The sequence below is a fragment of the Nitrospiria bacterium genome (assembly GCA_035517655.1).
Taxonomy (GTDB): domain Bacteria; phylum Nitrospirota; class Nitrospiria; order JACQBZ01; family JACQBZ01; genus JACQBZ01.
Genome location: DATIYJ010000052.1, coordinates 1 through 48,339 on the forward strand (window position 1 = coordinate 1; position 48,339 = coordinate 48,339).

The window sequence follows — 48,339 nt, forward strand, 5'->3', positions numbered from 1 at the left end:
TCACCACGCCGAACGGGACGGCCACCTCGGCGGGCAACTTTATAGTGACGGTGCCCTTACCTGCCATCACCGGCTTCACACCGAGCAGCGGTTCGGTGGGCGCCAGCGTGGCGATCACCGGCCAGAACTTTACGGGCGCCACGGACGTTCAGTTTAACGGGACTTCCGCCGTGTTCACGGTGCCAAGCTCTGCCCAGATCCGGGTCATTGTTCCGGCGGGAGCCACTACAGGGCCGATCTCGGTCACCACGCCGAACGGGACGGCCACCTCGGCGGGCAACTTCACGATTAACTATACTCTGACGCTCAATTCAGCCGGCACGGGCACCGGCACGGTGAGCGGTGCGGGAACGTACGCCTACGGCCAAATCGCAGCCGTCTCAGCAACGGCAAAGACCGGTTCCACGTTCAGCGGTTGGAGCGGTCCCGATGCCGCGGAATGCGCCACCGGCTCGGTGCTGATGAACGCGAACAAGAGCTGCACGGCCACCTTCACGGCGACGCCCCTCATCACCGGCTTCACACCGAGCAGCGGTCCTGAGGGCGCCAGTGTGGTGATCACCGGCAAGAACTTTACGGGGGCCACGGACGTTCAGTTTAACGGGACTTCCGCCGTGTTCACGGTGCCAAGCTCGGGCCAGATCCGGGCCACGGTTCCGGCTGGGGCCACCACGGGTCCGATCTCGGTCACCACGCCGAACGGGACGGCCACCTCGGCGGGCAACTTTGCCATACCATAACAAGGCCATTGGCATATAGGATGAAAAAGGCCTCCTTAGAAGAGGCCTTTTTCATTTGGGGTGATGGAGCAAGGATGGGTTATGCAACGCATGAGAAATGAGAGACTATTTTTATCTGCTATTCGGGGAAGGTGATAGCGCCGGCGCGCGGCATTTTGATTCCTCGCCTTCGGCACGGTGCGTGTTCAAATCACGCCGGGGGCACGTTTTATTTACGACCTGAGCTCGTCGGGGGTGATTTGTTCCCGGGATGAAGGCGCTGGGAGATGTTACCTTTATTTTACCTTTTCTTGATCGGCTCTTAATATTGTAGGGCGATGATCGTGTTGGTTGTGAGCAAAAAATCCAATCCGACAGATGGAACCGGCCCGGAAGAGAGAGTATACTCTCCTGATACGAAAAGGAGGATGCCATGGAAACCCGTCTTACAATCGTCAAGTCCCACCTCGGTCTTCTGATCATTCTCTTGATCCTCGTGTTCTCGGTTTTCGAGTGGATGATCGACTCCCCCGGGCGCACCTTCGCGCAGCCGGCGGGAGCGGGAGAACCCGCCGAGACTATGACGACCGCGTCTCCCATCAAGCACGTGATCGTCATTATCGGCGAGAACCGAACCTTCGATCACGTCTTCGCCACCTACCAGCCGAAGCACGGACAGACTGTTTCCAACCTGCTCTCCAAGGGCATCGTCAATGAGGACGGCAGCCCGGGTCCCAATTACTCCCTTTCCGCGCAATACAACGCCGTGGACAACGGGACTTTCTCCATCCATCCCCAGGGCAAGAGTCTGTACACGAATATCCCCCCGGTTATGACGGACGGTGCTCCGACCAAGGCGCCCTTCGCGCACGTCGCCGTTGCGAAAGCGGCCGAGCCGAATCTCGCGCTGGGCTACACCCAATACCTGACGACCGGCGGAACCGGGCTGGCCCGGGATGTGGTTGATGCCCGTTTCCCGAATCCCTATGCCTTGGGCGGTGGAGTGTTTCCGATTACGCCGTCGATCCAGTACGACGACTACGCCTCCAGCCCCGTCCATCGGTTTTATCAGATGTGGCAGCAATTGGACTGCGACTCCGTTTTTGCGACGCCTCGGAATCCGAGCGGGTGCCTGAACGATCTTTTCCCGTGGGTGGAAGTGACGATCGGAGCCGGAAGCAACGGTCGGCCCCAGCCGGCGGGTTTCAACGACCTCAGCACCGGAGAAGGTTCGTCGGCGATGGGCTTTTACAACGTCGCCAAGGGAGACGCTCCTTACCTTAAGAGCCTTGCGGATCGGTACGCGATGAGCGACAATTTCCACCAGGCCGCCGAAGGCGGAACCGGGGTGAACCATATCATGTTGTTTTACGGGGACGATATTTGGTACAGCAACGGCGGCGGGGAAACCGGGACGCCGCCCGCCAATCAGATCGAGAATCCCGACCCGCAGGCGGGGACCAACAACTACTACACTCAAGACGGCTATTCCGGTGGGACGTACAGCGAGTGCTCGGACACGACGCAGCCCGGTGTGGCCTCCGTGGTCGCGTATCTCGCCTCCTTGGCCCGGCCCATCAACCCGAACTGCGAGGCGGGGCACTACTACATTTTGAACAATTACAATCCCGGATACCTCGGCGACGGGACCCCGGCCCCTCTGGGCCCGAACCGCTTCACCATTCCGCCGACCTCGGTTCGGCACATCGGCGACGAGCTGCTTGAACGCAACATCTCCTTCAAGTATTACGGAGAGGGCTGGGACCGTTACGTGGCCGGCTTGCCCAGCGCCTATTGCAAAATCTGCAACGGTTTCCAGTATTCGACTTCCATGATGACGAACCCCGCATTGAGGGCGGCCTATATTCAGGACGAGCCCCATCTTTTTGACGACATCGCCGCTCATCAACTGCCGGCCGTTTCCTTCCTCAAGCCGAGCGGATTCGCAGACGGTCACCCCGCCACGTCCAAGCTCGATTTGTTCGAAGGATTTGTAAAGAAGGTCGTAGAGGCCGTGAAGAGCGATAAAGAACTGTGGGGGAATACCGCCATTCTCGTTACGTTCGACGAGGGGGGCGGCTATTATGATTCGGGTTACGTGCAACCGCTCGATTTCTTCGGGGATGGAACACGGATTCCGCTTCTGGCCGTTTCTTCCCATGCCCTGCCGGGTCGCGTGATCCACACCTATGGCGACCACGTTTCCATTTTGAAGTTCATCGAAAGGAACTGGGAGTTGGACCCCCTTACGGGCCGCAGCCGCGACAACCTCCCCAATCCGGTAACATCCGCAGCGGACCCCTACGTGCCGCTGAACAGCCCGGCCATCGGCGACCTGTTTGACCTGTTTGACTTCTGACGTTCCAATCGTCCCGGTTGTCGGCGGCTGAAATTTACAAGGAGTCCTTCCCATGAAAACAGGCGATGGAATCATGAGCAGACCCAGCCGGTATTCGGTGCCGGAAACGCTCGACCGGATGGAGGCCGCATTGAAAGCGAAGGGCATCAAGGTCTTTGCCCGAGTGGATCACAGCGGCGAGGCCGAGAAGGCGGGAATGAAAATGCCCCCGACCCAATTGTTGATCTTCGGAAACCCGAAGGCGGGCACCCCCGTGATGCTCGCGGCGCCCACTGCGGCCATCGACCTTCCGCTGAAGGCGCTGGCCTGGCAGGACAACGACGGGAAAGTCTGGTTAAGTTATAACGATTCGGAGTACCTGAAACGGCGGTTTGGCCTGACGGATGACGCAGTCAAGACGATCGCCGGGGCGGGGAGTCTGATCGAGCAAGCGTTGGATTAAATAGCCTTCGGACGGAAGGGGGCCGTGCGGGATCGGCCGACAAGAATTACCAAACGATCGTGACGCCGTGGTGCTTTATCTCTTGGGGTGTTTCGATGGGGGGCATTTGTTCCCGCAGGGAAGGCGCCGGCGCGCGGCATTTTGGCTCCGCGGCCGTTTCTATACATGTATTTCCGGATCTTCTGAACTTCTGACCCAGGAGTGCCTGATGCGTCTCGTGAGCGGGTGGGTGGTGTTGCTGGGTTGTTGCTGTTTATCCGGGACGGTTCATGCCGAGGCGGTCGTGCCGGGGGCTCCGGCGTTTTTACCCGAGCGGCTCGATTACCGGCCTTATATTGCCGACCCGAGGCGGCCCCGTTTCGGCGCCGGCGTCCTTTTCGGCAGCGGGGGTGAGCTCCAGTTTGACACGGCCATCGGAGGCGCCTTTGCCCTGGCGAATCTGAAGCCCGGTGATCCGCCGTTTGAGAAGTTACAGATCGCGGGGTCTGCCGCCGTCCTGCCCCGTTGGGACATCCACCACGACCTTGACCAGGTTGGGGCGAATTTCCGTGCCGGTCTATCCCTCAGCGGATCGCATGGCCCGTGGGCCATGCGTCTTCAGGTTCTGCACGAGAGTGACCATCTGGGGGATGAGCTGATACTCCGGACGGGCCTGACGAAGCGCCTGGCGTACCTTCGGCAGGAGATCGACCTCGGAGTCTCGTATTTCCCTCACGTGGACCTTCGCCTTTATGTCGAAGGCAGCTACGGTTTTTCCATCGGTGAATCAAACAGGCCTTGGAAAGCCCAGGCCGGCGGTGAATGGGAGGGCGGCCCCCCGCTCCCTCTTGGGGCCAGGTTGTACGCCGCGGGCGATCTTCAGACCTACCAGGAAGTGCATTGGAATGTGGATTGGACGGCCCAGGCGGGCGTGGTGGACTGGAACGAACAGCACACCCGCTCGTTAAGAATTTTCGCCGAAAACCACATCGGCCATGATCCCCTGGGTGAATTTTTCTCCAATCGGTTGAATTATAATGAAATGGGTTTTGCATTGGACTTTTGAGGAAGGATGATTTGAGAATTCTTTGTGCGGTCCGGGATTCAAAACCGGGATATCTGAAATCAGGGCCGGAGGGGATCGCGCACTTTCTCGGCTTGCATCGGAGCCTTCGACATGGGAGCAATGGAGAAGGCTCGCAAGGCGGTCTCATGTTCTATTGCTCTAAGGCTCGATCGCCCGTGTGGGTGCAAATCATATATCATCCGCGAATATGACGCACGCCCAATCCAGCTATTTCCATCGCGGGGGTCCCGAACCGCTGCTCGGCGCAACGATACCGGAGCACTTCGCCGAGATCGCGGAGCGATTTCCGGATCATGAAGCCGTGGTCTCGGTCCATCAGAATCGTCGATTGACCTATGCGCAACTGGCGCGTGCGATCGATCTCCTGGCGCGCGGCCTTTTGGGGATCGGTTTTAACAAAGGCGATCGCATTGCGGTCTGGTCCACCGACAATGTCGAGTGGCTTTTGTTGCAGATGGCGACGGCGCGCATCGGCGCCGTTCTGGTCAATATCAATCCGGCCTACCGCTCCCGGGAAGTTGCGTACGCGCTGCAACGTTCCGAGGTGCAGGGTCTGTTCGCGATTCCAAGCTTTCGCGCCAGCGACTACATCGCGATGCTCGTTGAACTCATCCCGGAACTCAGGGACGGGGCGCCGGGTCGATGGAAGAGCAAGGCGTTTCCCGCCCTGCGTCATGTGATTGTTTACAACCCGGCGGCGCCGGATCGAACGGAACGCCCGCAGCCCGGGTTTCTCGCCTGGCCGGACGTGCTGACGGCCGCCGATCCGGTCGCGGAGGACAGGCTTCGGGCGTTGACGGCCCTGTTGGACCGGGATGATCCCATTAATATCCAGTACATATCGGGCACGACCGGCTTTCCCAAAGCCGTCGTTCTCACGCATCACAATATTCTCAATAATGCCTACTTCGTTGCCCGGGCCCTGCATTTCAAGGATACGGACCGCCTGGTCGTCCCCTTGCCGTTTTATCATTGTTTCGGCATGGTGGTGGCCAACCTGATGTGCCTGTCGGTCGGGGCCTGCATCGTCATTCCTTGGGAGCATTTCGATGCGCGACGGCTGCTGCAAGCCGTGGAGCGGGAACGGTGCACCGCCATCCACGGCGTGCCCACCATGTTCATCGCCGAGCTGGAAGACCCTCGATTCCGGGAGTTCAATCTGTCGACGCTTCGAACGGGCATCATGGCCGGCGCGCCCTGCCCGCCGGCGCTCATGAAGCGGGTGATGGAAGACATGCGCTGCCGTGAGATCCTGATCGGATACGGCGAGACGGAGTCATCCCCGATCACCCATCTCACGACGCGGGACGATACGCCGGAACGTCGCACGGAGACCGTGGGGAAGAACCTGCCGCATCAGGAGGTCAAAGTCGTTGATCCGTCCACAGGACAAACGGTGCCGCTGGGTCAGGTCGGTGAAATTTGTTTTCGGGGCTACCATGTCATGGTGGGTTATTATGGGGATGAAGAAGCCACGCGGAAGGCCGTCGACCGGCAGGGCTGGCTTCATTCCGGCGACCTCGGGACCATGGATGCCGACGGGTATGTCCGGATTACCGGCCGGCTGAAGGAAATGATCATTCACGGCGGGGAGAAGATCTATCCGCGGGAGATCGAGGACTACCTTTTCACGCATCCTAAAGTGGCGGAAGTGGCCGTGTTCGGTATCCCGGATAAATATTACGGCGAAGAAGTGGCGGCCTGGATTCAGCTGCGTTCGGGCGAAATCGCCACCGAAGAGGAAATCAGGGCATTCTGCAAGGGCAAGATCGCCCACTATAAAATCCCGCATTACATCTGGTTTGTGGAGGAGTTCCCGATGACCGTCACCGGCAAATTTCAGAAATTCCGCATGCGGGAAATCGCCATGGAAAAACTCCGGCCCGGGACGGCGCCGTGAATTACGGACGGGGCTGGCCGGCGCAAGACGAGGGTCTGCTCCGGTCCGCTCCGGCCGGGTTGGGCTCTTTCCATGATTTTTTGGCAGGATTGGTTTGGGTCGGCTTGCTCAAAATTACCAAACGATCGTGACGCCGTGGTGCTTTATCCCTTGGGGTGTTTCGAGCGTAATATTATGGTGGCAACCGACTACGAAGGGCATGTGGGGGATGGTCACCGATACCGCAACCGGAACCTCCTTCGGAGTGCAATCCTTCCCCGCGGGGAAATCCTGACTCTTGGGTTTCAGTTTCACGAAAACGTCCGTATTGGAGTCCCGGAGATTCACCTCTCCCTCTACCCCGTCGCAAGTATTATGGAGGGCCATGACTTCGACGATTCTAATCGAAGTCCCCACGCTCCAGATCTTTGAATCGACGGGTTCCAGATCGGCGGGCAAGGTCTCGATTGTGAATTTAGGCTGCTGTTCTGCGTTGGCTCCCCGGCCGCAAGCCAATATCATGAGGGTCAAGAAAAAGGCGGAGAAGTTTCGGATCGGCTTTTGCGTCATTTTCGAAACCGTTTGACTTTGTATCTTAGTATCTTCGGTCTTCTCAATCTCAAGGATAGCAGTAATTGAGCCGCTGTCAAGGCGGGTAAGATCCATCTTCATCGGAGAATTGGCCGACCGCTTCCGGATTGAAGATCGTCAAAAGGGCTTCCGGGCCAGATAGGTGAGGGAGTCGTGCGGAGTGTCGCCGGCGACTTCGCGCCCGCTCAGGTCAAAAACGGTTGCGCGGGGCAGAAACCCCGCGGCGCCCAGTTGCGCTCGCTGGCCGTCGACCGAGATGTAATAGAGCATCGTCGCGTAGTCGTGGCATACGTCGTTGACGATCGCGTATTCGGGCGTTTGCCGTTCCCGGGGTTTAAGACGAACGCGGTTGACCGCGCGCGTCGCGGTTTGGACGCAAAAGCGGGCCGATCTCACGGCCAGTTTAAACGGATTCTTTGTAAACGAAAAATCCGGAAACCGGAACCAGGTTTTGTAGAGGGCGTTGTCCCTGTTGTACGTCGAAAAAATAAAAAAGCCGCCCGGCTCCAGGAGACGATGGGCCGTTTTCAAGACGGCCAGCCGCCCGGCATGATCGACCATGCTGATCCCGTTGCACGCGAAGACGACGAGGGCGAAAGTGTGATCGCGAAATCGGGTCAGGGACCGCGCGTCCGCATGCTCGAAGCGCACGCCCGGAAACCGCCGGCGGCAGAAGGCCACCATCTCTTCGACGTAATCGACGCCGATGTAGTCGGCGCTGATCGCGCGGAGCGCTTCGACGGTGCGCCCGGCGCCGACGCCCAGATCGAGGATGGGCCGGCCGCGCACGCAATCCCCGCAGGCGGCCAGCGCCGCTTCCTCGGGGGGAGAAAGGCCCTTCAGGGCCGAGTAGTCGGCGACCGAGGCCTGCATGGTTTTCTTATTGATGCCGTCGATGAGATTCTTTTTCATCCCGAACCGTTTTCCGGAAGAGTTCTGCAACTCTCATACCGGAGAACGATTGGAGCGACGGGACAAAAATCCTTTAATTTCAAAGGCGGGTCCGCACCGATGGAAAAACAAAAAGGAGCGCATTACCGAAAATAGGGTGTCACCACCCGAGTGCTTGAGCGGTGTAATATAGCCGGGCAGGCCGGAAAAATCTCTCACGGCGGGCGGACGGGACCTCCCTTGCGGTTTGGCTGTTACGAGGAAATCAAGCGGATGTTAATCGCATGTAAAATCAATCCTGTCTTCCAAATGATTCTTTGACAGATAACATGGCGTCGGATAGAATGCGCCCGGAGCTGGAGAGGTTGAATTTTTTACCCGTCGCCCATGCACAATCTTTTTTACACATTTTTCATCGCGCTGATCAACAACCTCGATAACATCGGAGTGAGAATTGCGTACAGTATCCGCGGAATTCGAATCACGACTCCCATCAATGTCTGGATATCCGTCATCACTTTTGTGATCTCATTCTCGGCCGTTTTGTCCGGAACCCTCCTGTCGGAATTTCTCAGTAAACGAACGTCTTCGGTCCTGGCGATGTTGCTCCTCACCGCGATCGGCGCATGGATGATCGCGGAGCCGCATGTCCGCAAAAAGGACCACGGCGCGGTGGAACCCGGTCCCGAAAACAAAAAAGGGATTGTCCATGTTTTGCTGAATCCCGAACATGCGGACATGGATCAATCCCGACATATCGATTTTAAAGAGGCCACGATCCTCGGTCTTGCGCTCTCGATCAACAACGTCGGCGGGGGCCTCAGCGCCGGGATGATCGGCTTGGACTCGTTTTGGGTGGGATTGTTGTCGGCCGCGCTGAGTTTTCTCGCCCTCTGGGCCGGAAACGCAATCGCCGACGTCTTCGTCCGATGGAAGTTGACGAACAAAGCCGCCGTCGTCGCGGGCATCCTGTTGATCGCCATCGGGATGGCGCAGGTCATGAAATGATTGGCCGTCGGTTGGTTGTGGACGGTCGTTCCGCTGAAAAATTTTCTGGACAATCCTTTGACAGACTCGGGTCCGGTTGGATAGAATGGGGCCATCCACGCTTCGGTGCCATCGGCTTCTCATGAGAAACGGGTGAAACAATGATCGCGCGATCGCTCCTCCTGACCTTGTTCATCGTCCTTTGGGTCTCGTCCGCCGCCCGCGGCGACGAACACGAAACCGGTGAAACGATGGGCATGACGCCCTTGATCCTGGCCGCGGGGGAGGGGGAGACCGATACCGTGAAGACCCTGCTGGACAAGGGTGCGGCCATCGAGGCGAAGGACGAGCGCGGCACGACCGCTTTGATGTGGGCGGCCGAGAACGGCCACGCCGACACCGTTCGGCTCTTGCTGGACCGGAAAGCCGGCGTGGATGCGCGGGATGCGTTGGGCGCGACCGCCTTGATGTACGCGGGCCTCAACGGCCACGCCGACGTCATGAAAATTCTCCTGGACGGGGGCGCGGACGTCCGGGCCAAAAACAAGCAGGGCGCGACGGCGTTGATGTACACCGTCGAGTATAATTACGCCGACCCCGTGAAACTTCTGCTGGCCCGGGGGGCCGACCCCAACGGCAAGTCCGACAACGGCATGACGGCCCTGATGCTGGCCGCGTTCAAGGGGCGGGCGGTCGCCGTGAAGGATCTGCTGCTCGCCGGCGCCGATATCAACGCCAAAAACAACAAGGGTGAAACGGCCCTGATCCTGGCGGCCGATCAGGGTCAGGCGGACACCGTGTTCGTCTTGCTGGGCCGGGGAGCGGACGTCCTCGCCAAGGACAACAACGGCCTGACGGCCTTGATGCGCGCGACGCGGAACGGCCATACGGAGATCGCCCGCCAGTTGAAGAAAGCTTCCGCGGAAGAATGAGAAACCGCGAAGGAGGCCGTTTTGGCCTTGATCGATGGAGAGCATTCGGACAAAACGGCGAAGATCAACTTGACCGTTTCTTTCAACGAAAGGAGAACAAGATGGCTCGAATCTGGTTGTCGTTGGTGATCGTCCTCATCGCCGTGCCCTGCTCCGCCGCGGGTTTTCATTTGACCAGCCCGGTTCTGAAAGATAAAGCGACCGTCGCTAACGAACAGGTCTTCAACGGTTTCGGTTGCGCGGGCGGCAATGTTTCCCCGGAACTCGATTGGCAGAACGCGCCCAAGGACACGAAAAGCTTCGCGGTGACCGTTTACGATCCGGATGCCCCGACCGGCAGCGGATGGTGGCACTGGGTCATCTTCAACATTCCTCCTTCGGTCAACAAGCTCCCCGCCAACGCCGGGAAGCCGGACAGCGGATTGGCGCCCCAGGGCAGCGTCCAAAGCATGACCGATTTCGGACAGCCGGGTTACGGAGGCCCCTGTCCGCCGGCGGGCGATAAGCCGCATCGCTATATCTTCACGGTGTATGCGTTGAAAGTGGATCAATTGCCTCTCAAGCAAGAAGCGAGCGGGGCCATGGTGGGTTACTATTTGAATCAGAACGCCTTGGCCAAAGCCAAGTTCATCGCCCGTTACGGCCGTTGACGGGGCGATAGGACCTTCTGAAAAAAAGCTTTTCCAAACCGTCAACGGACCCGGACCGTCGGGTCCGGCAGAGGAGTGGTTTATTCATCGGTCGGACTCTAAAGGCTTCTGGGTTCTCTGGGGGCCCGTACTTCTCTACGCCGGGCTGATTTTCTACGTTTCCTCCCAGCCCTTGGATTTCATCGGCGAGGGCCCGTTTCCCCAATGGGACAAAGTCGCCCACGGGACCGAATACGGCCTGTTCTGTTTTTTGTTGTTGCGGGCCCTGCGAGGAACTTGGCCCCGGGCCGTGACGCCGGCCGTCGCGGTCTGGGCGGTGGTGATCGCGGTGGCTTATGGAGCCTCGGACGAGGTTCACCAGGCCTTCGTCCCGCATCGGGACCCGGACGTTTTTGACGTGATGGCCGACGGCGGGGGCGCTTCCCTGGTCTCGGCGGCCTGGTTCTTTTGGAAAACGAGGAAGTCAAACTACACGTAAGCGGTGTTTCCCTCCCCGGCGCAAGCCTCGGGTCGCATCCCCAAGGCGAGCGTCGTCCCAGGCCATGAGGCCAAGGTTCTTCAAAACCCCCTAAAGTGTTATTGACACTCGCGTGCTCGGGGTGTAATTTTTGACTAGAACGTCGAACACGGACGATCCGCTTGACGGGACCGTCGGGGTTTCGTTGAAATGGAGCAGGCCATGAGCCTCTATGACCGGGTGCGCTACCGCCTTTCGCTGAAATGGATATGCTTCTATTTCTGGGCCTATCGGAAATTGTTCAGCCCGGGCGCGGTCGTCGTTCCCACTGCAGCCAAGAAATTGGACAAGACCCGCGTGGATATCACTTATTCACCGTAAGGTCGAGCCGCCCGGCTCGCCGTGCGTTTCCGGCCGAAGGCCTGTGCGGCGATGACCGTCTTCCTTAAAACAATCCTGAACCGCTCCGCAACAATCGATCGCGATCCGTACGCTTCCAAACCCCGAGAGGGACTTTCCCGACCACGGAAGCATCGTCCTGCTTCTCTTTGACAGAATTGGGCGATGTTGGATAGAATGGTCCCCGGGGTTTGTCCCTAAGGGTTTCCCGCCCCCATGATCCGGGACTCCGACTCCGTCCGGGAGCGCCCGATTTTCAAAATGGATCACGTTCATTGATCGGGATGACGATAACGCGCGATGATCAAAAATAAGCGAAGCCGCGTCCGTTGGCAGATTCTGGGCCTGCTGTTTCTGATCAGTGTGGTGACCTACATCGACCGCGTGAACATCTCGGTGGCCGGAAAGGAGCTGATGCCGGCGTTCGGGTTGTCCGCCGTCCAGATGGGAACGATTTTTTCTTCGTTTGTATTGGGCTACGCCCTTTTCCAGGTTCCGGGCGGTTGGCTGGGCGACGGGTGGGGGCCCCGGCGGGTCCTCACCGGCGCCGTGTTGTGGTGGTCTCTTTTCACCGTTCTGACGGCCGAAACGGGCCGTCTATTCTATAGCGGTCTTCTCGGCGCCTTCGGTTCGCTGATTCTCATCCGGTTTCTGATCGGGGTGGGTGAAGGGGCGGCCCTTCCGAATTTCAACCGCACCGTCGCGAACTGGCTGGCGCCGTCCGAGCGGGGCCTGGGGATCGGCGTTTCAATCGGCGGCATCGGACTGGGCTCCGCGATGACTCCGCCGCTTGTCGCCTGGCTGATGGTTGGGTACGGATGGAGGACGGCTTTTTACGCGACCGGCGGCATCGGCGTGTTTGTTGCGATCGCCTGGTATTTCCTTTCACGGGATTTTCCCCGCGAGCATCCCCGGGTCGATGCGTCGGAGCTGGCCTGGATCGCCGGGGACCCGGAAGAACCGGGAGCCTCCAATTCGTCCGCGCCGTCGGTGGCCGCCTTGCTGAAAGTCCGCTCGGTCTGGTTTCTCACGTTAAGCTATACGATGCTGGGTTACATCGCCTATATATATCTTTCCTGGTTTTTTTTATATTTGGTGAACGTGCGTCATTTTACCGTTTTGCAGGGATCGATCTGGGCCAGCGGGCCGTTTATCGCCATGGCCGTCTTTTGTCCGCTGGGCGGGTGGCTGAGCGACGCGTTGACAAAAAAATACGGCCGTCGCAAAGGGCGGGCCGGTGTCGGGGCCTCCGGGATGGTTTTGACCGGATTGCTGATTTTCTGCGGTGCGATGGCGGGGGATCCTTACACCGCGATCGTTCTGCTTTCGCTCGGCGCCGGAATTCTATATTCGACCGTGGGCGCGTATTGGGCCAGCACGATCGACCTTTCCCACAAACATTCCGGCGTCTTGTCCGGCTTGATGAACATGGGGGCCAACTTGGGAGGAACCGTTTCCCCGACGCTGACCCCCTGGATCGGCGAGCGGTGGGGATGGCCGGCGGCCCTGACGGTGGCCGCGGTCGCGGCGTTCTTGGGAAGCCTGCTCTGGCTGGGTGTAAAATATGACGAGCGCGTTTGATCGGGATCGGAAGTTTAAAAGCCGACGGCGCGGGAAGGGCGCCGGCCGATGAGCCGAATGCCTTTTTCATTCGACCCGAGGACGCCGCATCCGTCTTCCCGCGAAAGCCCTCTGGGCCGCTTTGGCCCCGAAACCCCGGTGCATTGACATCGGGACCGCCGACCTGTTAGTTTTAAAAATAGAATAGCTGCGAAAGGTCCGGAACGCCTGAACCGCCGGGATGACGGAGCATGAATACGAAGCATTGGAAATTTTCAGTCTGGTACATCGTGGCGGCCCTGTGGCTTCTGGTCCTGTTTCAGCTCTTTGTGACACCCATCTTCAGTCCGACTGAACTTCCCTACAGTGAGTTCAAGGCCGCGGTGGCCGCCGGCAAAGTGGCCGAGGTTTCGATCGCCTCGTCGGTCATTCACGGCCAAATGAAAGCCGAGGCCGGGGGCGACGCGAGGGGGAGCGTCTTTGACACCGTGCGCGTCGAGGACCCCGATCTGATCCGGGATCTGCTGGCCGGTCATGTCAAGGTGGTGGGTGTGATCGAAAGCACCTTGGTAAGGCAGCTGCTGTCCTGGGTGGTTCCGATTGCGTTGTTCTTCGGGGTCTGGCTTTATTTCATCCGACGCCTGGGGCAGGGTCAGGGCGGGTTTATGACGGTCGGCCAGAGCAAGGCCAAGATCTATATGGAGAAGGAGGTCAAGGTCACCTTCAACGACGTGGCGGGGGTGGACGAGGCCAAGATCGAACTGCAAGAAGTGATCGAGTTTCTGAAGACTCCGGAAAAGTTCGGCCGGCTGGGCGGAAAAATCCCGAAGGGAATCCTGTTGGTGGGTCCTCCGGGAACCGGAAAGACGCTGCTCGCGCGCGCCGTCGCCGGCGAGTCCGGGGTCACTTTTTTCTCGATCAGCGGCTCGGAGTTCGTCGAGATGTTTGTGGGAGTGGGGGCCGCGCGTGTGCGCGATCTGTTCACGCAGGCCAAGGAGAAGGCGCCGTGCATCATCTTCATCGACGAGCTCGACGCGTTGGGGAAGGCCCGCGGAATCGGCCCCATGGCGCACGAGGAGCGGGAGCAGACCTTGAATCAGCTTCTGTCCGAGATGGACGGGTTTGATCCGCGTGTGGGGGTCATCCTGATGGCCGCGACGAACCGGCCGGAAATTTTGGATCCGGCGCTGCTGCGCGCGGGCCGTTTCGACCGCCATGTCCTGGTGGATCGCCCGGACAAGAACGGCCGGCTGGCGATCTTGAAAATCCACGCGCGGAGCGTGCCCCTGGAATCGGAAGCCGGCCTGGAAGTGATCGCGGCGATGACGCCGGGATTCGTGGGGGCCGACTTGGCGAACATTATCAACGAGGCCGCGTTATTGGCGGTGCGTCGCTCAAAAGACAAGGTCGGTCTTTCCGAACTTCAGGAGGCGGTGGAGCGGGTGATCGCGGGGCTGGAAAAAAAGAATCGGGTTCTCAATAAGGCGGAACGCGAGCGGGTCGCGCATCACGAGGTCGGGCATGCCCTGGTGGCGCTCTCGATTCCGGGCGTGGATACGGTTCAGAAGATCTCGATCATCCCGCGCGGGATCGCCGCGCTGGGCTACACCCTGCAGCTGCCCACGGAGGAACGCTTCCTGATGACAAAATCGGAGCTGGAGAACAAGATCGCGGTGCTGCTCGGCGGCCGGATCGCCGAAGAGATCGTTTATCATGAAGTCTCGACCGGGGCTCAGGATGATCTGCTCAAGGCCACCCAGATCGCCAAGAGCATGGTGAAGACCTACGGCATGAGCGACAAGCTGGGTCAGGTGACCCTCGACATGGAGCGTCAGCCGCTTTTTCTCCCGACGGCGCAGTCTCCGATGCCGGGGGATTACAGCGAGGAGACCTCGCGGGAGATCGATTGCGAGATTCGCCGGATCATCGATGAGCAGGTCGCCCGGTCGCGGAAGATTCTGGCGGAAAAGAAGGATATCCTTCGCCGCGCGGCCTCGGTGCTGCTGGAAAAGGAAACGATCACCGGCGAGGACCTGAAGACGATCCTGGCTCAATACAAGGCCGCGCCGGCGCGTTGAAGCGTCGGGACGGCGGTGCCGCGAACAAAGCCCGGAGGACCGATGAGGACGACCCGCTATCTATTGATCGGGGGAGGTCTCGCCTCCCGTGAGGCGGCCCGGCAACTTAGGGAGAGCGACCCCGACGGGAGCATCACCCTAATCGGCGAAGAGCCCCACCGGCCGTACGACCGGCCGCCCCTCTCGAAGGAATTTCTCCGGGGAGAAAAATCCCGGGATGAGCTGTTCTATGATCCCGAACCGTATTATCGGGACCATCGGATCGAACTCCTGCCGGGCCTGTCCGTCCGTCGACTGGAGCTCTCAGCCAAAACCGCCGCGCTCTCGAACGCCGAAACGGTCGTTTTCGAAAAGGCCCTGATCGCCACCGGGGGACGTCCGGTCCGTCTCACGATCCCCGGGAACGACCTCCCCGGGGTCCATTATCTGCGCACCCTCGAGGATTCGGCCGCGATCGGCGCCGAGGCCGTGGCGGGCCGACGGGCCGTGATCATCGGGGCCGGCTTTATCGGGATGGAGATCGCAGCCTCCCTGACTCAACGGGGCGTCGGGGTGACCGTGATCGAGACGCAAGCCCATATCTGGTCCCGTTTTGCCGACGCCACGCTGGCCGGCTTCTTCCAGAGCGATTGCGCGCAAAAGGGCGTCGCGTTCCACACCCGGGAGACGGTGACCGAGATCCGGGGCCGGGGTCGCGCTTCGGCCGTCGCGACAAAGTCCGGAAAGGAGTTTCCGTGCGACTTCGTCTGCATCGGCATCGGGATTGTTCCCAATGTGGAACTGGCCCGGGAGGCCGGTCTCCGGGTCGACAACGGGATCGTGGTGAATGAATATCTTCAATCGTCCCATCCCGACGTTTACGCCGCCGGGGACGTCGCGAATTATCCCGATCCCGTTTTCGGCAAACGTCGGCGTGTGGAACACTGGGGTCACGCGGAATACGGCGGTCAGTTGGCCGGGAAGAACATGGCTGGTGCGGGCCGGCCGTATGATCTCCTCACCTATGTCTGGTCCGACCTCTTCGACCTTCGCCTGCAGTTCGCCGGCGACGAAGCCGAGCATGACCGGGTTCTTCTTCGCGGACGGCTTGAAGATCGATCGTTCACCGTCCTTTACCTCAAGCAAAACGTGTTGACGGCCTATTTTGCGGTCAACGGCAAGGCCAAAGAGTTTCCCGTCTTCCAACGTCTCATTCGGCAAAAAACGGATCTCGCCGGGAAGGAACCGCAACTGCGGGATCCGGCGTTCGCGGTCAAATCCTTGCTCTAGAAACCTACACCCCCGCGGGGAGGCCCGGCCCGACTCGGGCCCGATGGAGGTCGGCGCTTTGATTGAACGGACGAGTTGTTGTATACTGCGAACATGAACGCGCCGTTTTCGCTTTATCTTCATTTTCCATACTGCTGGAGCAAGTGCCACTATTGCGCCTTCAACTCGGTGCGGTACGACAAGCCCCAGAGCCTTCGCTTTCTCTCGGCCCTGAAAAAGGAGATCGCGCGGTACGGCGGTCGGACCGGGGTCCGGGATCGCCGCCTGATCACCCTATACATGGGGGGCGGGACGCCGTCCATCTTTAACGCCGATCAAATTTTGGAGGTGCTGGACTGTAGCCGCCGTCATTTTAATTTTGCGGACGACATCGAGGTCACGATGGAGGCCAATCCCGGCACGGTCGATCTCGAAAAATTAACGGCGCTGAAAAGCGGAGGAGTCCATCGCTTGAGTCTCGGTGTGCAGTCCTTCCGGGACGGCGAGCTGACGAGGCTCGGCCGCGCGCACGGCCCGCGGGTCGCCCGGGAAGCCTACGGGACGGCCCGGGAGGCCGGGTTTGATAATGTGAACCTCGATTTCATGTACGCACTTCCGGACCAGCGGCTGGAAGATTGGGACCGGACGCTGGACGAGGCGATCGGCATCGGGCCGGAGCATCTGTCGGCCTATGCCCTGACGATCGAGGAGGGGACGCGGTTCGGGGCGGATTATGACCGGGGTCTTCTGGTGTTGCCCGACGAGGAACGGCAGGTGCGGTTTGACGAGTGGACTCACGCCAAGCTTGCCGATGCGGGATACGTCCGGTATGAGGTCTCGAACTACGCCCGGTCCGGTCACGCCTGTCGCCACAATCTGGGGTACTGGAGCCAGCGGGAGTATCTCGGGCTCGGCCCCGGGGCCCACTCTTATTTCGACGGCCGGCGGTTCTCGAAAACGGAGGATATCGACGCCTACATTCATGACGTCGACGCCGGCGGGGAGGCGATCGAGGAATCCGAGGCGATCGATCCGACGCAAGCCGGCCGGGAGGCGCTGATTTTCGGACTGCGGAAAGCGGAGGGGGTCCGTCTCGACGAGATCCGGAATCAATATCCCGTGACCGATCCCGTACGACTTCAACAAACGTTCGATCAATGGAGCCGTGACGACCTGGTCGTTCTGGATCCCCCGCGCATCCGGCTTTCGTCCAAGGGACTGGGTCTTTGGGACCGGATCGCGGAAGAGATCACCGCCGTTCTTTAAGTCCGATTTCGAAAATCGTGATCGGCCGTTCTTGATTTCCGGAAGACGTGTCGGTGCACTACGCACCATTTAAACCCTCGTGAGATCGCCGGGATGGAACGTCGGACTTTTCTCGTTCGCGTGACGGGATTCATCATGGGTATGATCGGCCTGGTCCTCGCGATCCCCCTGGTCGGCTATGTGATTTCGCCGGCCTTTCGTCGAAGCGTTCAGGATTGGGCCGAGGCCGGCCGTCTGGACGACTTGACGGTCGGAGTCCCGCGGGAACTCTCGTATGTCGTGACGCTCCGCGACGGGTGGTTGGATGCCACGGCCACGAAATCGGTATGGGCGGTCCGACAGCCGGACGGGGCCGTCACGGTCTTTTCCCCCCTTTGCACCCATCTTGGATGCGGCTACCACTGGGACTCCGGCGATCGGGAATTCAAGTGTCCCTGCCACGGCAGCGTCTTTGACATCACCGGCAAGGTCGTCGGCGGCCCGGCCCCCCGGCCCCTGGACCGCCTGCCCGTCAAAGTGGAAGACGGACGCCTGTTCGTCATCAATAAGGAGTTCAAGGCCGGAACGCCTCAGCAGGTTGAGTTGTGACGATGTTTCGAACCATCCACGATTGGCTGGACCGGCGCTTGAGGCTCCGGCCCATCGAGGAAATGCTCCTGAGCGAGCCGATTCCCGGCGGCACAAGCTGGGTGTACGTCTTCGGAAGCGCCACCCTTTTTCTTTTCTTCCTTCAACTCCTGACCGGGATGTTCCTGGCGATATATTACGCGCCGACGCCCGATCACGCCTACGACAGCATCCGGTTCATCATGACGTCGGTTTCGTTCGGCCCCTTTGTGAGAGGGCTGCACCATTGGGGGGCCAGCGCCATGGTGGTGGCCATCGGGCTTCACATGCTGCAGGTCTATCTGTACGGGGCTTACAAGCCCCCCCGGGAAGCGATGTGGATGGTCGGGGTCGTGTTGTTCCTGCTCGTGCTGGCCTTTGCCTTCAGCGGTTACCTCCTGCCGTGGGATCAGAAGGCGTACTGGGCGACGCAGATCGGGATCAACATGGTCGGCACCGTTCCGTGGATCGGCGATGCCCTCGTCCGGATCGTCCGTGGAGGGGACCATCTGGGAGCCCTGACCCTGACCCGTTTTTTCGCTCTTCACATTCTCTTCCTGCCCCTCATGACGCTCGCCTTGATCGCGCTCCATCTGTTTATTCTGAGGCGGGTCGGTCCGGCCGGTTTGTTTGAAGAAAAAAGGGCCGTCGGTAAAAATAAGTCCGTTCGGACGGAGCGGAGGCGCCGGCCCGCGAGCGAGCCGTTCTACCCGAGGCAGGTCTTCATGGATGCCGTCGTGATGGGCGTCGTCTTCCTGATCGTCTCGGCCATGGCGATCGGCGTTTCTTTTCCCCTGGCCGACAAGGCCAACCCGTCGGACACCAGCTTCAAGCCGATCCCGGAATGGTACTTTCTGTTCTACTACCAGGGGCTCAAGTACGTTCACGGTCCGCTGGAACCCTTGGCCACATGGATTCTGCCCGGGGTGATCTATGCGGTCCTGATGTTCCTGCCGTTCCTCGATCGAAATCCGGCGCGCAACCCCGTCCGCCGGCCGACGGCGATCCTCATCGGTGTTTTGTTCCTGGCCGGGGTGTTCGGCCTGATGACCGTTTCGCTGGAGGAGATCTATGCCGTTCCGACGACGGATCCGTCGGTGACGAGGGGCCGGGAGTTATACGCCAAGCTTCCCTGTGTCGGCTGTCATCGGATTCATGGGTCGGGAGGCGCCGTGGGACCGGATCTTTCCTTTGAAGGGAAGGCCCGGGATCGGGATTGGCTGGTCCGTCATTTCAAAGATCCACGGGCGGTGTCGCCGGGATCGATCATGCCGGCCTTTCCCCTGACCCCGTCCGAACTGGACGATCTGACGAATTACATATTGAGCCTCAAATGAGACGTAAATTATCCGATGGAATACAAAGACTACTATAAAATCTTGGGCGTGGCCAAGAACGCCTCGGAGTCGGAGATCAAAAAGGCCTACCGGAAGTTGGCCCGGGAGTTCCACCCGGACCTAAACCCGGGGAACAAATCGGCCGAGGAACGCTTCAAGGAGATCAACGAGGCCAACGAGGTTTTGAGCGATCCCGAGAAGCGCCGGAAGTATGACGAACTCGGCTCGCATTGGGAGCAGATTCAAAGAGACCGCGATTACGCGCGACGGTACGCGCGCCCCGGATTCGAGGGGCCGCCGGAGGATTTCGACCTCGGCGATTTCTTCACGACGTTTTTCGGAGACCGGATGTCCGGTTTCGGCCCCGGGCCGTTCGCCGCAGGCCCCCATCCGGGCGCGGATCTGCAGTCGGAAATCGGTCTGTCCCTGGAAGAACTTCATCGGGGCTCCCGTAAATCGTTGAATCTCTCCGTGACTGAAACCTGCCCGACGTGCCATGGCCAGGGCATGATCATGACCTCTGCGTACAGCCAGGGGAAGAGACAGGTCGTGACCTCGGCGCAGCCGTGCGGAACCTGCCTAGGCCAAGGGCAGATCCGAACACAACGGGAGGTCCAAGTCAAGATTCCCAAGGGGGTGAAAGAAGGGTCGAAAATCCGGCTCGTCGGCCTGGGGGATAAAGGGAGCCAGGGCGGCCCGGCGGGCGATCTCTACCTGGTGGTCAAGGTTCTGCCCCATCGGCTTTTCCATCTCGATGGATACGATCTGGAAGCGGAACTGCCCGTTTGGGCGGACGAGGCCGCCTTGGGGGCCCAGATCAAGGTTCCAACGCTGGATCAAAAAGTGCTTTTGAAGGTCCCGCCCGGCAGCCAGTCGGGGCAGCGTCTTCGTTTGAGGGGAAAGGGGCTGGAGAAGCCGCGAGGGGAAGGAGCGGGCGATTTGCATTACAAGATACGGATCATGATTCCGGACCGGATCAACGCGAAGGAACGGGAGCTCTTCAACGAACTGCGCCGCTTGAGGATCGAGCGCGGAGACGAAAATAAAATCCGGGACCGGCTGGGGTGAACGATGCCTAAGAGACGCGGGAAAGGACAGCGAGCGGTTCAACGGTACGTGACGATCTCGACCGTCTGCGAAGTTTATCGGTTGCGGCCGCGGACGCTTTGGACCTATGAACGGAGGGGACTGATCCGTCATGAAGAGGGGGTGCTGGAGGACGGTCGCAGAACCGTCCTATATGGCGATCGCGATCTCCGGCGGATCCGGATGATCTGTTCATTAACGCGGGATCTTGGAGTGAACCTGGCCGGAATCGAGGTGATCCTGCGTCTTTTGGATCGTTTCGAAAAGGGGTTTTCCGCGGGGCCGGATGACTATTGATGACGGAAAAAATCCGGTCCGACTTTTTGCAGCAGGCCCTCAAACGCTTTGACCACATCCGGATCAAACTGCGGCCCGGCATATTTTTGGAGTTCGCCGGACAGCTTGGCGATCGGCTGCGCTTTTCGGTAGGGGCGGTCGGACGTCATGGCATCGATCGTATCCGCGACCATCAGGATGCGCGCCCCCAAGGGGATCCGTTCGCGCGGGAGACCGTTCGGGTATCCTTTCCCGTTGCATTGTTCGTGATGGTGGAGAACAATCATGAGGATGTTCTCGGAGAGCCCCACCGCGTTTAGAATTTTAACCGCGTTGGCGGGATGCGCCTTCATCACTTCAAATTCGTCTTTCGTCAGACGGTCCTTTTTCAGAAGAATATCCTCGCTGCTTCCGATTTTCCCGATGTCATGAAGGATTCCGGCGATCTCGATCTCGTCGATCTCGTTCGCCGTTAATCCCATCTCCTGAGCCAGCGCCGCGGCATACCTCGAAACATTTTCGGAATGACCCGAGGTGTAACTGTCCTTCAACTCGATGGTGGCCACGAGTGACCGGATCGTCTTGACATAGCTTTGGTGAAGCTCCTGATAGAGCTGGGCGTTCTCGATCGCGGCCGAAGCCTGGCCGGCCAGGAGCGTGACCAGCTCCAGATCGCTTTCGGTAAACGGTCCGGAGCCGGGGTTGTTTTTTGAGATGTTCAGCACCCCGATCAGCCGTTCGTGCGTCGCAGGCGGACGGGTCAGGGATGAAATCCGTGTGTACCCTCTTCCGATGAGGGGGACCGAAACCGAGAAGAGAATCCCGGTGTCTTCGAGAACGTTCGCCAACCCCGGATTTTGTTGAACGCCTCCCTGGATGACCAGCGGTTTTCTTGTCTCGGCGACCACGCCTGCCACTCCCTGACCGAGCTTCTTGGTCATCTTGGAAGGAACGACCACGGCAAACCCGGAGTGGGATTTCACCTGCAGTTCCTGGCGGGATTCGTCAAACAACATCAGCGAAGCGCGGTCGGCCTTCGTTTCAATGCGGGCACTCTCGGAGACTTCTCTGAAAAGATGATCCAAGTCGGTGGTCACCAGCCGCCGGTTGATTTCAAACAGGGGCATGAGGGATCGGAGGCGAATGTTCTCGTTGATGAGCCGATTTTTTTCCGTGGCGTGGCGGACGGCGGCGAGCAGTTCCTCCATCGTGAACGGTTTAATGACAAAGCCGAGCGTGCCGAGTTTGAGCGACTCGATTGCCATGTTCACGGTGCCGTGACCGGTGATCACGACAATGGCGATTCCCTGGTCGTGCTTTTTGGCGGCGTCGATCAACTCGAGGCCGCTCATTCCGCGCATCCGGATGTCCGTCAACAGCAGGTCAAACGGTTCCTCATGAAAGATCTGAAGCGCCTGCAATCCGTTGGAAGCGGTTTTGACGCGGTATCCTTCTTTCGTCAGGACACGGGTGCAGAGTTCTACGATTGTCGGCTCGTCGTCTACGACCAGGACTTTTTCTTGCGGCATCGTGGTGTCATGTTTAATTGTGGAGAACGGCCTCTTCCTTCACGGGAAGCTTGATGACAAACGTCGTCCCTGTACCCAGTTCGCTGAAGACCTCGATCCGGCCGCCGTGGCGTTCGATGATTCCGTAACTCACGGCCAGGCCCAAACCGGTTCCCATGCCTTCTTTCGTCGTAAAGAAAGGATCAAAAATCTTGGGGATGTGCTCTTTGTCAATACCCTCACCCGTATCCTGGAATCGCATCTCGATCGTCTTCCGTGAAAACACGGGGTCGTTTTCAGCGAACGTCCTTTGAGGCGATAGACCATCGAGGCCGTGAGCCAAGGTCGTTACAGTCAATGTTCCGCCTTTCGGCATGGCGTCAAACGCGTTTTTCAAAAGGTTGATGAAAACCTGTTTCATTTGATCTCCGTCGACAATGAGCGGCGGCAGATCCGATCCGTATTCCTCATTCAATACGATATTGGAAATCTCGGCTTGATGGCGAAGCAGGTTCAACGTCTTCTGAATCAGTAGATTGATGTCGATCAGTTCTTTTTTGATCCCCCGTTTCCGGGCAAAATCCAGCAAGTTTCTCACAATGTCCCGCGACCGCATCGCTTCGCTTTCAATGATTTTCAAATCCTTCTTGTGAGGATTATGTTCGTCCATGTCGTCGAGCATGAGAGCCGTAAACCCCAAAATGCTCGTGAGGGGATTGTTAATTTCGTGCGCCACGTTGGTGGCCAATTCCCCGATGGAAGCCAACTTGGCCGATTGGATCAATTGCTGTGTTTGGCTTCCTTTGAGTTCCTCCATTTGCTGCTGGAGGGTCTTGTACAGACGAGCATTCTCGATCGACACGCCGGCCTGCCGCGCGATGATCTCCAGCAATTTTAGGTCTGCCGGAAAGAAACTGTTTCCCGATCGCTTGTGGCCCAAAAGGATCAGTCCGCATAATTGGTCCTTGGTAAAAATGGGCACGGCAATGGCGATGTGAAGATCTTTCATGGCCGAGAACAGGTTCGCCCTTGTCCCTTCGTCGATTGACACGATCATGTGGGTTGTTTCGATCAACTCTTCCTGAAGAAGGACTTCCCTTTTCGTGGGCATCTTCAGATAATGCACCGGAGAGTCGGAGGCATAGTACTGGATCAGAGGATGATTCTTAAGAAACGGGATCGCCTCCACGGCACCTTCTCCATTGGTGGCCACCGACAATTCTTCCGAATCGGTCATGACCGCTAGAATGGCATGATCCGTTCGGAATGCCTCACAGAGTTGTTGGGTGATGCTTTTAAGAAGACTGTCCAAATCTTTAACCATGCTAAAGGTTTCGCTCAACTCGCCCAACAGGCGCTGAGGGTCCAGTTCTCCTCTGAAAAAGATCTTTTCGGTCGTTCTCTGAAATGATTTTTTCAAAGGTTCGAAACCCAAGGCGATCAGGAGAGAACCGATCACGAGGCTGGTCATATAGCCCGTTTTGTCTTGAAAAAACCTCTGAGCAAGAAGGATCAGCATCGTATAAAGCACCAGTGTGCTGACCAAGAGAAGGGAGTACACAATTGTGCGGCTCAGGATGAGGCGGATGTCCATCAAGCGGTGTTTAATGATCGCGTAGGAAATGAAGCCGATCATGAACAGTGAAAAATGGGGGCCCAGCCACATCAGGCTCGTGTCCCCGATCCAGGGAAGCCATAGGTTGAAGTAGCTGCCGAACATCGCCGCGATACCGGTTCCGGCTACCACATAACGGATCTGGGTTCTCTGTCGCCCTGAAGACTTACGATATCGGGTCAGGAGATGGAGAAAACCCCATCCCATGAGGAGAGAAAAGCCGATGGTGTAAAAAAGGTAGCTGGACCTGATAAAAACAACCTGCACCTCGTGGCCCGTTCGTGTAAAGGATTGAATCAGAAGGTTTGGCATGAACAGGCCTGCCGATACCAGAATCGGAAAGCCGATGCTTAATAACCTGGCCGGCAGGACTGAAGAGGCGATGGCCGTCGGGCTCGGGAAGATTCTTGCAAATTGAAAAAAGAATGTCGCGATAAAGGCACCCGCAACGTAGGTAAAGTAAAACCAAACGAGGGAGGAGGGATTATTTTCAAGCGTAAACATTCCATGGCCGAACGCCCATGCGGCTACCGAAAGCACCGCAGCCGCGTAAGAACGCGTGATGGGGTTCTTCCCGCCGCGACTGTAGACAATGAGGGAAAGGGTTAGATTGAGCGCGGCGGTTACGAATAGTATGATCGTTTTCGTTTCCAAGGGGTTCCATCCTGTTCAGGAAAAAACGAAAACAGCCTCTCAAGCTTCAACAATTTTAATCATATCACAAAGAAGCCTGTTTGAGTAGAACGAGGCGTCGTGATGTTGACATTGTGAAGATACATTGTACACTTATAAAAAGACGTTCACTTGGGTTCCATTGGATATGAAGTCCCTGATCAGCACATTCAGAGATTTGATTCTTCACCTTATGCCCCGATCGGTTGTGCAACTTCTGGTCGGATCGGTGGATTTCGTATTCGTTGTCCATCCCAGGTACCCTTCCGATGTCTGTCGAAAATATCCTTTTCTTCGCTTTGCTCCGATTTGGCTTATTGAGACCTTTTCACGTCACCTTTGGCCGGTACTGGGTCCGTCTATCTCGGGCATTAAAACCCGGGAGGGCCGGCCGATGAAGGGTCGTGTCGTTTTTTGTCCGTTGACGGCGGAGCAGATGTTCAATGACCTTGGGAAGGCCCGAAGACGTATTGTTCAATCAACCCGGCTGGGTGAAAAACTGGGGCCTAATGTGATTGGACTGGGTGCCCTATCTGCATCGGTCATGCGCGCAAAATGGGAAGCCCTAGACGGAATCAAAGCGCTAATCACAAGTGGCAGTATTTTCACGTCCGTCTTGCTCAGACAGGCGGCGGAATCATTGGCCAGGAGAGCAGGATTAGAATTGAAAGATTGTACTGTCGCCGTTGTAGGGGCGGCAGGTTTGGTCGGGTCACTGACGAGCAAATTGTTGGCCGAAAGAGTTGGGAGGCTTATTCTTGTGGATCGTCGACTTAAGATACTGAATGAGCTGGGGGAAGCGATCTCGAAACAGGTCAAAGCTCCGATCCTCTTGGCCAAAGAACTTTCTCCCATGCACAAGGCAGACCTCATTGTGGCTGCGACTAATGCCGTTTCGGCCGTTTTAAACCCGGCGGACCTTCCATCGGGGACTCTGATTATTGACGACAGTCGACCGACCAGCACCCCCTTGGATCTAATGGAACAGCGGCGAGATGTGGTCGTAGTGGAAGGCGGGGTTGGAAGGCTTCCCGGTATGCAATGCTCTTTCGATTTTGGGCTTCTTCACAAGGATGAGGTGTTCGGTTGTTTGGGTGAGACGATTCTGCTCTGTTGGGATGGGATGTATGAACATCGACATCTTGAAGGTAAAAAGGATCTTGAACTGGCCTTAGAGTTGGAAAAACTCGCTCTAGAAATAGGGTTTGATCTGGCGGAGTTCCAATGGCAAGGTCGTGCGATCCATTCTTCCCAATTCGATACCATTCGAGCTGCCCGCTCAAAAGATCCACATCCCGTTACATAGTTTGATTTTTAGTTTAAATCCTGTAGGGACGATTGCCTCGACTGGCCGCATTGTCTTCATGCGGTGTCTTTTATTGAAAGTCCTGCGAATCAAACGCCTGGTTTCAGGAGAAATATCTTGACAATAGATTGGCCAATGGTTACAATAAGATCAAACAGGTGCGACTTCAAAATGGTTTGAAAACAAACGGGTGTCGTTAAGAGGTTACCCGCTCTTCTTGTAATGAAAACAACGCACCGTAGTACTGACTTAGGTGCCCCTGAGGTGTCTAATGCTGGGTGGCGAAGGTTAAGGAGGTCCGATGTTCGAACGGTTTACAGATAAGGGGCGGAAAATAATCATCTTGGCGCGGGAAGAAGCGGAGCGCCATCAAAATGATTATCTGGGGACGGAACATCTGGCCCTGGCCATTTTACGAGAAACGGACGGAATCGCGCTGGCGATTTTGAAGAAGATGGGGCTTTCCCCCGAGCAAGTTCGTCTGGAAATTGAACGGAACCTGCCCAGTGGGGGCAGCACGATGACCTTCGGTGAAATTCCATTTACACCCCGTGTAAAGAAGGTCATCGAATTTGCGGTTGAAGAGGCCCGATTACTGGGCCATAACCATATCGGAAGCGAACATCTGCTTCTGGGACTTCTCCGCGAAGAAGAAGGGATCGGCGGGAAGATTCTTCGAAGTCTGGGAGCGAATTTGCTCACGGCACGTCAACTCACGGTTAATTTTCTTCGGAAATCCGTTCCCCGCGAACGTGAAAAGAAGAGCAATACTCCCGCCTTGGAAGAGTTCGGCAGGGACTTGACTCAATTGGCCAGTGAAGGAGCGTTGGATCCGGTGATCGGGCGGGCCGATGAGATTGAACGCGTTCTACAGATCTTGTGTCGGCGGACGAAAAACAATCCGGCCTTGATCGGGGAGTCCGGTGTGGGCAAAACCGCGATCGTCGAAGGTCTGGCCCAGCGAATTGTTTCGACGGAAGTGCCGGACAACCTTCTGAACCGGCGCGTCATTGCTTTGGATCTGGGTTCCTTGGTGGCGGGAACCAAGTATCGAGGACAGTTTGAGGAACGATTGAAAGTGGTCATGAAGGAAATCGTTCAGGCCGGGAACATTATTATTTTCATCGATGAACTCCACACGTTGGTCGGCGCCGGCGCGGCCGAAGGTTCCATCGACGCATCCAATATGCTCAAGCCCGCTCTGGCGCGGGGCGAGATTCAATGCATCGGCGCGACGACGCTGGACGAGTACCGTAAACATATCGAGAAGGACGGGGCCCTGAAGCGGCGGTTTCAGCCGATCTTCGTTCAACCTCCAAGCGCTGAGGAAACGATCAAGATCATCAAAGGACTTCGGGATCGGTATGAAGAACATCATGGCGTTGAAATCACGGAAGAAGCCATCGTGGAAGCCGTGCGCCTTGCGGACCGTTATATTACAGATCGGTTCATGCCGGACAAGGCGATCGATGTGATTGACGAAACCGGTTCAAGGGCCAAAATGAAGAGTTATTCGCTGCCCGAAGAGCTGAAAGCATTGGAGCAGGAATTGAAGCGGGTCACTCGCGATAAGGAGCTGGCCGTGACGCTTCAAAATTTTGAAGAGGCCGTTAAGCTTCGCGAAGAAGAGGAGCGGCATAAACGGTTGCTTGAAGAGGCCAAGCGGGAGTGGAAGAAAAGCCAGGAAAAAAATCGGCCTGTGATCTCGAAAGAGGATGTGGGATATGTTGTATCGAAAATGACCGGAATTCCCTTGTACAAATTAGAAGAAGCGGAATCTCAAAAGCTTCTCCATATGGAGGAAGAGCTTCACAAGCGCATTGTGGGACAAGAGGAAGCCATCGCGGCGGTCTGTCGCGCCATCCGGCGTTCTCGGGCCGGGTTGAAAGAGGCCAAGAGACCGATTGGATCATTCATATTCCTGGGTCCGACCGGTGTGGGTAAAACCGAGTTGGCCAAGGCGTTGGCAGAGTTCTTGTTTGATGATGAGAACGCTCTGATCCGTATCGATATGTCGGAATATATGGAGAAGTTTACTGGTTCTCGACTTGTGGGGGCCCCGCCGGGATATGTGGGATACGAAGAGGGGGGGCAATTGACTGAAACGGTTCGCCGGCGGCCTTATTCCGTCGTCTTGTTCGACGAGATTGAAAAGGCCCATCCGGAAATTTTCCATATGCTGCTTCAGGTTTTGGAAGACGGCTGTTTGACCGACAGCCTCGGCCGCAAGATCGACTTTAAAAATTCCGTGCTGATCATGACCTCCAATCTTGGAACCAAATTGATCCATAAAGGTGCCACGCTGGGCTTTCAGAAAGATGCCGATGAAGAAAAGCGTGTTCGCATGAAGGAGGACGTCCTTACCGAACTGAAAAAGGGCTTCAACCCGGAGTTTCTCAATCGAATCGATGAAGTGGTGGTCTTCCACCCCTTGGAAAAGCAACACCTTATTAAAATTGTGGATATCCTGATTGAAGAGGTCAATCAACGGCTTTCGGATCGCGGGATTCAACTGGACGTGACGGCCGAGGTCAAAGCATGGCTGACCAAAGAAGGATACGAGCCTGCTTACGGAGCGCGACCGATGCGCCGGGTTATCCAGAAAAGCATCGGCGATCCGTTGTCCGAGGAACTGCTTAAGGGGCGCTTTAAAGACGCTAAACGGATTAAAGTGATCCTCAAAGACAATATGCTTGCCTTTGTAGAAGACGAAGTTATGGCGGAGGTCTGATCGACTGAGTCAGCGCATCACTGAGGAGTTAGGCGTCCCATGGGGTGAAGATGCATCATGAGCATCATTCATGAGGCTCTGAAGAAAGCGAGTCGGGATGAGGCTCCGGAGCCCCGGATTGAAACACCGCGACGAGTTCTGTTTTCCACCGCCTCCAGATTCCCTCCACACGTCAACCTTATCGGGATCGGTATTCTGGTCTGTTTGATAGGTTCCGCCTATCTCGTGTATGTCGAACGCGAAGCCCTAAGACGTGTCTTTGTTAAAAAGGGGATTGCAAAAACCTCAAACGTGGAGCTACCCCTAGATATTCCCGCTTCATCGGTCGCATCCAAAACACAAGGGATCGGTTCTAAAACGTTGTCCCGTCAGCAATCCGTTGCCACCGGAGATTCGGCCGAGGCCCATGAGAAAAAGGGCGCAGATTATCTTGAAAAGGGAAAATTGAGGGATGCGGAACGGGAATTTTTATTGGCGGAGTCCTTAGATCCACGTTCGTCGGTGATTCAAAACAATCTCGGTTTCGTAATGAAGAGGGAAGGGCGCGATGGGGACGCCGAATCCCGTTACCGTACCGCCTTGCAAATGGATCCCGAGAACGTTCAAGCCATGAATAATCTTGGGCTGCTTTATCAAGAGCAGAATCGTTTGGAAGAAGCTAAACGTCTTTTTCAAGAGGCGGTTCAGGCCCAGCCCAATTTTCCGGATTCCCATCTGAATTATGCGATCCTGCTTGAGCGGGCTGGCTATATTGAAGAATCCAAACAACATTACCGATCGTTTCTGGTTTTGGCCTCCCCTCAACAGGAGCAAGCCGTTCAGCTGGTCAAAAAACATCTCAATCATTTGCCCTAGCTTCTTTATAGAAGGACTCCGTTTCACGGTCGGGGTTGCTTGCCAACCTGCTCTTGCAAGCGGACGCCCTCAAGATTCAGATCGATCGAGGGGTTCATAAGAAGGAGAGTGCGTGCTTTTCTTAGGAATTGAAACATCATGTGATGAAACCGCCGCTGCTGTTGTAGAAGATGGCCGTAAAGTATTGTCCAATGTTTTGCATTCGCAGGAACAGATCCATCGGAAATACGGAGGGGTGGTTCCGGAGTTGGCTTCTCGTCAGCATGTCGCCGTCATCTCCGACGTGGTTTGTACCGCTTTGGAAAAGGCCGGAGTCGAGTTGCGCGATCTTTCCGGAATCGCGGTTACCCAGGGGCCCGGGTTAATGGGGGCGTTGCTGGTGGGTGTCTCGTTCGGGAAGGCGTTAGCCTACCGCCATAACCTGAAACTGATCGGCGTGAATCACCTGGAAGGCCATATTGCAGCTGTCCGCTTGGAAAACCGGTCCATTGAACTGCCCGCCGTGGCCTTGGTGGTCTCAGGGGGACATACCAATATTTATTTTGTCCCGGCCGACGGTCCTTTGGAATTAGTGGGACAGACCATTGACGATGCCGCGGGCGAGGCTTTTGACAAGGGAGCCAAGATGTTGGGGTTGTCATATCCGGGAGGGCCGGAGATTGATCGGATATCCAAGACGGGTGATCCGACCCGAATCAATTTTCCAAGACCTTATCTCAAGAACGATTCATTGGACATGAGCTTCAGCGGGTTGAAAACGTCACTTCGTTATTATTTGGAACGATCAAGTTTTCCGCATGCATGCGGCCAGCAGAATGTCCCGGACTTTGCGGCGGCTTTTCAGGAGGCCATTGTGGATGTCCTGGTTGAAAAAACGATCAAAGCGGCGGATCGATACGGGGTGTCATCCGTGTGTGTGACGGGGGGTGTGGCCGCGAACACCGTTCTCCGTGGACGATTGGCGGGCGTTTGCAAGGAACGAGGACGATCGCTTTACATTCCCAATCCGACCTATTGTACGGATAATGGGGCGATGATCGCTGCGGCCGGGTATTTTCATTTCCATCGGCGGCGGGAGGCGCCGGGCTTAGCCTTAAGCCCGCGGACGGCTCCGCCCATGACCGGGTTGGGGTTTATTGGTGTTTAACGTGGATGCGGGGAGCAAAAGTAAAGGTGTGAGAATAAAGACCGAAGAAGTTGTAATTCAGCTCCCATGCGGTTGAGATGGTCATGTCCGTCGAGGATCGATTAATCTCGATATCCTGATCCGTAAGTTCGATGTCCAATTCATGCGCCTTTGCAATAATGGACCGACGGATCTCTTCATCGGAGGTCAATTGTCCTGTGTGGGCTTTTTCCGCCAGAAAATCGTTCATTTCGTAGGCGTTGATCCAATAGGGGGCCAACTCAAAGCCGAGGTAAACGCCGACTCCAAGAACGGTCAGAAAAAGGAGAAGACCGATCCGAAGTTTTCCTGGGGAATGACGGTATAAGAATTCCATAAAAACATATTACCACTTTTAGGGCGCTTTTGCGTACACGTCCATTTTCATCAAGGCCGTTAATTTCCTTGACAAAGCGTCCCGTGATCTCTATAATTTGTAAGTTTTATTACGGTGTTAGATGAAGATTCATCGATCGGATATACCCAACGAGGGGTTTGATCTTGACTGCCAAGCGGATCCCTCGACGCTGGCTCTGAACGATTCCGGCGTCGAGTTTGCGGATTCCATTCATATTCGGGCCCGGCTCGTTCTGATGGATCACGCGGTCCATGTTTCGGGGGAAGCCAAAGCCTGCGCGAAGCTTCAATGCGTACGGTGCCTGGAGGCGCTTTCCTATCCGGTCCGTTCCTCCTTCGAAATTACACTCGTGCCGAAGGAATCGAAGACCGACCGGCCATCGGGTGAATGGCATGAACTGCAGGAAAAAGAACTGGATGAGTACTTCTATTCGGACGACACCATCGATCTGACGGATTTGGTCAGAGAACAAGTCTTACTGTCCCTGCCGACATACCCGTTATGTCGGCCCCATTGTCGTGGACTCTGTCCTCAGTGCGGTCTGGACTTGAACCGCGGATCTTGTCGCTGTGCGGTGGAGGATCTTCATCGTCCGATGACCCCTTTACAGGAGAAACTGAAAAAGATCATCAAAAAATAATGTGAGGTTAATCCCATATGGCACATCCGAAACACAAAATTTCCAAATCCCGAAGAGACAAGCGACGGACCCACAAAAAGCTGCGGGCACCCAGCCTTGTTCCCTGCCCGCAATGTCGTGAACCCAAGCGACCCCATTTTGTTTGCCTGAATTGCGGAACCTACAAGGGACAGACGATCATTGCGATCAAAGAGTCCTAGTCGAAACGAGACAACGGAAAAGGTCCGAACTTCCGGGGTGCCGGAGCGGTGAAGGCGATGACAATGAAAATGGCCGTCGATGCGATGGGCGGAGATGACGCGCCCGGACCGATTGTTGAAGGGGCCGTCTTGGCCGCGCGGGAATACGGGGTCGGTGTTTTTCTGGTCGGTGATTCCACCGTCCTGGGGGAAGAGTTGGGCCGTCACGCCGTTGCGGGTCTCGATATCTCCATCGTGCACGCGGCTCAAAAAGTCGAAATGGATGAGGCCCCGTCCTTGGTGATCCGCCGAAAACGCGAGTCATCGATTTGGGTGGCGACCGAGCTGGTCCGGAAAGGCGAGGCCGTCGCCGTGATCAGCGCGGGAAACAGCGGCGCCACAATGGCGACGGCCCTTTTTATTCTCGGCCCTCTGAAGGGGGTGGAGCGACCCGCGATCGCCATTGTGTTACCTACCCTGCTGGGGCACTCCATTCTACTCGACGTCGGCGCGAATGTCGATTGCAAGCCCCTCAACTTGTTTCAGTTCGCGACCATGGGACATGAGTACGCCGAGTGGGTTTTGCAAAAGTCGCATCCTAAAATCGGTTTGCTCGGCATCGGTGAGGAAGATTCCAAGGGGAATGAGGTGACCAAAGAGGCGTTTAAAATCCTAAAAGCAAGCCCCATGAATTTCATCGGCAACGTCGAGGGCAGGGACGTTTATTCCGGTATGGCGGATGTCATCGTATGCGACGGTTTCATCGGCAACGTCGCCCTGAAAATCAGTGAGGGGCTTGCAGATGTTTTTGGAAAGCTCCTGAAGCGCGAAATCGCGGCCGTGTGGGGTGGCAAACTTGGTTATTTCTTTCTCCGCACCGCTTTTCAGCGGTTCAGGCGACGGATGGATTACGCCGAGTACGGTGGCGCCCCGCTGCTGGGTGTGAACGGAATCTCGGTCATCTGCCATGGACGGTCGTCCGCGAAGGCCATCAAGAACGCCCTGCGCGTGGCCAAGACCCAGGCCGAAGGTCGGGTGAATGAGCGGATTCAGAAAGATATCGAAGAGAGCATGACCATCTACAGCAAAGTTCACGAAGAGTACCTCCAATCCCAAAGACGAGACTGAATGCGAACCCGAATCATCGGCACCGGCTCCTACCTTCCCAAGCGGATTATGACGAACCGGGATCTGGAACGCCTCGTGGATACGACCGAAAACTGGATTCTGGAGAGGACGGGCATCCGGGAACGGCGGATCGCGGATGAAAGCGAAGCGGCGTCCGACTTGGCGATTCCTGCGGCCCGCCGGGCCCAGGAGATGGCCCGGCTCAATGAAAAGGATCTGGATCTGATCATGGTGGCGACCGCCACGCCCGACATGTTCTTTCCATCAACGGCCTGTCTTGTTCAAGACCGGCTTGGAGCGCATCAGGCGGCGGCCTTTGATCTTTCCGCGGCCTGCTCCGGATTTCTGTACGCCCTTTCCGTTGCCGATCAGTATATCCGAAACGGGGTTTATAAAAATGTGCTCATCATCGGAAGTGAGGTGATGTCCCGAATCATCGACTGGACCGACCGCAACACCTGCGTCCTGTTCGGAGACGGCGCCGGGGCAGCCGTTTTGCAGCGAACGAAAGGGGAGCACGGGGTTCTGTCAACCCATCTCCATTCCGACGGCCGGTTGTGGAACCTTATCCAGGTGCCGGGCGGGGGCTCGCGCCTCCCGCCGTCTCCATCGATGCTGGCCGACCGGAAACCGTACATCAAAATGAAGGGCAATGAAACCTTTAAAGTGGCGGTCCGGACCTTGGAAGAAGCGGTGTATGAAACCCTCAAAAGCGCGCATGTGCAACCCTCCGAACTTTCCCTGTTGATTCCCCACCAAGCCAACATCCGGATCATTAAGGCCGTGGCTCAACGGCTGGGTCTGCCGATGGAAAAGGTGGTGCTCAATGTGGACCGCTACGGCAATACGTCGGCCGCGTCGATTCCGATCGCCCTGGATGAAGCGGTTCGCCAGGCCCGGGTCAAGGACGGGGATCTGTTGCTCTTCGAGGCCTTCGGGGCCGGCTTAACATGGGCCTCGGCCCTTGTTCGGTGGTAGGTGATCCTAGCGACACGACGAAGATCCTCCTCGGCGGCGGCAACCCGGTGGACGAATTCCCACTAACCTGTTTATCCACTCCATTTTGAGCGAAGTGAGGATATTTTTTTGTTGACTTCGAGATACGATTTAAGCAATATCTGAATACTTCGACGATGACGGTCGCTTTTTTGTTTCCAGGCCAGGGTTCTCAATATGTCGGAATGGGCGAGAAATTGTTCGCGGCGTCCGATGTGGCCCGACAGGTTTACCGCACGGCTCAGGAGGTGCTGAAGTTTGATATCGCGACGGTTTGTCATGAGGGTCCCGCCGACCGCTTGAATTTGACCGAGCACACGCAGCCGGCGATTCTCACGACCAGCATCGCGGCGTGGAGGATGGCGCAGGAGAGGGGCCTCTCGGCGTCCACGCTGGCCGGACACAGCCTCGGCGAGTATACCGCGCTGGTGGCGGCCGGCGGCTTGGCGTTTTCCGATGCCGTAACCCTGGTCCAGAAGCGGGGGCGGTATATGCAGGAGGCTGTTCCGGAGGGGAGCGGGGCGATGGCCGCCATCCTGGGCTTGGATCGAGGGACGGTGGAAGAAATCTGCAAGGCGGCTTCAGGCCACGGCGTCGTTTCGGCGGCCAATATCAATTCCCGGGTTCAGATCGTCATCGGCGGAAACCGTCCCGCCGTCGAGGCGGCCATGGCGTTGGCCAAAGAGAGAGGTGCGAAACGGATCGTGCCGTTGGCCGTCAGCGTTCCTTCCCATTGTGCCTTGATGAAACCGGCGGCTGAACGGCTGGCCCGGGACCTCGACGGCGTGAAGTTTCTTCCGCTGCAGGTTCCGGTCGTGACGAATGTGGAGGCCGCGCCGATCGTGTCCGGTGACCTGGCGAAGAAGGCGTTGGTCCGGCAATTGGTGTCTCCCGTTCTCTGGGTCGACACCGTTGAACGCATGATTCAAGAAGGGGTTACTGCGTTTGTGGAGATCGGACCCGGCACGGTGTTATCCGGTCTGGTCAAACGGATCGACAGAAACGTGAAAACGTATCATATCGAAGACCCGGAAACCTTGGATGAGACCCTGGACGCCCTGACGGTTTAAACCCGGCGGACGTTGATTGGAGCGATGGAAAAAGATGGACTTGAAAGGACGCGTGGTCATCGTAACGGGAGGCGCCCGCGGCATCGGAAGGGCCATTTCGGAGAGTTTGGTTCAAGACGGCGCCCATCTGGTGATCTCGGATGTCGATCTTCGGGAAGCGAAGCAGACGGCCGACGCGCTGGCCTCCTCCGGGCGCCGGTGCCTGGCGGTGGAGGCCAACGTGACCGACGGCAAAGCCGTGGCCGAAATGGTGGATCGGGCGATCCAGGAGTTCGGTCGAATCGATGTTTTGATCAACAACGCCGGCATCACGCGCGACGCCCTTCTCCTTCGAATGAAAGAAGAGGACTGGGATTTGGTCTTGAATGTGAATCTGAAAGGGGCTTTTCATTGCACGAAGTCCGTTATTTCTACGATGAGCAAGCAGCGTAGCGGACGGATTGTCAACATTGCGTCCATCGTGGGCGTGATGGGAAATGCGGGACAGTCCAACTACGCCGCGTCCAAGGCGGCCTTGATCGGTTTCACAAAGTCCGTGGCCCGGGAGTACGCCAGCCGCGGAATCACCGTCAATGCCGTGGCACCCGGATTCATCGATACGGTGATGACCCAGTCCCTTTCGGCGAATGTTCGGGAGAATTTGATGAAACAGATACCGTTGGGCCGGCTTGGGACGCCCCAGGACATAGCCCACGCGGTTCGATTCTTGGTGTCAGAAGAAGCCGGATATATCACGGGACAGGTCCTGCATGTCAATGGCGGCATGTTGATGGTTTGACAGGATGACGGTCTCATTTCCGTTGTTATTTTTTTAATTGAAGAGGGGAGGTGCAGAAACCAATGGCAGCCGTGGATGAAAAGGTGAAAAAGATCATTGTGGAGCAACTCGGAGTGGATGAGGAGGACGTGACACCGGATGCCTCTTTTGTCGATGATCTGGGCGCGGATTCTCTTGATACTGTTGAATTGGTCATGGCTTTTGAGGAGGAGTTCGGCATTGAAATTCCGGACGAAGACGCCGAAAAGATCCTCACGGTGCAAAACGTCATGGATTATATCAAGGAACGGGTATAGTGAAGGCCCGCCGGAGGCCGGCCGTTCGTCGTTTTTTATATCCAGATCGTTGCGTGTGAGGAAGGGGGTGGGGTTCTGAATCGCCGCGTGGTCGTGACGGGTTTGGGGGTCGTATCCCCGCTGGGAATCGGGGTCGACCCGACCTGGAAAGCCTTATGCGGCGGGGTCAGCGGGGTGGGCCGCATCACGCGGTTCGATACGACCGATATGCCGGTGAAAATTGCGGCCGAGGTCAAGGGATTCGATCCGGCGAACTATATCGAAAAAAAAGAGATTAAAAAGATGGACACCTTCATCCATTACGCCCTCGCCGCCAGCCGGATGGTGATGGATGATTCCGGTTTAAAGGTGACCTCCGAAAATGCGGACCGGATCGGCGTTTATGTCGGCTCCGGGATCGGCGGCCTGAACGCCATTGAGGAATGGCATCGCGTCCTGATGGAAAAGGGACCGAAGCGCGTGACGCCGTTTTTCATTCCCATGACCATCATCAATCTGGCTTCCGGACAGATTGCCATCCGGTATAACCTCCAGGGTCCGAACTCCTGTGCGGTGACGGCCTGCGCGACCGGCAACAACTGCATCGGGGACGCCTTCCGGATCATCCAACGGGGGGAGGCGGATGCCATCATCGCCGGCGGGACCGAGGCCGCGATTACGCCTCTCGCTGTGGCGGGGTTTGCGGCTTCGCGCGCCCTCTCGATGCGCAACGACGATCCCGTGCGCGCCAGCCGGCCGTTTGACCGGGAACGGGACGGGTTCGTGCTGGGCGAGGGCGCCGGACTCCTGCTGCTCGAAGAACGGGAGGCGGCCCGGAGGCGCGGAGCCCGCATCTATGCGGAGGTGGTCGGTTACGCGATGACGGCCGATGCCTATCACATTACCGCGCCCCCGGACAGCGGCAGCGGCGCCATCCGGTGCATGTCGCTGGCGCTTAAAGATGCGGGACTGCGGCCGGCCCAAATCGGCTACATCAACGCCCACGCCACCTCCACCTTTGCCGATAAAATAGAGACCCGGGCGATCAAGACCGTGTTCGGCGACCATGCCAAGCGGGTTCCGGTCAGTTCCACGAAATCCATGACCGGTCATCTCCTGGGCGCGGCTGGTGGAGTCGAGGCGGTCTTTACGATCCTGGCGCTGGTGAAGGGTATCATTCCGCCGACCATCAATTACGAACATCCGGATCCGGAATGCGATCTGGATTGCGTTCCCAATACCGCTCGGCGCGCGTCCTTGGAGGCGGTGCTGACAAACTCGTTCGGGTTTGGAGGCACGAACGCTTGCCTGATTTTCAAGAAGCATGAAGAACATTGAAACGCCGTCATGCTGCTTGAACGCCTCCACACATTTCAAAACGTTTTAGGGTATTCCTTCCGCAAAACCGATCTTTTACGAGCCGCCCTCACCCACAAATCGTACCTGAACGAACTACGAGCGTCCGAAAAGGACGAGGCCTCGCAGGATAATGAACGTCTGGAGTTCTTGGGCGACGCCGTGCTGGATCTGGCCGTCAGCGAGCGTCTGATCGCGCTCTATCCCTTGTCCACGGAAGGAGACCTTTCCAAAATGAAGGCCCGGCTCGTGAGCGAAGTGACCCTGGCTCGCGTGGCCAGGCGACTGGGCGTCGGTGAATTTCTTCTGCTCGGGCGCGGGGAAGAGCGGACCCGGGGTCGGGAAAAACCCTCGATCCTGGCGGATGCGCTGGAGGCCGTGATCGCGGCCGTCTATCTCGACGGGGGATTTGAAACCGCCCGCACGGTGCTCCTGCAAATTTATGAGGAAGAGTTCCAACGCCTCGACCAGCATCGGGAAGACGTTGATTACAAAACGGAGTTGCAGGAATGCTGTCAGCGGGAGTTTGATGTCCTGCCCACCTACCGGGTCCTCCGCGAGTCCGGTCCCGACCACCAGAAACTTTTCGAAGTCAATCTGATGATCAAAGAGGAGGTCTTCGGCATCGGCCGGGGGCGGAGCAAAAAGGAGGCCGAGCAGCAGGCGGCCAAGCAGGCGCTTGAGCGATTGACCCGGCGATCGCTTTAGGTTTAATGCGGAATCTCTTTCTATTCTTTCTCATCACCCTTCTAACCGGGAGCCCGTTGTTCGCGCTCCTCGTTATCGTGGCCGTCTATCTCGCGCTGGATTACCAGTTCATCGGAATATCGCGGCGCTTGTTCGGGCGCTTCCGGCGGGCCGGAATGATCCGGACGCTGCAGCGGGAGCTTTCGGTCAATCCCCACGATGCGACGGCCCGACGCGATCTCGGGAGGGCCCTCATCGAGGCCCGCCGCTTCGGCGAAGCGGTTCCCCATCTTGAAAAGGCGGTCGAGCGCATGCCCGATTCGGACGAGACGGTCTTTGATCTCGGGCTTTCGTATCTCTGGACCGGTCAAGGCCCGGAAGGGGAACGTTTAATCCGGAAAGCCCTGGAACGAAGTCCAAAACTTCGGTACGGTGAGCCTTACCTGCGTTGGGGTGAATTTCTATTGCATCAGGGACAGGCCGCCGCGGCGGCGGAACGGCTCGAGCAGTTCCGATCGATCTTCTCCTCCAGCGTCGAAGGCCATTACCTTTTGGGCGTGGCCTATCAACGCGCCGGCGACCGGATTAAGGCGGTCGCGGCCTATCGGACCGCCTTGGAGATGTTCAGGCGCTCTCCGGGATATAAGCGGAGGGAGGAGCGGCTCTGGGCCTGGAAAACGCGGGCGCGACTGCTGATGATCTGAAGCGGCGAAGCGCCTCCGACGCTCTTCCGGCTTGATAAAAAAGAAAAAAAACTTGACACGTTTTTCCACCCGTGGTATAGTGCCGACGATTTTGTCAACGGTGACGATCGTAGTTCGGCATGAGGGAGGTCCGGGATTACGGTCGTTTTAGGATCGCCGTTTACGCGGCCATATGCGCCTCAGTCGAACGGGACGCATTCGAAAGAAAGGAGGTGGGGCGCTCGATCGCGAATCACAGCAGGTTTTAGGGTTGTTTACTTGTTCGTAACGGAGTAGAGCCATACCAACGCGTTCGGTATCATAGTACGGTATACACACCCTATCAAGGAGGAACAGAGCATGAAGAAGCTTGCGGCAGTGTTTTTCATCCTTCTTTTCGCTTCCACCGCCTCGGCCCAGGTGATCACCAACCCCTCGACCAACGCCCGCATGGACGGTCTGGGGGTGCAGAACTGGCAGGTGGAGGACGACTTTAACATTTTCATCAACCCCGCCCAGATCGGCAACTACAAAAACAACATTTACGGAGAACTGGGCACGTACGGCGCGAACACCATTACGGTGAACAACCCAAACCAGAGCGGCATCAATTTGGGGTCCCAATGGGGCGGTATGAATATGGACGTCTCCTACGGCACGTGGGGCGTTTATCTTGGAAGGCCGTACAGTTTCAACGGCCCGTTGAATCTCATGGGTGCGGGAAGCGCGCCGGGCAACAATCGATTTGATCTATTCTACGGCCTGCACAGCTCCATGCCGGTGGGCTTTTACTTGAGCTATGCCGATCAATCGGAAAATACGAAATCGGGGGGCACGACATTTAAAGATCAGAGCCAGGAATTTAATCTGGGAGCCGGCGGGATCTTCGCGGACGGGATGCTGGAGGGCTCTTTGAATATCACCCTTCCTACATCGAAGTGCGTTGATACAACGGGAGGAGACGTGGCCTGCGGCGGTGCAACCGGAAACACATTTAAAAGTGATGCGGGACCCAGCTTTGCGCTTCTCGTCCGGCATCATGCCGATATGGGAAACAGCAAGCTCCTGACCACGGCCCAGATTCAGACGATCGACGCCTCAACGAAAGACTCGACGTCGCCTACCAAGATTGACGACTCGACTTTTGGGTGGAGAATCGATACCGCCTTGAACTCCAAGCCCAACCCGGATACGCTGGTCGTGGCCGGAATCGGCTTGAACGGAGCCAATCGTACGATAAAACTTAAGGGAGGCGGGGGCAAGGTCACGTTGGACAATCTGGCTATCCCGGTGAACGTGGCGGTTGAACACCAGACCTTTAAGTATGTGAAGACGCGGATCGGATTGTCCAAGCCGCTTTACAACAAGGCCAACTGTAAGGACACGACCGGTGCGGATACTTGTAGTGGAAGTGTTCTCGCCAGCGCACAGAAAGTGGACATCGTTTCTGACGGCGCGGCCACGGTCAGCGCGGGTATCGGCTGGGCCGTCGCGGATAATATGACGGTCGACGCCGTGATCAATCAGGATGTTCTGTTTACCGGAACCTATGTGGTGTCGGGTGTTCCGGAGACGCTCTCCTCAAAGATTTCGGCCACCTATCGGTTCAAATAAGGCCGAAACGGGTGTTTAACCAAAGCCCCTCCGGAAACGGAGGGGCTTTTTTGTTCACGTCAGCCAACAAGCTTGGCTTGGAGCCTGACGCCGCAATTGACTTTCCGGATGCCGACACCTATCATAATGACGTGGATAAAGAGAAGCTGAAAAAGGGCGCCTTTTTGGTGATCGCGCTTGTCTCGATGGGGATCGCCATGCCCTTCATAATGGGCAACCAGGGCGCCAATTATTTCATGGTCGAACTCCCGAACGGCAGGCAGATCCTGACCGAAGTGGCCGACAGCCCCGAGAAGCAGATGGTCGGCCTGTTTTTCGCCAGGGAGCTTCCACCCAACCGCGCCATGCTGTTTATCTATGACGATGAAGATTCCCACCGGCTCTGGACAAAAAACAGCCACTTTCCGATCGATATGATTTGGATGGACCGAGACCGAAAGATTCTGCACATCGAGCAGGCGGCCCCCCCCTGCGCGGATGACCCCTGTCCTTCATACGGGCCGAAGGAAACCGAGGCGATCTATGTTATGGAGGCGGCGGCCGGTTTTGCCAAGATGAATCAACTGCAGCCCGGCATGAGCATGATTTTTCGATTGGTCCGACCGGGATGATGGCTCGACCGTTATAGGTGGAGAAGACGGTTCTCTCCGCAGGGGCGGGGATGAAACGCGTCCCCTACTTTTTTTGATCGGAGACGTGTTCTTTGGCGAGAAAAATCGAGACCGTGTTGCTCACGTTGTTGGCCACGGCCACGCCGTCGGAGCTGTCCTTGTTGAATTTTCCGCTCACGGCGGCAAACGGACCGTCGCCCGATCGGTAGGTCGATGGAGGATACACAAAAGTTCCGTCCCCCTTCCCGATGGCGACCGAGAACCGGCCGGTGAGATCATTCGTGATCAGGAGGTCCTGCTTGCCGTCGCGATCGTAGTCTCCCGTGAGCACGGAGGTGGGACCTCCGTCCGCTCCGAACTCGATCCCGTCCTGGAACGTGCCGTCGGCGCGTCCGAGAAAGGCGGCCAGCGTGCTCTGGGAACTGTAAATGGCGATCAGATCGGTGATTCCGTCTCCGTTGTAGTCTCCCGGACTGACGATGAGCGGCCGGAGACGCGTTTTATAGAATTGCGATTTTTCAAAACGGCCGTCCCCCTTGCCTAAATAGACCGCGATTCCGCGCTGGATCTCGCCGTTGTCCGCGATGGCCAGGTCCGGATAACCGTCATGGTTCAGGTCGACCGCCGCCAACGAGGTGGGCGTGTCGCCGGGATCAAAGGAATAGCCTGCCGTGAACCGTCCATGGCCGTCGCCGATAAAAATCAGGACGCGGTCCATCAGCAGCGAGACGGCCAGATCCAGTTTTTCATCCTGGTTGAAATCGGCCATCGCGATGGCGGTCGGCGTCTTGTGGAGATCTTCGCGCTGCGTGATATGGAAATTCCCGTCTCCTTCCCCCGAGAGAATCACCAAGGAGGCGTCGGAGTGGTGGATCACGGCGATGTCCGGATAGGGGTCGGCATCGAAACGACCGACCACGAGCGATTGCGGCTCGATTCCCACCTTGACGGTTTTCGGGTCCTGAAAGGTTCCATCGCCGTTGCCCAACAAGACGGACAGATCGTTGCTGCCGAAGTTGGCCGTGATCAAGTCCAGTTTTCCGTCGTTGTTCACATCGGCCGCGGCGATTGCCGTCGGATTGGTGCCGACCGGGTAGCTCGTCGGCCCGCTGAATAATTTGGGCGGCGGAGGAGCCGGCGTCCGCGGGTGGCAGCCGGCCATAATGAAAGCGAGAAAGAGAACGAGGCCCGGAATTGGCTTCGGCATAGGATTCCTTGGCGCAGTTTGGCCCATTGTAGCCGAATCGAAACCAATCCGCAATCAAAAACAAGGCATCCGGATCAAGCCGTTGCGGGAGTCCCGGCCGGGCCTGTCCCGCCCCAATCATCTTCGGGATACCGAAATCCGGGAACAGATAATATTAGAAGTTGACAGGACATGTGACAGTAGTGTAGCATTTAACCGATTGTTCCTTGGGTCGTTATTTGGGAGACGCTGTTCCCTGGTACTCCAGGACAAGTTATCCATGCACGATGCGGTTTCAAATAGACAATCTCATCCCGCCTCATCCGAAGAAGTTAAATCTGTCCTCATAAGTGCCTGTACGCCTACAGCCCTCGTCCTCATCCTGATCTTTTATTCTTTATGTCATCGACGAATACGTTTGTTTTCTTTGGATGGGCCGTAGCTTCCTTACGGCAGGTTCAAAAAGGGAAGTTTACCTCTCCGGGATCATTCTGGTGCGGTTTTCCCGGAAGAACGATCGAACAAACCCTTTGACGGAGAAGGAGACCCCCCATGGGGATACCGCTTCGGGTATTGGTCGTTGAGGATTCGGAGGAAGATGCCTCGTTGCTTGTAACGGAATTGCAGCGCGGCGGATATGACGTCACGTTTGAACGGGTCGATACATCTACGGCGATGGTGGTCGCTCTGAATAAACAAACCTGGGATATTGTCTTCGCCGACTACACCATGCCCAACTTTAGCGGGGCCGAGGCGTTGGCGCACGTGAAGGAGAGGGAACTTGAGGTCCCGTTCATCTTCGTGTCCGGGACGATGGGGGAAGAGACGGCGGTGGAGGCGATGAAATCCGGCGCGCAGGATTACATCATGAAAAACAATCTGAAACGATTGCTGCCCACCGTGGAACTGCAGCTGCACACGGCGGCGGTTCGGCGGGAGCGCAGACGGGCGGATGAGGCGGTCCATTACCTGGCCTATCACGACGTCCTGACCGACCTTCCGAACCGAAACGTGTTTTACGACCGCATGCAACAGGCCATCCTGACCGGCTACCGCGAACGAAAGCCGCTGGCCCTGCTGCTGTTGGACCTGAATCGATTCAAGGAAGTCAACGACACCTTCGGCCATCATTGCGCCGACCTTCTCCTGCGGCAAATCGGGCCGCGCTTGCGACGATGCCTGCGCGAATCCGACACCGTGGCCCGGATGGGGGGTGATGAGTTTGCGATTCTTCTTCCGAACACCCACGTGGAAGGCGCCAGCCTGACCGCGCGGAAGATCCTAAAGACGCTCGAAGCTCCCTTCCTGTTGGGCGAGGCGACGATTGAGGTGGGCGTGAGCATCGGGATCGCGCTCCATCCCGATCACGGTGAAGAGGCGGATGTTCTCTACCAGCGGGCGGACATGGCGATGTACGTGACCAAGCAGGCGGGCGGCGGGTATGCGGTCTATGTTCCGGAACATGAGCAGCAGAGCCCCCGACGACTGATGCTCACGTCAAAATTGCGCCACGCGATCGAGTATGGAGAACTAAGCATGCACTATCAGCCCCAGTTGAGCCTCGGGTCGAACCGGATCATTGGCGTGGAGGCCCTGTCGCGCTGGCTGCATCCGGATCTGGGCGCGATCCCGCCGGACCAGTTCATTCCCCTGGCGGAGCAGACCGGATTGATCAAACCCTTCACGCAATGGGTGCTCAAAACCGTCGGCCGTCAACACGAGGAATGGAAGGAGGCGGGCATGACCCTCCCCATTTCCGTCAACCTGTCGGCGAGGAATATGCAGGAAACGCAGCTGCCGGATCAGATTTCCGAACTGGTTCAGACCGGCGGCATCCTGCCCGGTCTGCTGGGATTCGAGCTGACGGAAAGCATGATCATGGCCAACCCGATGCGTGCGATGCAGATTCTCGGACGTCTGAACACCATGGGCATTCCCCTTTCCATCGACGATTTCGGCACGGGTTACTCATCATTGGGATACCTCAAAAAACTGCCGGTGAAGACGATCAAAATCGACAAATCGTTTATTGTGGACCGGGTCGAGAATCAGGACGACTCGGTGATCGTGAAGTCGATCATCAATATGGGCCATAGTCTGGGACTCGAGGTCATCGCCGAAGGAGTGGAGGATCAACACACGCAGGATCGTCTGGCAAGCCTCGGCTGCGACGCGGTTCAGGGCTATCACATCAGCTGGCCTCTTCCGTCCGGTGAGATGACCTCTTGGCTGAAAGAATCGCCGTGGGGTTTTAAAGGAGGCGCCGCGTAAAGCCAGGCACATGAACCGGTCGCTTGGAGATCGGATGACGGGCTTGCCATTCAATCGTCTCTGCACAAACGGGAATTCCCCGAAACCTCAACGGAGCCGGGCCGGCCGATCGCGCTTCCCGTCTCTATCTTAAGGGTTTTTTCAAAGGCAGGAAGTCACCGCCGTGACGGATCAAGATCAACCAAAGACCCCCCCTCCTTTCGAAGGCATCCTGGAAGCTCTGCCCGATGCCCTTATCACCAAAGAATGTGCGCGAGGCCAGCTTGCTTGAGCCCAGGTTTCAGGAATTATTGGAGTTCATGCCGGATGCCATTGTGATCGTAGATCGAGAGGGCCGGATCGTGCTGGTGAACGCCCAGACCGAGAAACTGTTCGGCTACCGCCGGGTCGAGTTGCTCGGTCAGACGCTTGAGATGCTGGTTCCTGAACGGTTCCGAGGCGCTCATGCCGGTGAGCGGACCGGCTACTTCGGCGATCCGCGCGTGCGCCCGATGGAGTCCGGGCTGGAGCTGTACGCGTTACGCAGGGACGGCACGGAATTTCCGGCGGAGATCAGCTTGAGTCCGCTGGAGACGGAGGAAGGCACGTTGGTGATCAGCGCGATCCGCGACATCACCGAACGCAAACGGGCGGGGGCCAAGTTTCGCGGGTTGGTGGAAGCGGCCCCGGACGCGATCGTGATTGTAAACCGGGAGGGCCGCGTCGTCCTGGTAAACGCCCAGACCGAGCGGCTGTTCGGATATGCCCGGGGCGAGCTATTGGGTCAGTCGGTTGAGATGCTGGTTCCTGAGCGTCTTCAAGAGGTCCATTCGGGCCACCGGACCGGTTACCTGAGCGACCCCCGCGTACGGCCCATGGGAGCGGGACTGGAGTTGTATGGGAAGCGAAAAGACGGAAGTCAGGTTCCGGTCGAGATCAGTTTAAGTCCTCTGGAAACCGAAGAAGGGATCCTGGCCATCAGCACGATCCGGGACATCACCGAGCGCAAGCAGGCGGAAAAAGAGATGCGCAAGCTCAATGCCCATCTTGAAGCCGCCAATAAAGAGCTCGAGGCCTTCAGTTATTCCGTCTCCCACGACCTTCGCGCACCGCTGCGACATATCCATGGGTTCGTCGAAATGCTCAAAGAACAGGCGAAGGCTCAACTCGATGAGAAAAGCCAGCGCTACATGAACACGATCATGAACTCGGCCAAGCGGATGGGCAATTTGATCGACGACCTCCTGGTCTTTTCTCGGATGGGAAAGACCGAGATGCGAATGGAGAAGGTCAATCTCGATCACCTTGTCCGGGAGACGATTAAAGATCTACGGACAGAAATACAGGGCCGCGAGATCGCGTGGAAGCTCGACAGCCTGCCGGAGGTCTACGGGGATGCGGCCATGCTGAAGCAGGTCTGGGTCAATCTGATCGACAACGCCGTGAAGTACACCCGTACCCGCGCACGGGCCGAGATCGAGGTCGGGGGCAGACCGGAAGGAGAGGAATACGTCTTCTTTGTTCGAGACAACGGCGTTGGATTCGATCCGCAGTATGCCGGAAAACTTTTCGGTGTTTTTCAGCGCCTGCACAATTCGGACGAATTCGAGGGGACCGGGATCGGGCTGGCCAACGTCCGTCGGATTGTCCTCCGTCATGGGGGACGGACCTGGGCCGAGGGGCGCGTGGACGGCGGCGCCGTCTTTTATTTTTCGTTGCCGAACCGGGAGGAGGAGACCGGCAAATGAATGACGTCAAGAACATCTTGCTGGCCGAGGACAATGCGGAAGATGTCGAGATGACCCTGGGGGCGCTTTCGCAGCACAACCTTGCGAACGATGTGGTCGTGGTGCGGGACGGCGCCGAAGCGTTGGATTATCTTTATTATCGCGGTAAATTTGAGGATCGTGCGGCCGGAAATCCAGCCGTGATCCTGCTCGACTTAAAAATGCCGAAAGTGAACGGTTTGGAAGTATTAAAAACGATCAAGTCGGATGAGAAACTGAAAATGGTCCCGGTGGTGATGCTGACGTCGTCGCGCGAGGAACCCGACCTGATCGAGAGTTACAAACTGGGCGCGAATGCCTTTGTGGTCAAGCCGGTGGACTTTCAGGAGTTCATCGAGGCGGTCAAGCGCCTCGGCATTTTCTGGGCATTGATGAACGAGCCGCCGCCCGGGAGCGTGAAAAAAACGAAGTAGATCCTCACGGGCAAGTCGGTGGAGATCGGTTCAGCGAGACAACGGCATGGACAAACCTCTTCGCGCATTAATCGTCGCGGATTCGGTGGAGGACGCTGATCTGTTGCTGGAGGAGCTTCGGCGCGGCGGCTGCGACCCGGCCTACAAACAGATACATGCCGCCGAGACGATGACGGCCAATGATCTGACCCGATGGCTGCACGAGTCGCCGTGGGGATTGATGAAAATCGGAAGAGGAGTGGAATAGAATGGTCCCATCGGTTCCCGAGCGGTACCCTTCCCACCGGCGCTGGGCGTCTCTGTCCGCATATGTTGTTTCCGCTGTCGGGTGCCTCGCGCTCGTCGGCTGGACGTTCGACATCGCGCTTCTCAGAAGCGTTCACCCCGGCTTCGTTGCGATGAATCCGACGACCGCGCTGGCCTTCATCCTGTCCGGCGCGGCGCTCCGAATCTCGGTCCTGCAAACGACGGAACGGCGGATCCGTCTCCTGGGACGGGTTTGCGGTCTTGCGGTCGGTCTTTTGGGATTTCTGCGGCTTTGTGAATATCTGTTCGGTTGGGACTTGGGGGTGAACGTTCTGTTGTTGAAAGAACAGGTCCTGGCCCTGTCGCCTCCGAATCGGATGGCGGCGACGACGGCGCTGACTTTTCTGCTGCTAGGTTTCGCCTTCATCGTTCAAGATGCCGAATCCGGGGGCGGCCGGCGGCTTGCCGAGCCGTTGATTCTCCTTTCAGCGTTTCTTTCCCTGATCGCGGTCATCGGCTATATCTACCAAAACAAATACTTTTACGATCTCACGATGGCGTTGCATACCGCCCTGACCCTTCTCGTGCTCTGCTCCGGGCTTCTTTGCGCTCGGCCTGATTACGGATTCATGAAGATCGTCTTCAGCGAGAGGTTGGGCGGGGTTTTCGCGCGCCGCCTTTTCCCCGCCGCCGTCGCTCTGCCGCTTATTCTCGACGTTATGAAGTTGGAAGGACAGCGGGCCGGATGGTACGACGTGGAGACGGGGTCGGCCCTGCTTACGGCCCTGCGGATCGTCATTTTAGTCGGTTTCATCTGGTGGACTTCGATCTCACTCGATCGTATCGACGCTGAACGGCGGTCCAATGAGGAAAAGCTGCGTGAAAGCAGTGAGCGCATTCAACTCCTGCTTGATTCCACCGCGGAAGCCATCTATGGGATAAACCTTCAGGGATTCTGCACGTTCTGCAACGCCTCCAGCCTCCGTCTTTTGGGTTATTCGACCGCCGCTGAACTGATCGGCAAGAACATGCATAACCTGGTGCACCATTCCAAGCCCGATGGATCTCCATACCCCCTGGAGGAATGCAAATTATACAAAGCCTTTCGGGCGGGAGAAGAGAGTCAACACGGAGACGAGGTTCTCTGGCACGCCGGCGGAAGCTCTTTTCCAATCGAATATTGGTCGTATCCGGTGCGACAGAACGGGGTGACGATCGGTTCTGTCGTGGCCTTTATCGACATCACCGAGCGTAAACGGACCGAGAATGAGATGAGGGGGACGAACTCGAAACTGACCGCCTTGGTCGATGAGCTTGAAGCGCGCAAACGGGAGATGAGCCTCCTGAACGAAATGGGCAATCTGCTCCAGACCTGCCGCAGCTTGCAAGAGGCCAATGACG

The 48,339-nt window shown here is 57.3% G+C and carries 45 protein-coding genes; 39 read left to right on the top strand and 6 right to left on the bottom strand.

Translation table 11 applies throughout. From position 1 onward, the window contains the following. Nucleotides 1–50 precede the first annotated feature (50 nt). The 5 genes from VLY20_09670 (at nucleotide 51) to VLY20_09690 (ending at nucleotide 6,486) form a co-directional block, all read left to right on the top strand. Nucleotides 51–740: an IPT/TIG domain-containing protein gene (locus VLY20_09670; GenBank protein HUK56911.1), complete on the top strand. Its 690-nt coding sequence runs from the start codon at nucleotides 51–53 to the stop codon at nucleotides 738–740. Between the two features lie 412 nt (nucleotides 741–1,152). Continuing rightward, entirely contained in the window at nucleotides 1,153–3,078 is a 1,926-nt protein-coding gene (locus VLY20_09675) for an alkaline phosphatase family protein (protein HUK56912.1), read from the top strand. A gap of 73 nt (nucleotides 3,079–3,151) precedes the next feature. Further along, entirely contained in the window at nucleotides 3,152–3,520 is a 369-nt protein-coding gene (locus VLY20_09680; protein HUK56913.1) for a DUF302 domain-containing protein, read from the top strand. A 208-nt stretch (nucleotides 3,521–3,728) separates the two neighbouring features. Next, nucleotides 3,729–4,565: a DUF1207 domain-containing protein gene (locus VLY20_09685; GenBank protein ID HUK56914.1), complete on the top strand. Its 837-nt coding sequence runs from the start codon at nucleotides 3,729–3,731 to the stop codon at nucleotides 4,563–4,565. Nucleotides 4,566–4,773: 208 nt separating this feature from the next. Beyond that, nucleotides 4,774–6,486 carry an AMP-binding protein gene (locus tag VLY20_09690; protein HUK56915.1) on the top strand — a complete coding sequence of 571 codons (1,713 nt, stop codon included), beginning with the start codon at nucleotides 4,774–4,776 and terminating at the stop codon, nucleotides 6,484–6,486. Between the two features lie 114 nt (nucleotides 6,487–6,600). Here the strand turns inward: VLY20_09690 and VLY20_09695 are convergent, their stop codons facing one another. Further along, on the bottom strand, nucleotides 6,601–7,035 hold the full coding sequence (locus VLY20_09695) for a hypothetical protein (protein HUK56916.1): 435 nt from the start codon (nucleotides 7,033–7,035) through the stop codon (nucleotides 6,601–6,603). Nucleotides 7,036–7,173: 138 nt separating this feature from the next. Then, on the bottom strand, nucleotides 7,174–7,968 hold the full coding sequence (locus tag VLY20_09700) for a class I SAM-dependent methyltransferase (GenBank protein ID HUK56917.1): 795 nt from the start codon (nucleotides 7,966–7,968) through the stop codon (nucleotides 7,174–7,176). Between the two features lie 366 nt (nucleotides 7,969–8,334). Here VLY20_09700 and ytaF point away from each other — a divergent pair, with 366 nt between their 5' ends. From ytaF to VLY20_09765, 13 genes are all read left to right on the top strand, one after another. Continuing rightward, nucleotides 8,335–8,955, top strand: a complete 621-nt coding sequence (gene ytaF, locus VLY20_09705) for a sporulation membrane protein YtaF (GenBank protein ID HUK56918.1) — start codon at nucleotides 8,335–8,337, stop codon at nucleotides 8,953–8,955. Nucleotides 8,956–9,095: 140 nt separating this feature from the next. Continuing rightward, the gene (locus tag VLY20_09710) at nucleotides 9,096–9,866 is read left to right on the top strand and encodes an ankyrin repeat domain-containing protein (protein ID HUK56919.1); all 771 of its coding nucleotides are present in this window, start codon (nucleotides 9,096–9,098) and stop codon (nucleotides 9,864–9,866) included. A gap of 101 nt (nucleotides 9,867–9,967) precedes the next feature. Beyond that, the gene (locus VLY20_09715) at nucleotides 9,968–10,516 is read left to right on the top strand and encodes a YbhB/YbcL family Raf kinase inhibitor-like protein (GenBank protein ID HUK56920.1); all 549 of its coding nucleotides are present in this window, start codon (nucleotides 9,968–9,970) and stop codon (nucleotides 10,514–10,516) included. Between the two features lie 172 nt (nucleotides 10,517–10,688). Continuing rightward, nucleotides 10,689–10,994, top strand: coding sequence for a VanZ family protein (locus tag VLY20_09720; GenBank protein ID HUK56921.1), 306 nt, complete (start codon nucleotides 10,689–10,691; stop codon nucleotides 10,992–10,994). A gap of 201 nt (nucleotides 10,995–11,195) precedes the next feature. After that, entirely contained in the window at nucleotides 11,196–11,354 is a 159-nt protein-coding gene (locus tag VLY20_09725; GenBank protein ID HUK56922.1) for a hypothetical protein, read from the top strand. Nucleotides 11,355–11,672: 318 nt separating this feature from the next. Next, nucleotides 11,673–12,953 (top strand): MFS transporter, encoded by a 1,281-nt coding sequence (locus VLY20_09730; GenBank protein HUK56923.1) that lies wholly within the window; start codon nucleotides 11,673–11,675, stop codon nucleotides 12,951–12,953. Nucleotides 12,954–13,183: 230 nt separating this feature from the next. Next, a complete protein-coding gene (gene ftsH / locus VLY20_09735; GenBank protein HUK56924.1) occupies nucleotides 13,184–15,010 on the top strand; it encodes an ATP-dependent zinc metalloprotease FtsH in 1,827 nt (608 codons plus the stop codon). Between the two features lie 42 nt (nucleotides 15,011–15,052). Next, a complete protein-coding gene (locus tag VLY20_09740) occupies nucleotides 15,053–16,279 on the top strand; it encodes an FAD-dependent oxidoreductase (GenBank protein HUK56925.1) in 1,227 nt (408 codons plus the stop codon). 93 nt (nucleotides 16,280–16,372) lie between these two features. Then, entirely contained in the window at nucleotides 16,373–17,524 is a 1,152-nt protein-coding gene (gene hemW, locus VLY20_09745; GenBank protein ID HUK56926.1) for a radical SAM family heme chaperone HemW, read from the top strand. Nucleotides 17,525–17,617: 93 nt separating this feature from the next. Continuing rightward, nucleotides 17,618–18,112 carry a ubiquinol-cytochrome c reductase iron-sulfur subunit gene (locus tag VLY20_09750; GenBank protein ID HUK56927.1) on the top strand — a complete coding sequence of 165 codons (495 nt, stop codon included), beginning with the start codon at nucleotides 17,618–17,620 and terminating at the stop codon, nucleotides 18,110–18,112. A 2-nt stretch (nucleotides 18,113–18,114) separates the two neighbouring features. Then, on the top strand, nucleotides 18,115–19,467 hold the full coding sequence (locus tag VLY20_09755; GenBank protein ID HUK56928.1) for a cytochrome b N-terminal domain-containing protein: 1,353 nt from the start codon (nucleotides 18,115–18,117) through the stop codon (nucleotides 19,465–19,467). 15 nt (nucleotides 19,468–19,482) lie between these two features. Further along, nucleotides 19,483–20,535, top strand: a complete 1,053-nt coding sequence (locus tag VLY20_09760) for a J domain-containing protein (GenBank protein HUK56929.1) — start codon at nucleotides 19,483–19,485, stop codon at nucleotides 20,533–20,535. 3 nt (nucleotides 20,536–20,538) lie between these two features. Further along, entirely contained in the window at nucleotides 20,539–20,850 is a 312-nt protein-coding gene (locus tag VLY20_09765) for a MerR family transcriptional regulator (GenBank protein HUK56930.1), read from the top strand. Here VLY20_09765 and VLY20_09770 read toward each other — a convergent pair. Both VLY20_09770 and VLY20_09775 read right to left on the bottom strand, forming a co-directional pair. Beyond that, entirely contained in the window at nucleotides 20,844–22,358 is a 1,515-nt protein-coding gene (locus VLY20_09770) for an HD domain-containing phosphohydrolase (GenBank protein HUK56931.1), read from the bottom strand. The two genes, VLY20_09765 and VLY20_09770, sit on opposite strands and share 7 nt — an antisense overlap. A gap of 13 nt (nucleotides 22,359–22,371) precedes the next feature. Then, nucleotides 22,372–24,606: an ATP-binding protein gene (locus VLY20_09775; protein ID HUK56932.1), complete on the bottom strand. Its 2,235-nt coding sequence runs from the start codon at nucleotides 24,604–24,606 to the stop codon at nucleotides 22,372–22,374. Nucleotides 24,607–25,018: 412 nt separating this feature from the next. Here VLY20_09775 and VLY20_09780 point away from each other — a divergent pair, with 412 nt between their 5' ends. The 4 genes from VLY20_09780 (at nucleotide 25,019) to tsaD (ending at nucleotide 30,663) form a co-directional block, all read left to right on the top strand. Then, nucleotides 25,019–25,930 (top strand): hypothetical protein, encoded by a 912-nt coding sequence (locus VLY20_09780; GenBank protein HUK56933.1) that lies wholly within the window; start codon nucleotides 25,019–25,021, stop codon nucleotides 25,928–25,930. Between the two features lie 301 nt (nucleotides 25,931–26,231). Further along, a complete protein-coding gene (locus tag VLY20_09785; protein ID HUK56934.1) occupies nucleotides 26,232–28,661 on the top strand; it encodes an ATP-dependent Clp protease ATP-binding subunit in 2,430 nt (809 codons plus the stop codon). A 57-nt stretch (nucleotides 28,662–28,718) separates the two neighbouring features. Next, the gene (locus VLY20_09790; GenBank protein HUK56935.1) at nucleotides 28,719–29,516 is read left to right on the top strand and encodes a tetratricopeptide repeat protein; all 798 of its coding nucleotides are present in this window, start codon (nucleotides 28,719–28,721) and stop codon (nucleotides 29,514–29,516) included. Between the two features lie 112 nt (nucleotides 29,517–29,628). Then, on the top strand, nucleotides 29,629–30,663 hold the full coding sequence (gene tsaD / locus VLY20_09795) for a tRNA (adenosine(37)-N6)-threonylcarbamoyltransferase complex transferase subunit TsaD (protein ID HUK56936.1): 1,035 nt from the start codon (nucleotides 29,629–29,631) through the stop codon (nucleotides 30,661–30,663). On the opposite strand, the gene VLY20_09800 is transcribed toward tsaD, so the two are convergent. Beyond that, a complete protein-coding gene (locus VLY20_09800; protein HUK56937.1) occupies nucleotides 30,650–31,018 on the bottom strand; it encodes a hypothetical protein in 369 nt (122 codons plus the stop codon). The genes tsaD and VLY20_09800 overlap by 14 nt on opposite strands. Before the next feature lie 121 nt (nucleotides 31,019–31,139). Here VLY20_09800 and VLY20_09805 point away from each other — a divergent pair, with 121 nt between their 5' ends. The 12 genes from VLY20_09805 to VLY20_09860 all read left to right on the top strand — a co-directional run bounded on the left by VLY20_09805 (nucleotide 31,140) and on the right by VLY20_09860 (nucleotide 41,056). Then, complete coding sequence (locus tag VLY20_09805) at nucleotides 31,140–31,679, top strand: DUF177 domain-containing protein (protein ID HUK56938.1); 540 nt, start codon at nucleotides 31,140–31,142, stop codon at nucleotides 31,677–31,679. A 17-nt stretch (nucleotides 31,680–31,696) separates the two neighbouring features. After that, nucleotides 31,697–31,879: a 50S ribosomal protein L32 gene (gene rpmF / locus VLY20_09810; protein ID HUK56939.1), complete on the top strand. Its 183-nt coding sequence runs from the start codon at nucleotides 31,697–31,699 to the stop codon at nucleotides 31,877–31,879. A 63-nt stretch (nucleotides 31,880–31,942) separates the two neighbouring features. Continuing rightward, on the top strand, nucleotides 31,943–32,986 hold the full coding sequence (gene plsX / locus VLY20_09815) for a phosphate acyltransferase PlsX (GenBank protein HUK56940.1): 1,044 nt from the start codon (nucleotides 31,943–31,945) through the stop codon (nucleotides 32,984–32,986). Beyond that, nucleotides 32,987–33,964, top strand: a complete 978-nt coding sequence (locus VLY20_09820; protein HUK56941.1) for a beta-ketoacyl-ACP synthase III — start codon at nucleotides 32,987–32,989, stop codon at nucleotides 33,962–33,964. Nucleotides 33,965–34,119: 155 nt separating this feature from the next. Further along, nucleotides 34,120–35,052: an ACP S-malonyltransferase gene (gene fabD / locus VLY20_09825; protein ID HUK56942.1), complete on the top strand. Its 933-nt coding sequence runs from the start codon at nucleotides 34,120–34,122 to the stop codon at nucleotides 35,050–35,052. A gap of 34 nt (nucleotides 35,053–35,086) precedes the next feature. Further along, nucleotides 35,087–35,830 (top strand): 3-oxoacyl-[acyl-carrier-protein] reductase, encoded by a 744-nt coding sequence (gene fabG / locus VLY20_09830; protein ID HUK56943.1) that lies wholly within the window; start codon nucleotides 35,087–35,089, stop codon nucleotides 35,828–35,830. A 62-nt stretch (nucleotides 35,831–35,892) separates the two neighbouring features. After that, nucleotides 35,893–36,126, top strand: coding sequence for an acyl carrier protein (gene acpP, locus VLY20_09835; protein ID HUK56944.1), 234 nt, complete (start codon nucleotides 35,893–35,895; stop codon nucleotides 36,124–36,126). An 87-nt stretch (nucleotides 36,127–36,213) separates the two neighbouring features. Continuing rightward, complete coding sequence (gene fabF, locus VLY20_09840) at nucleotides 36,214–37,443, top strand: beta-ketoacyl-ACP synthase II (protein ID HUK56945.1); 1,230 nt, start codon at nucleotides 36,214–36,216, stop codon at nucleotides 37,441–37,443. A gap of 9 nt (nucleotides 37,444–37,452) precedes the next feature. Next, on the top strand, nucleotides 37,453–38,169 hold the full coding sequence (gene rnc, locus VLY20_09845; GenBank protein HUK56946.1) for a ribonuclease III: 717 nt from the start codon (nucleotides 37,453–37,455) through the stop codon (nucleotides 38,167–38,169). A gap of 5 nt (nucleotides 38,170–38,174) precedes the next feature. Beyond that, nucleotides 38,175–38,852: a tetratricopeptide repeat protein gene (locus VLY20_09850; GenBank protein ID HUK56947.1), complete on the top strand. Its 678-nt coding sequence runs from the start codon at nucleotides 38,175–38,177 to the stop codon at nucleotides 38,850–38,852. Nucleotides 38,853–39,191: 339 nt separating this feature from the next. Next, the gene (locus tag VLY20_09855; protein HUK56948.1) at nucleotides 39,192–40,445 is read left to right on the top strand and encodes a hypothetical protein; all 1,254 of its coding nucleotides are present in this window, start codon (nucleotides 39,192–39,194) and stop codon (nucleotides 40,443–40,445) included. Nucleotides 40,446–40,576: 131 nt separating this feature from the next. Continuing rightward, nucleotides 40,577–41,056, top strand: a complete 480-nt coding sequence (locus tag VLY20_09860; GenBank protein ID HUK56949.1) for a DUF192 domain-containing protein — start codon at nucleotides 40,577–40,579, stop codon at nucleotides 41,054–41,056. Between the two features lie 64 nt (nucleotides 41,057–41,120). Here the strand turns inward: VLY20_09860 and VLY20_09865 are convergent, their stop codons facing one another. Further along, nucleotides 41,121–42,263 (bottom strand): VCBS repeat-containing protein, encoded by a 1,143-nt coding sequence (locus VLY20_09865; GenBank protein ID HUK56950.1) that lies wholly within the window; start codon nucleotides 42,261–42,263, stop codon nucleotides 41,121–41,123. Between the two features lie 531 nt (nucleotides 42,264–42,794). On the opposite strand from VLY20_09865, the gene VLY20_09870 reads away from it, so the two are divergent. The 5 genes from VLY20_09870 to VLY20_09890 form a co-directional block, all read left to right on the top strand. Further along, the gene (locus tag VLY20_09870) at nucleotides 42,795–44,513 is read left to right on the top strand and encodes an EAL domain-containing protein (GenBank protein ID HUK56951.1); all 1,719 of its coding nucleotides are present in this window, start codon (nucleotides 42,795–42,797) and stop codon (nucleotides 44,511–44,513) included. Nucleotides 44,514–44,740: 227 nt separating this feature from the next. After that, nucleotides 44,741–46,240 carry a PAS domain S-box protein gene (locus tag VLY20_09875; protein ID HUK56952.1) on the top strand — a complete coding sequence of 500 codons (1,500 nt, stop codon included), beginning with the start codon at nucleotides 44,741–44,743 and terminating at the stop codon, nucleotides 46,238–46,240. Then, a complete protein-coding gene (locus VLY20_09880) occupies nucleotides 46,237–46,692 on the top strand; it encodes a response regulator (protein ID HUK56953.1) in 456 nt (151 codons plus the stop codon). The genes VLY20_09875 and VLY20_09880 overlap by 4 nt, the downstream gene beginning before the upstream one ends. Nucleotides 46,693–46,738: 46 nt before the next feature. Then, nucleotides 46,739–46,939 carry a hypothetical protein gene (locus VLY20_09885; protein HUK56954.1) on the top strand — a complete coding sequence of 67 codons (201 nt, stop codon included), beginning with the start codon at nucleotides 46,739–46,741 and terminating at the stop codon, nucleotides 46,937–46,939. Nucleotide 46,940: 1 nt separating this feature from the next. Continuing rightward, nucleotides 46,941–48,339: PAS domain S-box protein (locus VLY20_09890; protein HUK56955.1), on the top strand; the 1,399-nt coding region annotated here is incomplete at its 3' end.

Bases quoted from the DNA above. Each gene is read 5' to 3' on its own strand.
- VLY20_09785 (HUK56934.1), top strand. From the start codon at position 26,232: ATGTTCGAACGGTTTACAGATAAGGGGCGGAAAATAATCATCTTGGCG.
- ftsH (HUK56924.1), top strand. From the start codon at position 13,184: ATGAATACGAAGCATTGGAAATTTTCAGTCTGGTACATCGTGGCGGCC.
- VLY20_09770 (HUK56931.1), bottom strand. From the start codon at position 22,358: ATGCCGCAAGAAAAAGTCCTGGTCGTAGACGACGAGCCGACAATCGTA.
- VLY20_09715 (HUK56920.1), top strand. From the start codon at position 9,968: ATGGCTCGAATCTGGTTGTCGTTGGTGATCGTCCTCATCGCCGTGCCC.
- VLY20_09820 (HUK56941.1), top strand. From the start codon at position 32,987: ATGCGAACCCGAATCATCGGCACCGGCTCCTACCTTCCCAAGCGGATT.
- VLY20_09740 (HUK56925.1), top strand. From the start codon at position 15,053: ATGAGGACGACCCGCTATCTATTGATCGGGGGAGGTCTCGCCTCCCGT.
- VLY20_09675 (HUK56912.1), top strand. From the start codon at position 1,153: ATGGAAACCCGTCTTACAATCGTCAAGTCCCACCTCGGTCTTCTGATC.
- rnc (HUK56946.1), top strand. From the start codon at position 37,453: ATGCTGCTTGAACGCCTCCACACATTTCAAAACGTTTTAGGGTATTCC.
- VLY20_09780 (HUK56933.1), top strand. From the start codon at position 25,019: ATGAAGGGTCGTGTCGTTTTTTGTCCGTTGACGGCGGAGCAGATGTTC.
- VLY20_09850 (HUK56947.1), top strand. From the start codon at position 38,175: ATGCGGAATCTCTTTCTATTCTTTCTCATCACCCTTCTAACCGGGAGC.
- VLY20_09700 (HUK56917.1), bottom strand. From the start codon at position 7,968: ATGAAAAAGAATCTCATCGACGGCATCAATAAGAAAACCATGCAGGCC.
- VLY20_09865 (HUK56950.1), bottom strand. From the start codon at position 42,263: ATGCCGAAGCCAATTCCGGGCCTCGTTCTCTTTCTCGCTTTCATTATG.
- hemW (HUK56926.1), top strand. From the start codon at position 16,373: ATGAACGCGCCGTTTTCGCTTTATCTTCATTTTCCATACTGCTGGAGC.
- VLY20_09765 (HUK56930.1), top strand. From the start codon at position 20,539: ATGCCTAAGAGACGCGGGAAAGGACAGCGAGCGGTTCAACGGTACGTG.
- VLY20_09855 (HUK56948.1), top strand. From the start codon at position 39,192: ATGAAGAAGCTTGCGGCAGTGTTTTTCATCCTTCTTTTCGCTTCCACC.
- VLY20_09750 (HUK56927.1), top strand. From the start codon at position 17,618: ATGGAACGTCGGACTTTTCTCGTTCGCGTGACGGGATTCATCATGGGT.
- VLY20_09805 (HUK56938.1), top strand. From the start codon at position 31,140: ATGAAGATTCATCGATCGGATATACCCAACGAGGGGTTTGATCTTGAC.
- fabG (HUK56943.1), top strand. From the start codon at position 35,087: ATGGACTTGAAAGGACGCGTGGTCATCGTAACGGGAGGCGCCCGCGGC.
- VLY20_09730 (HUK56923.1), top strand. From the start codon at position 11,673: ATGATCAAAAATAAGCGAAGCCGCGTCCGTTGGCAGATTCTGGGCCTG.
- VLY20_09885 (HUK56954.1), top strand. From the start codon at position 46,739: ATGGACAAACCTCTTCGCGCATTAATCGTCGCGGATTCGGTGGAGGAC.
- VLY20_09880 (HUK56953.1), top strand. From the start codon at position 46,237: ATGAATGACGTCAAGAACATCTTGCTGGCCGAGGACAATGCGGAAGAT.
- VLY20_09725 (HUK56922.1), top strand. From the start codon at position 11,196: ATGAGCCTCTATGACCGGGTGCGCTACCGCCTTTCGCTGAAATGGATA.
- VLY20_09800 (HUK56937.1), bottom strand. From the start codon at position 31,018: ATGGAATTCTTATACCGTCATTCCCCAGGAAAACTTCGGATCGGTCTT.
- VLY20_09760 (HUK56929.1), top strand. From the start codon at position 19,483: ATGGAATACAAAGACTACTATAAAATCTTGGGCGTGGCCAAGAACGCC.
- VLY20_09710 (HUK56919.1), top strand. From the start codon at position 9,096: ATGATCGCGCGATCGCTCCTCCTGACCTTGTTCATCGTCCTTTGGGTC.
- VLY20_09680 (HUK56913.1), top strand. From the start codon at position 3,152: ATGAGCAGACCCAGCCGGTATTCGGTGCCGGAAACGCTCGACCGGATG.
- plsX (HUK56940.1), top strand. From the start codon at position 31,943: ATGAAAATGGCCGTCGATGCGATGGGCGGAGATGACGCGCCCGGACCG.
- VLY20_09690 (HUK56915.1), top strand. From the start codon at position 4,774: ATGACGCACGCCCAATCCAGCTATTTCCATCGCGGGGGTCCCGAACCG.
- fabD (HUK56942.1), top strand. From the start codon at position 34,120: ATGACGGTCGCTTTTTTGTTTCCAGGCCAGGGTTCTCAATATGTCGGA.
- VLY20_09695 (HUK56916.1), bottom strand. From the start codon at position 7,035: ATGACGCAAAAGCCGATCCGAAACTTCTCCGCCTTTTTCTTGACCCTC.
- VLY20_09790 (HUK56935.1), top strand. From the start codon at position 28,719: ATGAGCATCATTCATGAGGCTCTGAAGAAAGCGAGTCGGGATGAGGCT.
- VLY20_09870 (HUK56951.1), top strand. From the start codon at position 42,795: ATGGGGATACCGCTTCGGGTATTGGTCGTTGAGGATTCGGAGGAAGAT.
- ytaF (HUK56918.1), top strand. From the start codon at position 8,335: ATGCACAATCTTTTTTACACATTTTTCATCGCGCTGATCAACAACCTC.
- acpP (HUK56944.1), top strand. From the start codon at position 35,893: ATGGCAGCCGTGGATGAAAAGGTGAAAAAGATCATTGTGGAGCAACTC.
- rpmF (HUK56939.1), top strand. From the start codon at position 31,697: ATGGCACATCCGAAACACAAAATTTCCAAATCCCGAAGAGACAAGCGA.
- VLY20_09875 (HUK56952.1), top strand. From the start codon at position 44,741: ATGCCCTTATCACCAAAGAATGTGCGCGAGGCCAGCTTGCTTGAGCCC.
- VLY20_09755 (HUK56928.1), top strand. From the start codon at position 18,115: ATGTTTCGAACCATCCACGATTGGCTGGACCGGCGCTTGAGGCTCCGG.
- VLY20_09685 (HUK56914.1), top strand. From the start codon at position 3,729: ATGCGTCTCGTGAGCGGGTGGGTGGTGTTGCTGGGTTGTTGCTGTTTA.